Source organism: Magnetofaba australis IT-1 (assembly GCF_002109495.1).
GTDB lineage: Bacteria > Pseudomonadota > Magnetococcia > Magnetococcales > Magnetococcaceae > Magnetofaba > Magnetofaba australis.
In genome coordinates this window covers 460423-518093 of sequence record NZ_LVJN01000021.1, presented here as the reverse complement: position 1 = coordinate 518093, position 57671 = coordinate 460423, and the positions used below count along the sequence as shown (strand labels likewise).

46 protein-coding genes (1 of these 46 running past the window's edge) are annotated in these 57671 nt (G+C 59.0%); 29 read left to right on the top strand and 17 right to left on the bottom strand.

Annotated features, from left to right (window positions below; translation table 11 throughout):
- Together MAIT1_RS20885 and MAIT1_RS20880 are read right to left on the bottom strand one after the other, a co-directional pair.
- On the bottom strand, nucleotides 1-870 hold the 5' portion of the coding sequence (locus MAIT1_RS20885) for a tyrosine-type recombinase/integrase (RefSeq protein WP_085447044.1). It extends 336 nt beyond the left edge of the window; the window shows 870 of its 1206 coding nt (coding positions 1-870); it begins with the start codon at nucleotides 868-870; its stop codon lies beyond the left edge, outside the window.
- Nucleotides 871-1413: 543 nt separating this feature from the next.
- The gene (locus MAIT1_RS20880; RefSeq protein ID WP_085447042.1) at nucleotides 1414-2259 is read right to left on the bottom strand and encodes a 3'-5' exonuclease; all 846 of its coding nucleotides are present in this window, start codon (nucleotides 2257-2259) and stop codon (nucleotides 1414-1416) included.
- Nucleotides 2260-2595: 336 nt separating this feature from the next.
- On the opposite strand from MAIT1_RS20880, the gene MAIT1_RS20875 reads away from it, so the two are divergent.
- From MAIT1_RS20875 to MAIT1_RS20860, 4 genes are all read left to right on the top strand, one after another.
- Complete coding sequence (locus MAIT1_RS20875; RefSeq protein ID WP_198947975.1) at nucleotides 2596-3546, top strand: sugar ABC transporter substrate-binding protein; 951 nt, start codon at nucleotides 2596-2598, stop codon at nucleotides 3544-3546.
- Nucleotides 3547-3557: 11 nt separating this feature from the next.
- Entirely contained in the window at nucleotides 3558-6602 is a 3045-nt protein-coding gene (locus tag MAIT1_RS20870) for a PAS domain S-box protein (protein ID WP_085447040.1), read from the top strand.
- A 71-nt stretch (nucleotides 6603-6673) separates the two neighbouring features.
- Complete coding sequence (locus tag MAIT1_RS20865; protein WP_198947974.1) at nucleotides 6674-8071, top strand: glutamate--cysteine ligase; 1398 nt, start codon at nucleotides 6674-6676, stop codon at nucleotides 8069-8071.
- 289 nt (nucleotides 8072-8360) lie between these two features.
- On the top strand, nucleotides 8361-8600 hold the full coding sequence (locus tag MAIT1_RS20860; protein ID WP_085447036.1) for a hypothetical protein: 240 nt from the start codon (nucleotides 8361-8363) through the stop codon (nucleotides 8598-8600).
- Between the two features lie 426 nt (nucleotides 8601-9026).
- Here the strand turns inward: MAIT1_RS20860 and topA are convergent, their stop codons facing one another.
- From topA to dctP, 4 genes are all read right to left on the bottom strand, one after another.
- Entirely contained in the window at nucleotides 9027-11423 is a 2397-nt protein-coding gene (gene topA, locus MAIT1_RS20855; protein ID WP_085447034.1) for a type I DNA topoisomerase, read from the bottom strand.
- 164 nt (nucleotides 11424-11587) lie between these two features.
- The gene (gene dprA / locus MAIT1_RS20850) at nucleotides 11588-12796 is read right to left on the bottom strand and encodes a DNA-processing protein DprA (protein ID WP_085447032.1); all 1209 of its coding nucleotides are present in this window, start codon (nucleotides 12794-12796) and stop codon (nucleotides 11588-11590) included.
- Between the two features lie 6 nt (nucleotides 12797-12802).
- A complete protein-coding gene (plsY, locus tag MAIT1_RS20845; RefSeq protein WP_085447030.1) occupies nucleotides 12803-13408 on the bottom strand; it encodes a glycerol-3-phosphate 1-O-acyltransferase PlsY in 606 nt (201 codons plus the stop codon).
- 5 nt (nucleotides 13409-13413) lie between these two features.
- Nucleotides 13414-14574 (bottom strand): TRAP transporter substrate-binding protein DctP, encoded by a 1161-nt coding sequence (gene dctP / locus MAIT1_RS20840; RefSeq protein WP_085447028.1) that lies wholly within the window; start codon nucleotides 14572-14574, stop codon nucleotides 13414-13416.
- Nucleotides 14575-14599: 25 nt separating this feature from the next.
- Between dctP and ssb the strand changes: the two genes are divergently transcribed.
- Nucleotides 14600-15160 (top strand): single-stranded DNA-binding protein, encoded by a 561-nt coding sequence (ssb, locus tag MAIT1_RS20835; protein ID WP_085447026.1) that lies wholly within the window; start codon nucleotides 14600-14602, stop codon nucleotides 15158-15160.
- 258 nt (nucleotides 15161-15418) lie between these two features.
- On the opposite strand, the gene MAIT1_RS20830 is transcribed toward ssb, so the two are convergent.
- The 7 genes from MAIT1_RS20830 to ygfZ form a co-directional block, all read right to left on the bottom strand.
- Nucleotides 15419-16900 carry a GTP-binding protein gene (locus MAIT1_RS20830; protein WP_085447024.1) on the bottom strand — a complete coding sequence of 494 codons (1482 nt, stop codon included), beginning with the start codon at nucleotides 16898-16900 and terminating at the stop codon, nucleotides 15419-15421.
- Nucleotides 16897-18411 (bottom strand): GTPase, encoded by a 1515-nt coding sequence (locus tag MAIT1_RS20825; RefSeq protein WP_085447022.1) that lies wholly within the window; start codon nucleotides 18409-18411, stop codon nucleotides 16897-16899. Before MAIT1_RS20825 ends, MAIT1_RS20830 begins: the two co-directional genes overlap by 4 nt.
- 17 nt (nucleotides 18412-18428) lie before the next feature.
- On the bottom strand, nucleotides 18429-19622 hold the full coding sequence (locus MAIT1_RS20820) for a PP2C family protein-serine/threonine phosphatase (RefSeq protein ID WP_085447020.1): 1194 nt from the start codon (nucleotides 19620-19622) through the stop codon (nucleotides 18429-18431).
- Nucleotides 19623-19675: 53 nt separating this feature from the next.
- On the bottom strand, nucleotides 19676-20074 hold the full coding sequence (locus tag MAIT1_RS20815) for a secondary thiamine-phosphate synthase enzyme YjbQ (RefSeq protein WP_085447019.1): 399 nt from the start codon (nucleotides 20072-20074) through the stop codon (nucleotides 19676-19678).
- 247 nt (nucleotides 20075-20321) lie between these two features.
- Nucleotides 20322-21407, bottom strand: coding sequence for a class I SAM-dependent methyltransferase (locus tag MAIT1_RS20810; protein ID WP_085447017.1), 1086 nt, complete (start codon nucleotides 21405-21407; stop codon nucleotides 20322-20324).
- A 68-nt stretch (nucleotides 21408-21475) separates the two neighbouring features.
- Nucleotides 21476-22579: an NAD(P)H-dependent flavin oxidoreductase gene (locus MAIT1_RS20805; protein WP_085447015.1), complete on the bottom strand. Its 1104-nt coding sequence runs from the start codon at nucleotides 22577-22579 to the stop codon at nucleotides 21476-21478.
- Between the two features lie 253 nt (nucleotides 22580-22832).
- Nucleotides 22833-23891, bottom strand: a complete 1059-nt coding sequence (gene ygfZ, locus MAIT1_RS20800) for a CAF17-like 4Fe-4S cluster assembly/insertion protein YgfZ (protein ID WP_158089664.1) — start codon at nucleotides 23889-23891, stop codon at nucleotides 22833-22835.
- Nucleotides 23892-24108: 217 nt separating this feature from the next.
- On the opposite strand from ygfZ, the gene thiC reads away from it, so the two are divergent.
- Nucleotides 24109-25509 (top strand): phosphomethylpyrimidine synthase ThiC, encoded by a 1401-nt coding sequence (gene thiC / locus MAIT1_RS20795; protein ID WP_085447217.1) that lies wholly within the window; start codon nucleotides 24109-24111, stop codon nucleotides 25507-25509.
- Between the two features lie 375 nt (nucleotides 25510-25884).
- On the opposite strand, the gene MAIT1_RS20790 is transcribed toward thiC, so the two are convergent.
- Together MAIT1_RS20790 and yhbY are read right to left on the bottom strand one after the other, a co-directional pair.
- Nucleotides 25885-26181 (bottom strand): hypothetical protein, encoded by a 297-nt coding sequence (locus MAIT1_RS20790; protein ID WP_085447011.1) that lies wholly within the window; start codon nucleotides 26179-26181, stop codon nucleotides 25885-25887.
- Between the two features lie 41 nt (nucleotides 26182-26222).
- Nucleotides 26223-26537: a ribosome assembly RNA-binding protein YhbY gene (yhbY, locus tag MAIT1_RS20785; protein WP_085447009.1), complete on the bottom strand. Its 315-nt coding sequence runs from the start codon at nucleotides 26535-26537 to the stop codon at nucleotides 26223-26225.
- A gap of 298 nt (nucleotides 26538-26835) precedes the next feature.
- On the opposite strand from yhbY, the gene MAIT1_RS20780 reads away from it, so the two are divergent.
- The 11 genes from MAIT1_RS20780 to speB all read left to right on the top strand — a co-directional run bounded on the left by MAIT1_RS20780 (nucleotide 26836) and on the right by speB (nucleotide 38677).
- On the top strand, nucleotides 26836-27225 hold the full coding sequence (locus tag MAIT1_RS20780) for a hypothetical protein (RefSeq protein WP_085447216.1): 390 nt from the start codon (nucleotides 26836-26838) through the stop codon (nucleotides 27223-27225).
- Nucleotides 27226-27227: 2 nt separating this feature from the next.
- A complete protein-coding gene (locus MAIT1_RS20775; protein ID WP_085447007.1) occupies nucleotides 27228-28622 on the top strand; it encodes a hypothetical protein in 1395 nt (464 codons plus the stop codon).
- A gap of 399 nt (nucleotides 28623-29021) precedes the next feature.
- Nucleotides 29022-30266 (top strand): flagellar hook-length control protein FliK, encoded by a 1245-nt coding sequence (locus MAIT1_RS20770; RefSeq protein ID WP_085447005.1) that lies wholly within the window; start codon nucleotides 29022-29024, stop codon nucleotides 30264-30266.
- Nucleotides 30267-31369: 1103 nt separating this feature from the next.
- Entirely contained in the window at nucleotides 31370-32041 is a 672-nt protein-coding gene (locus MAIT1_RS20765) for a flagellar hook assembly protein FlgD (RefSeq protein ID WP_085447003.1), read from the top strand.
- Between the two features lie 120 nt (nucleotides 32042-32161).
- A complete protein-coding gene (locus tag MAIT1_RS20760; RefSeq protein WP_085447002.1) occupies nucleotides 32162-33688 on the top strand; it encodes a flagellar hook protein FlgE in 1527 nt (508 codons plus the stop codon).
- A 369-nt stretch (nucleotides 33689-34057) separates the two neighbouring features.
- Nucleotides 34058-34555, top strand: a complete 498-nt coding sequence (locus MAIT1_RS20755) for a flagellar basal body-associated FliL family protein (protein ID WP_085447000.1) — start codon at nucleotides 34058-34060, stop codon at nucleotides 34553-34555.
- Nucleotides 34556-34633: 78 nt separating this feature from the next.
- Nucleotides 34634-35641, top strand: a complete 1008-nt coding sequence (gene fliM / locus MAIT1_RS20750) for a flagellar motor switch protein FliM (RefSeq protein WP_085446998.1) — start codon at nucleotides 34634-34636, stop codon at nucleotides 35639-35641.
- A 102-nt stretch (nucleotides 35642-35743) separates the two neighbouring features.
- Entirely contained in the window at nucleotides 35744-36145 is a 402-nt protein-coding gene (gene fliN / locus MAIT1_RS20745) for a flagellar motor switch protein FliN (protein ID WP_198947973.1), read from the top strand.
- Complete coding sequence (locus MAIT1_RS20740) at nucleotides 36142-36579, top strand: flagellar biosynthetic protein FliO (protein ID WP_143814992.1); 438 nt, start codon at nucleotides 36142-36144, stop codon at nucleotides 36577-36579. The genes fliN and MAIT1_RS20740 overlap by 4 nt, the downstream gene beginning before the upstream one ends.
- 92 nt (nucleotides 36580-36671) lie before the next feature.
- Nucleotides 36672-37361, top strand: a complete 690-nt coding sequence (gene fliP / locus MAIT1_RS20735; RefSeq protein WP_241893522.1) for a flagellar type III secretion system pore protein FliP — start codon at nucleotides 36672-36674, stop codon at nucleotides 37359-37361.
- Between the two features lie 425 nt (nucleotides 37362-37786).
- Nucleotides 37787-38677 carry an agmatinase gene (gene speB / locus MAIT1_RS20730; RefSeq protein WP_158089663.1) on the top strand — a complete coding sequence of 297 codons (891 nt, stop codon included), beginning with the start codon at nucleotides 37787-37789 and terminating at the stop codon, nucleotides 38675-38677.
- Between the two features lie 231 nt (nucleotides 38678-38908).
- Here speB and metH read toward each other — a convergent pair whose 3' ends face one another.
- Complete coding sequence (metH, locus tag MAIT1_RS20725) at nucleotides 38909-42595, bottom strand: methionine synthase (RefSeq protein ID WP_085446992.1); 3687 nt, start codon at nucleotides 42593-42595, stop codon at nucleotides 38909-38911.
- Nucleotides 42596-42734: 139 nt separating this feature from the next.
- Here metH and MAIT1_RS20720 point away from each other — a divergent pair, with 139 nt between their 5' ends.
- Nucleotides 42735-43235, top strand: a complete 501-nt coding sequence (locus tag MAIT1_RS20720) for a hypothetical protein (RefSeq protein ID WP_085446990.1) — start codon at nucleotides 42735-42737, stop codon at nucleotides 43233-43235.
- A gap of 499 nt (nucleotides 43236-43734) precedes the next feature.
- On the opposite strand, the gene pyrE is transcribed toward MAIT1_RS20720, so the two are convergent.
- Nucleotides 43735-44388, bottom strand: coding sequence for an orotate phosphoribosyltransferase (gene pyrE, locus MAIT1_RS20715; protein ID WP_085446988.1), 654 nt, complete (start codon nucleotides 44386-44388; stop codon nucleotides 43735-43737).
- A gap of 183 nt (nucleotides 44389-44571) precedes the next feature.
- Between pyrE and MAIT1_RS20710 the strand changes: the two genes are divergently transcribed.
- From MAIT1_RS20710 to MAIT1_RS20660, 11 genes are all read left to right on the top strand, one after another.
- Nucleotides 44572-44952 carry an FtsB family cell division protein gene (locus tag MAIT1_RS20710; protein ID WP_158089662.1) on the top strand — a complete coding sequence of 127 codons (381 nt, stop codon included), beginning with the start codon at nucleotides 44572-44574 and terminating at the stop codon, nucleotides 44950-44952.
- Between the two features lie 220 nt (nucleotides 44953-45172).
- The gene (locus MAIT1_RS20705; RefSeq protein WP_085446983.1) at nucleotides 45173-45694 is read left to right on the top strand and encodes a ribosome maturation factor RimP; all 522 of its coding nucleotides are present in this window, start codon (nucleotides 45173-45175) and stop codon (nucleotides 45692-45694) included.
- 29 nt (nucleotides 45695-45723) lie between these two features.
- Entirely contained in the window at nucleotides 45724-47262 is a 1539-nt protein-coding gene (gene nusA, locus MAIT1_RS20700) for a transcription termination factor NusA (RefSeq protein ID WP_085446981.1), read from the top strand.
- On the top strand, nucleotides 47219-47956 hold the full coding sequence (locus tag MAIT1_RS20695) for a DUF448 domain-containing protein (protein ID WP_158089661.1): 738 nt from the start codon (nucleotides 47219-47221) through the stop codon (nucleotides 47954-47956). The genes nusA and MAIT1_RS20695 overlap by 44 nt, the downstream gene beginning before the upstream one ends.
- A 101-nt stretch (nucleotides 47957-48057) precedes the next feature.
- A complete protein-coding gene (gene infB / locus MAIT1_RS20690; RefSeq protein WP_085446977.1) occupies nucleotides 48058-50859 on the top strand; it encodes a translation initiation factor IF-2 in 2802 nt (933 codons plus the stop codon).
- Between the two features lie 63 nt (nucleotides 50860-50922).
- Nucleotides 50923-51210 (top strand): DUF503 domain-containing protein, encoded by a 288-nt coding sequence (locus MAIT1_RS20685; protein WP_085446975.1) that lies wholly within the window; start codon nucleotides 50923-50925, stop codon nucleotides 51208-51210.
- A 187-nt stretch (nucleotides 51211-51397) separates the two neighbouring features.
- A complete protein-coding gene (gene rbfA / locus MAIT1_RS20680) occupies nucleotides 51398-51784 on the top strand; it encodes a 30S ribosome-binding factor RbfA (protein ID WP_085446974.1) in 387 nt (128 codons plus the stop codon).
- Nucleotides 51784-52731, top strand: a complete 948-nt coding sequence (gene truB, locus MAIT1_RS20675) for a tRNA pseudouridine(55) synthase TruB (RefSeq protein WP_085446972.1) — start codon at nucleotides 51784-51786, stop codon at nucleotides 52729-52731. Before rbfA ends, truB begins: the two co-directional genes overlap by 1 nt.
- Before the next feature lie 56 nt (nucleotides 52732-52787).
- A complete protein-coding gene (gene rpsO / locus MAIT1_RS20670) occupies nucleotides 52788-53057 on the top strand; it encodes a 30S ribosomal protein S15 (RefSeq protein WP_085446970.1) in 270 nt (89 codons plus the stop codon).
- A gap of 146 nt (nucleotides 53058-53203) precedes the next feature.
- Nucleotides 53204-55315, top strand: a complete 2112-nt coding sequence (pnp, locus tag MAIT1_RS20665; RefSeq protein ID WP_085446968.1) for a polyribonucleotide nucleotidyltransferase — start codon at nucleotides 53204-53206, stop codon at nucleotides 55313-55315.
- A 644-nt stretch (nucleotides 55316-55959) separates the two neighbouring features.
- The gene (locus tag MAIT1_RS20660) at nucleotides 55960-57288 is read left to right on the top strand and encodes a hypothetical protein (RefSeq protein WP_085446967.1); all 1329 of its coding nucleotides are present in this window, start codon (nucleotides 55960-55962) and stop codon (nucleotides 57286-57288) included.
- Nucleotides 57289-57671: the final 383 nt, after the last annotated feature.

Sequence of the window (57671 nt, the reverse complement as noted above, 5' to 3'; positions counted from 1 at the left end):
CCATTCTGACGTGCGGGGGAGGGACGCTAGAACATCACGCGCAACTGCGTTCAAAAAGACTCGATGCGCGCGCCTATTTTTGGCCACATGGGCGGGGATCGTCCACCACTCGTCATCAAGATCAGACCAGCGCATTTGCAGCGCCTCTCCTGAGCGTTGACAGGTCGCCAGCGTCAAACGGAGCGCAGCAGCCGAAAGGGGACTGATGCTGGCCTCATCCAGCATGGACCAGAACGTTTTGATTTCCGCCTCTGTCAGCACACGGTTTTTGCGTGATTCTTTGGCCGGGGCTTTTACTCCCAAGCAGGGCGTATACTCCAAAATCCCGGCCTCCATCGCCCATGAGAACAGGCGGCGGGTGACAGAAAACGTTCGATTCGCGGTGACGGTGCAACCTCGAGCGGTTAACTCATCCAACATGGCCACAACATCACGCCGTTTGATCTCCTCGGCCTTGCGGCGGCCCCATCGTGGCAAAATATCCTTCCTCAGCATCCGCTCATACTCGCTGGCAGTGCGTGCCGCCTTGTGAGGCTTGGCGTATCGCGTCAGAAACATTTCCACCAGATCGCCAACGGTCGGCGCGGCTAGTTTCTCGGCCTCGGCCTCCTGTCGCTCCTGGATGGGATCGGTTCCGGCCTTCACCTTGTTGCGGGCCTCGGCGGCCAGCCTCCGCGCATCAGCCAGGGAAAGGGCAGGATATGCCCCCAGCGTCAGGCGACGCATTCGCCCGGCATCCCGCCAGGTGAAATAGAATGTCTTTGCGCCTGCCGGGGTGACGCGCACACCGAAGCCATCACCCTCCAGAATGTCGCGGCGTTTGTCAGCAGGCTTCAGATTCTTCAAATAGCGGTCGGTGAACTTCGGCATGGTCTACCCTCATCAGCCTGCCCCGGTCAGTACACCCCGACGCATACGGGGTGTACTTTGGGGTGTACTTTTGACTTGGCAACAGGCGATTTCCTATGAAACGCGATGCAACCGGAAACAATGGTAAACCATTGATGGATAAAGGGCAACGCTGTGTTTCATAGGGGTTCAATAGAAAGCGGGGAATTGCATTAATCGCGGACTTCTAAGCCGTCGGTTGCAGGTTCGAATCCTGCCGGGCGCGCCACTTTCCCCGCCGCGTGACAGCACGCTGTTCATCGCTCCAAAGCCAATGCCGGATCAAATCGCTCCGCTACTGTGAAGTGATTTGCGCTATTCAGAACCCCTCACAAAATAACGCTCTGCAAGCCCCAACAAATACTTTGGCGCCGCTGCGCTGTTTTCGGACGTGATATACACTGCGTCGCTCACGCCGCCAAATGACTGCTGAGGCTTGCAAAGCATTCATTTTGTATGGGGTTTCCTAAGAGTCTGCTCGACCTTGCCTCTCCAAGTATCAACATAAGCTCTTATCGCAACAGATCACGCTGTTAAAGCGCGCAGTTCATTCCATTTTTGCAGATATTGCAGCAGATGCGGCTTCTGCTCGCCCTCACGCTCCAACAACTCCCGCACCAACTGCTGCTCATTGTGATATTGCCCGGCGTCAAAATGGCCGGAGAAGTGCGCCATACGCAGCCACAGCAGATAGGTGGTCAACGCATCGAACTCATTATAGGCGACAATCTCACCCAATTTGCCCGCTAACCACATATTGGGCACATCATTGCCCGCTACATCCATTTTGCCGGGAATGCCCGAAAGGGTGGCCATCTCATGCAGAGAGGGACTGGTCACGCCCCAGCCGCCCACCAGCTCTTTCAAATCCACATGCCAGTCGCTGTTGCGCGCGATGTAATCCACGCCTTCCCACGGTTTGTTGGGACGCTTGGCGAACTGCGGTTGGTATAAGCCTTTGACCACCGCACGCTGAAGGAGCGCTTTCATGTCGGCGTTGATGGAATTGTAACCAACCAACTGTGGCTTTTTTTCGCCCAGAGCGCGCAGAAAGCGATCCACAATGGCCACCTCCTGCGCTTCCGGCGAGTCTGGATCGTCGGTCTTGGGCAGCGCCATCAAATCCACCCGCACCGATCCATCACGACCCTGTCGCCGGGTCACGGCGGCGATGCTCAAAAACCGACACATCACGGTTTTTAAATAGGGATTCGGGTTCTCTTCGGTGGCGCCATTGTTTCGCCACATAGTCTGCATGATGTCCGCGCGCGGCGTCTGCTCATCCAGACCATAAAGTAAGCGGCCCGCCAGAGGATCAGGGGCCCATTCCGCATCAAACGCCCAAACGGTGTGGTGAACAAATTTAATCATCTGCATTCCTTGTGCAACGAGACTTAACAGACTGCGCGCAGAATTGCGCACAACCTGTGCATCCAAATGAAAAAATTAACGGAAAGTCGATCATAATGGTTCGCTTAAGTTCTTTGCAACAGGGTGGCGTTTGCCGCACAATGATGCAAACGGATGAATCAAACGCTGGCTATTGTTTGAGTGCTTTTCCTCGGAAATTTGCACAAGGAAACCATCATGCGCGTCCAATGGATTCGATTATTTGCACTCACAATTATTTATTCCGTTTGCTCCATCCCTTCAAGCCAAGCGCAAACGCTGCCTGCGCCATATGTGATTGCGGCGCTCTATTGGTCAATGAACATTCCCGGGCAAGTCGCCATGCGCGAAGGGTTGGAGGCGCAGGTCAAGATTATCAATGAACAGGCGCAACAGACCAATGCGCGCGGCATCAAGCTCATTCCACGTATTGCCGGCGATGGCGCTGAAGGCATCGAAAAGCAGATTCAACAGATGTATGAAATGGTCGCCTTGCGACCCGACGCCATAGTTATCCAACCCACCGACAACGCCGCTTTGGCCAAACCATTGCGCGCCGCCAACCGGGCTAAAATTCCGGTTATCGCATACGATCAATATATCGATGACGGAGAACTGGCGGCGTATATCTCCTCGGATAATTTTCAAGCTGGAGTCATGGGCGGAGAGTATGTGGCGGCCCATTTCGATAATCAGAAACCGATTCGACTCATTTTGGTGGAGTATCCTCACGTCTCCTCCACGGTGGAGCGCGTCAACGGTTTTCTCGACGCCTTGAGCGGCAATCAACAAAAATACCAGATTCTGAAAACTTATGAGGCGGTGGAGCCCATCAGCGGTCAACGCGCCGGAGAGCGCATTCTCGCAGACTTCCCGCAAAAGGATTCCGTGGATGTGGTGTTCACAGTGAATGACGGCGGCGGTTTGAATGTGGTGGAGGCTCTGGCCAAAGCGGGGCGCAATGAGATTTTTGTGGCCACCATCGATGGAGATCCAAAATCCGTTGAAAACATTCGTAAAAACAGATTAACGCGAATAGACTCCGCCCAGTTCTGCGGCCCACTGGGCGCCGAGGCGATCAAAGCCGCCTATAATGTGCTGCGGGATCAACCCACGCCGCGTTACGCACTGATTCCCACATTTCCCATCACTCGGGAAACCCTCTCTCTCTATCCCGGCTGGGCGGGACCCATTCCCCAGGATTTCAAAAAACCGTGGTCGAGCCTTGAACCCATGTGGCGAGGCCAATCCCGCGTGGTCATTCCGTAAGGCCGTCTTACATGAACGCATCATCGACCAGGGGTTCCACAGCGTCTGACGATCAACGCAAGATCCAACACATCGATCGTCGGATGAGCGGCATCTTTGGAGCCTTGACCCTGATGCTTCTCATCCTGGTGGCGGTGATCAGCACCTACTATTTCGCCCATATGATGGAGCGGGAACGGGATCGACTGGCGGTCATTCTGGCGCAATCCCTGGCTGACGGCATTCAACGGGTCTCCTTCTCCGGCCGCCACCACACCCGGTTGCTGCTGGAAGACACCGTGAAACGCAATCCCGATATTCGCTACATCATGGTGGTGAACGACCAGGGCAAAATCATCGCCCATAGCAATCCTGACAAAAATGACGCCTGGATACCACGCATCAAGCCCGCCGCCGTCGCCAATGGCGATAAAACACAGTTAAAGAGCGCCTATCGACTGGAGCAGAGCGTCCATAATGAGGTGTCCATCATCACCGTTACGCTCAATTATCGCGGCGGTTATGGGGATCAATTAAAGGGCGTCATCCAAATCGGCATCTCTGACGAGTTGACGCAACAAGCGATTCAACAATGGATCACCTTTATTGGACTCTTCATCCTGGCGGTGATTTTCCTCGCCATGGGGCTGATCAAACAGGCCAGCGCCAGATTGGGCGCCCCCATTAAAACATTGGCGTATCAGTTTCAATCCATTCTGCGTCATGCGCCCATGTCCATTGTTATCGTAGACAAACAGGGCCATCTGGTGGAAGCCAGTGAATCGTTCCTCAAACGTTTCCAACTTTCAAATTTGCGAGCAGGCGGAAAATTAAATCCTTACGTAAAATTAACCGCTGACAATGCGCAGATGTGTACAGAAGCGGATAAACAGGTGCTCGAAGAGAATAAAATCGTCGAACTTGAACTCCAGTTGGACGATGCCGGAGAGAAACGAAGCTTTCTGGCGATCAAATTCCCCATGCTGCACGATAAAAACAAGGAAGTTGAACAAATCTGCACGTTTGCCGCTGATATCACCGAACGTCGCCAGGCGGAATTGGCGCTCTCTCATGAACGCAGTCTCCTGCGCTCGCTCATCGACTCCATACCTGATGTGATCTTTTTCAAAGATCCAAAGGGACGCTATTTAGGTTGCAATAAAGCGTTTGAACAGTTCTGTAACCATACGGAAAGCAACCTGATTGGTAAAACCGATGTGGATGTGTTTGGTGCAAGAATTGGCAAGGAGTTCCGTGAACAAGATCAGATCATGCTGCGTTCCGGCGTTCCATGCCGCAATGAGGAGTGGGTGAGCTATCCGGATGGGTGTCGCGTACTTATGGATACGCTGAAAACGCCCTTTCTCGGCGCCGACGGCGAAATCATTGGCTTGATTGGCGTCAGTCGCGACATCACCGATCGCAAACGCGCTGAAGAGGCGCTGGAACACAGTGAACAGCTATTCCGTCAACTGGCGGAAAATATTGATGAAGTCTTTTGGTTGGTGGATTGGATTACGCTGCAGCCTCTCTATATCAGCCCGGCGTTTGAACGGGTTTGGGGCAGCTCTTTAAGCGCCATTCATGATAATCCGCGTCTACGCTTCGAAGCGATCCATCTACGTGATCGCGAACGGGTGGAGACTCACTTTATCGGTGAAGCGGCCAAAGGGGACTATGATTGTGAATACACTATTACCCGCGCCGATGGCGATACGCGTCTGATTCACGATCGGGGTTTCCCCATCCAGGATGAAACTGGTCGCGTGGTGCGCATCGCCGGTATTGCCGAAGATATTACCGAGCAGCGCCGCAACCAGGAGAAACTGGAGCAGGCGATCAAAATGGCCGAGCGGGCCAACCGTATGAAGGCGGATTTCCTGGCCATGATGAGCCATGAAATCCGCACTCCCATGAACGCCATTCTGGGGATGACTGAGTTGATGGAGGAGACCTCTCTTTCACAACAGCAGAAAAACTATCTCAATACCCAGCGTCGCGCATCCGAAGCTCTGCTCTCCCTCATTGACGATATTCTCAGCCTCAGCCGGATTGAAAAAGAGAGTCAGGAAAAAACAGGCGAGGCTTTAAGCATTTATAATAATAATGAACTGCTCGGATGGGTAGAGTCGTTAATTGCGCCGCAGATCAACAGTAAAGGACTGACGGTTTATATCCAACATGACGATAGCGCGCCCAACATCATGCGGGGGCGTGTCGGCGCTCTGCGCCAAATTCTGCTCAATTTGGCAAGTAACGCCGCCAAATTCACTGAACGGGGATCCGTTACGCTCGGCGCAACGCTCAATGAAGCGCGCGATACGCTCACCTATTGGGTGGCGGATACCGGTCCGGGGATTCCGCAAGATAAAATCAAACATATTTTTGAAGCATTTACCCAAGTCGCCACATACGATACGCGAAAACATGGCGGCACGGGTTTGGGATTAACCATCGTCAAACGGCTGAGCGAACAGATTGGCGGATGCATCGAAGTCAAAAGCCAAGAGGGAAAAGGGAGTCAATTTTTGCTCAGACTGCCGTGGCGCGATGAGATGGCGGTGGATGAAAAGACGCTGGGCGCCCATGATCAAGCACAGAGCACATTCGCCAAAACCCCGGCGCAACCCCACAAGCGCCACACGGATAAAACACAACCGCTGCGTATTTTGTTAGCGGAAGACTCCGATGATAACGCCATGTTGATCAAACTCTTTCTTTCCAAAGAGGGGTATAAAATCGAGCGGGCGCGCAATGGACGCGAAGCGGTGGCGCTGTATCAGGAGATTCACCCCGATCTCATTCTCATGGATCTACAGATGCCTGTAATGGATGGTTTGGAGGCGATTCGCACCATTCGTCAAAAAGAGTGTGAAACCCCTGCCGACGCAGATCAGAAGATCAGCAGCGCGACGCCGATTTTGGCGTTAACCGCACACGCAATGAACGAAGATAGAATTCGTTGTGAAAAAGCGGGCTGCGACGGCTATTTAACCAAACCAATCCGCAAGCAGGATCTGTTAAAAGCGATCTCTGAACAATTTGAGACCCAAGCGCCCAATAGGCCGCCGTCGTAACTCCGTGCATCACCTACACCAATAAGCTATGGTGCGCGCTTGAGACTCCCACCTTGTGAATGGCTCTTCCCATGACCGATGCTCTGGATCCCCATCAGCCCATTGAATCCATCGAACCCCTGATCGAACACCTGCAACAGGGATGCAAACCGGTGGAACAGTTCCGAATTGGCACGGAACACGAGAAGTTTGGTTTCCGCAAAAAGGATCTGGCGCCGATTCCCTACGAAGGGTGTTACGGCATTCGCGTATTGCTGGAGGTGATGGCCACCCGCTTTGAGTGGGAGCCTATCAAAGAGGCCGACAACATCATTGGACTCATCAAGGATGGCGCATCGGTCACCCTGGAGCCGGGCGGGCAATTGGAGCTCTCGGGCGCGCCGCTGGCCACCATCCATGAGACTCAGGATGAGATCAACGAACATCTGCGCCAGTTGGGCGAGGTGTGCCGGGATCTGGATATCGCCTTTCTTGGCATGGGCGCGCAGCCGAAATGGTCTTTTAAATCCATACCCTGGATGCCGAAAGGGCGTTACCGTGTGATGCGGGAATACCTGCCCGCTAAGGGCAAACTCAGTCTGGATATGATGGCGCGCACGGCCACGGTGCAGGCCAATATGGATTTCTCCTCTGAAGCGGACATGGTGGACAAATATCGCCTGTCGCTGGCGTTGCAGCCGTTGGTGACCGCGCTGTTCGCCAACTCGCCGTTTCTGGATGGCGAACCCAACGGTTTCCTCTCCTATCGCGGTGAAGTGTGGCGACATACCGACCCGGACCGCTGCGGCGTGCCGCCATTTGTGTTTGAAGAGGGGTTTGGCTTTGCGCGCTATGCCGAGTATGCGCTGGATACGCCGATGCTGTTCCTCTATCGGGATGGCGAATACAGCCATGCCGACGGCATCCCATTCCGCGCTTTCCTCGAAGGCAAGCACCCGAAGCTGCCCGGCGTGCGTCCCACCATGGAGGATTGGAAGACCCACCTCTCCACCCTGTTCCCCGATGTGCGCTTGAAGCAGTATCTGGAGATGCGCGGCGCCGACTCCGGCAACTCCGCCAATCTGTGTGCGCTGCCGGCGCTGTTCAAAGGGTTGCTGCACGATGAGGCGGCCATGCGCGCGGCGTGGAAACGGGTGGCGCACTGGAGCTGGGAGGAGCGCCTGCAGGTAGCCACCCAAGCGCCCAAATTGGGTTTGAACACGCCCATCTCCGGTACGAACAAGGAGACATTGCAGGACCTGGCGTTGAGCATTCTGGAGATTGCGCGTCAGAGCTTGATGAAACAGGCGCAGCGCAACGCCAATGGCTGTGATGAATCGGTTTTCCTGACGCCGCTGTTTGATGTGGCCAGCAGTGGCGAGACCCCTGCGGAGCGACTGCTCAACGCCTACCACAATCGCTGGAATCAATCGGTGGATCCGCTGTTCCGTGAGGAGGAGGTGGACTCCTTCTACGCCGAGTGCGGATAACGTGAGGGGCTACAAGGTTGAAAATTCAGCACAGCAACGCAATATAGCCCTACGAGCTAAACGCGCACGGAACGATAAATGTTTGCGTGACATAGGCCCAGCTTGCGCTAACTATTGGCCGCCGACTGGTCGGCGGCGGGGTCTGGGGGCTGCGCCCCCAGCGGGTGTGGGCAGCGCCCACGGTTTGGTTGTTGATCTTGGGAGCTCGAGGGCAAAGCCCTCGATATCTTTCATTGCCAAAATCGTCAATATCCCCAATCTTAACCACACAAAATAGGAGGCCATGGTTATGAGCGATCAACCCGACGCTACGCCCGTGCGTCGCCAACGCCGCAAGAAACAGGGACGCACCTACGCCCCGTGCGTGGCGTGCAAAACCGACGGACTGCCCTTCGCATGGACCTGCCGGGCGTGTGACTTCGTCATGTGTCAGGAGTGTATGCAGGAGAATCTGTGGGGCATGACCTGTAATAATCTCACCTGGACCTGCCCGGACTGCGGCACGGAGAACAATTTCGGCCAGCGGTAGGAGATTATACTCAGTCGAATTCAAAATGGGACATTGGCGATTTTGAAACTGGAAGATATCGAGGGCTTCGCCCTCGAGCTCCCAAAAGCAACAGCCAAACCGTGGGGCTCCGCCCCACACCCCGCTGGGGGCAATGCCCCCAGACCCCGCCGCCGACCAGTCGACGGCTAATAGTCAGCGCAAGCTCAAGCTACGTCACGCAAACATTGGTTGTTCTGTGCAGTTTTGGTTTTGACCACTATGGCGCAACAGTATAACGCTCAGAAAGCACATATAAGCTAGGCTGAATAGCGTGATTGCGTGACGTTAAGCAGGGAAGTTCAGAGAGGGAAAAATGGCGTGATGTAATGACGCTATGAACTGTGCTGGGAAATACCGGGGATCGCGCAACGGCATAACGCTATCCCCGGAGATATCCATATAAAATCATGCGGCTTTATCGCCGTCACTACTCTCTTGTTGCTGCGCTTCCTGTTGCGCTTCCAATTCGCCCGGACCCATCACGGTTTCGCGCCAGTCACACCCTTCCGCCACGCACACATGCTCGACGCCGCGCTTCTTGGTGGTCTTGACGGTCACAAACGGCGCGCCGCACTTGGGACAGGGCTGCTCTAGCGGCTCATCCCACAACGCCTTCTTGCACTTGGGATAACCGGAACAGGAGTAGAATACCTTGCCGCGGCGGGACTTCTTCTCCAGGAAGGTGCCTTTGCCACACTCCGGGCACTTCACGCCGGTGTCGCGGGGTTTATTCAGCGGCTGATTGTTCTTACAGTCAGGATAACCGGAACAGGCCAGATACTTGCCGTAACGCCCGGTTTTGATGAGCATTGGCTTGCCGCACTTTTCACACTTCTCGTCGGACAGCTCCGGCTCTTCCGACTGCTGTGCAGCCTTCTCTTCAGCCTCTTTTCCAAACGGCGCGGTGTATTTGCACTCCGGGTAGCCGGTGCACGCCTTAAAGCGACCATAACGGCCCAATTTCAGCGACAACGGCTTGCCGCATTCCGGGCAGTTCTCATCCAGCTCTTCGGAGGTGACCTCCGCCTTGCTGGTGGTCTTCTCCTTCTCCTCAATCTGTTCGATAAATGGCTTCCAGAACGACTCCATCAACGGCGTCCACTCCCGTTCGCCGCGAGAAACCGCGTCCAGATCATCCTCCAGATTGGCGGTGAAGTTGTAATCCACATATTTGGAGAAGTGCTGGGTCAGGTACTTGTTGACCACCATGCCCACATCTTCGGGATAGAATTTGCGCTTCTCCAGCTTCACATAGCCCCGGTCCTGCAGGGTGGACATGGTGGGCGCGTAGGTGGAGGGGCGGCCTATGCCGAAGCTCTCCAACGCCCGCACCAGCGTCGCTTCGGTGTAACGCGGCGGCGGCTCGGTGAAGTGCTGTTTGGGCTCCACGCCCAGATTCTGCAACGTTTCGCCCTCATCCATGGCCGGCAGCATGGTTTCGCTGTCGTCGTCGTCCTTATCCTGGGCGCTGACCTCGTCCTTGCCCTCCATGTAGACCTTCATAAAGCCGGGGAAGGCCACCGAAGAGCCGGTGGCGCGCAGACGCAGCGGCGCGTTGGGATCGGCGCTATCCACGGAGATCTGCGCGGCCACCTGATCGATCTTGGCCTCGGACATCTGACACGCCACGGTGCGCTTCCAGATCAGCTCATACAGACGCAGCAGATCGCGCTCCAGCACATCGGCCAGCATCTCCGGCAGACGCGCCACATCGGTGGGGCGAATCGCTTCGTGGGCCTCCTGGGCGTTCTTGGCGGAGGATTTGAATTTGCGCGGCGATTTGGGCAGATACTCATTGCCGTAGCGTTCCCCCACCAATCCGCGAATGGCGTCAATGGCTTCGTTGGCCAGGTTCACCGAGTCGGTCCGCATGTAGGAGATCAGACCGACTACTTCCTTCTTGCCCTCGGCGTTGCGAATCTCCAAGCCCTCATAGAGCTTCTGCGCCACAGTCATGGTCTTCTTGGCGGAGAAGCCCAATTTGCGCGAAGCCTCCTGCTGCAGCGTGGAGGTGATGAAGGGGGGCGCCGGTTTGCGCTTGGTCTGCTTCTTTTCGATGCTGGTGACGGTGAGGGGCTTGTCGGCAATGGCTGCGGTCAAGCTCTTGGCGCGCTTCTCATCGGCGATGGAGAACTTATCCAGCTTCTTGCCATCGGCCACCGCCAAACGCGCGTCAAACGTACGCTGTTGACCCTCCTTGGCCACACTGGCGGTGATGCTCCAATACTCCTGAGGCTTGAACGCCGTAATCTCCTCTTCGCGCTCGCACACCAGACGCAGGGCCACCGACTGCACGCGCCCGGCGGAGAGACCCCGCCGCACCTTTTTCCACAGCAGTGGGCTGAGGTTAAAGCCCACCAGATAGTCCAACGCCCGACGCGCCTGCTGGGCGTTGACCATATCCATATCCATGTCGCGGGCGTTGGCCACGGCGTCCTGGATCGCTTTTTTGGTGATCTCGTGGAACACCACCCGTTTGACCGTCTTATCCTTGAGGAGCTTCTTCTTCTCCAGCACCTCATGCACGTGCCAGGAGATCGCTTCCCCTTCGCGGTCAGGGTCAGTGGCCAGCAGCACTTCGTCGGCGCCTTTGACCGCAGCGGTCAACGCCTCCACATGTTTGGAGGAGGTTTTGGGCACCACGTAGCGCATGGCGAATCCGTTATCGACGTCAACGGAGCCATTCTTACTGGGCAAATCGCGGATATGGCCATAGGTGGCCACCACCTTATAGCCGCGACCGAGAAATTTGTTGATGGTTTTCGCCTTGGCGGGCGATTCCACAATGACGACAGCGGACATGAAGGCACCGAACGCTGAAAAGAGGTTGAATCGAAAGCTGAATGAGAATCAGCGGCTGAATTTGCGTCCCACAGGTATGGACCGATCGGACATGCGGACGCAACGCTCTTTTTTGATCCACCAACCAAAAATGCGCGGGTAATGTCAAAAATATAGTATAGAAATCAGGATTTTAATAATTCTATGAAATTCCCGGGGCAACGCTGAATCCGGCTTTCCAACTCCAATTGCAACAGTGTGGAGGCCATTTCCGCCGCGCTCAAATGGGCGTTTCGGGTCAACTCATCCACATGTAAACGACCACCAGCGAGTAATTTCAACAGAGTCTGTTTATCGCTGGATTGTTCAGTGGAATCATCATGCACCGGCGCTGGGGTTGCTGATTTCTGAGCAACTGGCGGCGCAGGCGCAGAAGGGGCGGACTCCTGCATCAACGGCAGTTGCGGCATAACCGGCGCAGGCGGCGGGGCCACCGGCGTGCGACCCAATGACCACTGCAGCTCTTCCAGCACATCCTGCGCCGACTCCACCAGCCGCGCGCCATCCTTGATCAGACGATTGACCCCTTCGGCGCGATAATCCCCCACCGGGCCGGGCATGGCGTAGACGTCGCGGCCTTGCTCCAGGGCGGTGCGGGCGGTGATCAGGGAGCCGGATTTGACCGCCGCCTCCACCACCACCACACCCCGCGACAGACCGCTGATGATGCGATTGCGCCGTGGAAATCCGCCCGGATGCGGCTGCGAACCCAACGGCAATTCGCTAATCAGGCAGCCATGCTGAATAATGCGCTGTTTGAGTTTGCGATTGGGCTTGGGGTAATCCACATCCAAGCCCGTAGCGACCACCGCCACGGTGCCGCCGCCATTATCCAGCGCCCCCGCATGGGCCGCCGCATCGATGCCCAGCGCCAACCCGCTCACAGTGATCAGATCGGCCTGCGCCATCTCCCCCGCCAAGCGCCGCGCCTGACGTAAGCCGTTCTGACTGGCGGCGCGGGTGCCCACCATGGCCACCAGATTCTCCCCATGCAGCTGGGTGATGTCGCCCTGGGCGAACAGCACCGGCGGCGGATCATGAATCTGCGCCAGTTGTGGCGGATAGTCCGGCGAACCGATGCCAATCAGGCGCACGTTCATCGCTTTGAGCCGATCCAACTCAGCAATCACCGATGTTTCATCGGCAACGTGTCCCAGCTTTTTCGCCGCTTGAGGCTTCAACCCGCCACGGCCCAGCAGCAGTTCCGGCCAGGCGTCCAGAATCGCCATGGGCGAGCCAAAATGGTGGAATAAACGACATAAGGTAACTGGCCCCATGCCTGGAGTTCTTAACAGGCGCAGCCAGGAGATATGAGCCTTGGGATAATCGCTCATGACAGATCAGGCCTTTTGACCAATACGCGGCTCTTCGCCATGGATGATGCGAATAATATTGGCCCGATGTTTCCAAAGAATCCAGGGAGTAATCATGGCGCCGCCCACTACAGCCGCCGGATTGCCAAAAAAGTGCGCCACCAAAGGCAGAGGAATGAAGGCCAGAATCGCCGCCAATGAGGAGATGCGGAACAGTTTGGCCGAGGCCAGCCAGATAACTGCGGTAATCACGCCCACCCATGGCGTCCACGCGAGAAATACCCCCAACGCGGTGGCCACCCCTTTGCCGCCGCGAAAGCGCAGATAGATCGGATAGCAGTGGCCGACAAACACCAACAAGGCGCCAGCAATGGTCACCACCGACTCCGCGCCAAACAGCCACACGCCCAAACCGGCCATGGCCGCGCCCTTGAGCATATCCAGCGCCAGCGTAGCGGCGCCGGCCTTTTTGCCTGCCGTGCGCAGCACATTGGTGGCGCCAATGTTGCCGCTGCCGCGCTGACGGATATCGCCTGCGCCGGTGAGCTTGGCGATCACCAGGCCAAACGGCACCGCTCCCAGCAGATAGGCGGAAAATAGATAAATGATTTCTGTTGGTTGTAAATTTATCATGGTTGTCACATCACATCGGCCAACTGGGGATCATCGGCTTGATTGGGATCGAAGCCATTGTTGCCCAGCCACAGTTTGCGCACGCCGTCACGAGTGCGCAGACGCCACTCCAGATCCTTGGCGGCGCGCCACACCAGCGGCTGAAAACGTTTGAGCAGATCCGCCTCTGGAGGGTTCAGCAGCACCGGACCCGAGCCGCCGCGCCACTGCTCAAGCAGATTGGACTCCTGGGCGGCGGTTTGCGTGATTCCTACAGTCAAAATCCGTTCAGCGCGTGAATGCAACAGAGTGCGCAACTCCGACGGCAGACTGCGATACCAGTGATTGTTTACCACCAGCACCATCCAACCATACAGGTGGTTGGTGGGGAAGTAGCGCGTATTTTCCGTCGCCAAACCCGCATGACTCAGGCTTTCCGGGCTGGCTTCAATAGCGTTGAGCCATCCGCTGGAGAGCGCTTCGTCCATTCCTTCCGGGGGTACGAAGGCGGGGCGCAGCAGCATGGCGTCCAACACCTTCTGGCGCCACTTGTCGCGCACGGTGCGGGTGATGGCGCGCTCCATCTGCGGCCAACCCTCGACCGGTTCGCCTGCAGCGTTGGGACGCGCCAACACGCCATAAAAACCAGCCGAACCGTAACCGAGCACCTGGAAACGCTTTTTGAGCGCGCGCACGCGTAGATTGCGATCCAAACGCGAACCGATAAAGTTGCGCGCCTGTTGCGTGGAGTTGAACAATTTGGGTAGGGTCAGCACGCGAAATGCAGGCACCGGCGTGGACAAGGTGGCGGCGGAGATGAACGCGCCGCGCAGATCCCCTTTGATGGTCTTGCGCACCAGTTCCAGTTCGTCGCCTTCACGCCCACTCAAACGCAGCTTGACGTCGAACTGTCCACCGCTGGCCTGTTCAATGGCGGCGGAGAACTCGCGCAGGGAGTGGATGTAGCCCATCTCCGCACCCTGCACTGCGCCGATATTCAACACATAGGTGGCGGCGCGCGCATCGGCGGCGTATAACATCCAGGCCGTCATCAGCGCCGCTATGGCGCCGATGCGCAAAAACGCATAGGGTGATATGGTGTTCAGTCTGTTCATAACCGCATAAGATACGCAATCTGTGGCGGCGGCGACAATGCCGCGCGCCACCCCGTTGGTCGATTTCGTCATTGCGCGCGCTTTTCAGGAGATTTCCATGGCTTTTTCCCTCAACAAGGTGCAACTGATTGGCAACCTCGGACAGGATCCCGAGGTGCGCTACACCCAAAGCGGCGGCGCGGTGGCCAATCTGAACATCGCCACCAGCGAAACCTGGAACGATCAACAGGGCCAGCGTCAGGAGCGCACCGAGTGGCACCGTGTGGTGATCTTCGGCAAAACAGCTGAATTTGCACAAAACTATCTGCGCAAAGGCTCCAAAGTCTACGTTGAGGGCAGCCTGCAGACGCGCAAGTGGCAGGATCAGAGCGGGCAGGATCGCTACACCACCGAGATTAAGGTCTCCGGGTATAATTCACAAATCATCCTGCTCGACCGCGCCAATGCGGGCGGCGGCATGGAGGGTGGCGGCGGCTATGGCGGCGGCGGTGGATACGGCGGCGGCCAGCGCAGCGGCGGCTATGGCGGCGGCGGTGGTCAATCCTATCAGCAGGGCGGCGGCGGCGGTCAGCCCCCGGCGGCCAAACCTCAACCGGCTTCGGCGCCCGCCGACGACTTCAATCAAGGCCCCGACTTCGATGACGACATCCCGTTCTAAGCGTGATGGCGTAACGGATGAATATTCGAAACGACACCCCATTCTAAGCGTGATGGCGTAACGTTTAAAATTTGTAAATATGGGAAAATGAAAGATATCGAGGGCTTTGCCCTCGAGCTCCCAACTTCCACACCGTGGGGCGCCGCCCCACACCCCGCTGGGGTCGCAGACCCCAGACCCCGCCGCCGACCAGTCGGCGGCCAATAGATAGCGCAAGCTCCACCTGCATCACGCAAACATTGGTCGTTGTGTGCAGTTCTATTTTTCCGCCGATTTTCTCCGCGACAGTTGCGCCAGAATCTCCTGTCTTGCCTGCGCCAGCAGCGTCTCCTGGTCTACCGAATCCAGAATCTTGCGCACCGTCTGCTTGGGTCCACCCGAACCCCACGACTTGCCCAACGCCAGATACTCCTGCGCCGACTTGCCCACCACATAGGCGCCGTAATAGGCCACCGCGCCCTGCGCCCCGGCAGTAAAGATGGTCGAAAAGCCCATACTGGCGCCCTTGAGCACCGACGCCGCCGCCTGCACCGTAAACACCGTGCCCATCAACACCGCCATCTGCTTCATGATGGTCTTGATCAACGTCCCCGCCTCGGTGCGCGACATGGGCAGATTGTAGACCCGCGACAGATTCAGGATCATCGCCGCATCCGCCATGATGGCCAGCAGGTCGATGGCGGGAATGGGGTTGAACGCTACCGCCGCGCCCTTGCCCAGACAATAAGTGTGAATCACCCGCTCGGCAGCCTCTTTATGATAGGCGGTCACCCCCTGGGCGATCTCATCGGAGAGGCGTCCGGCCTGGAACGCCGCATTCACCGCCGCCACGCTCTTGCCCTCCTGGGAGAGCAGTTGACGCAGGGCGTTCTTCAGCGCCGCCAGATCCGGCGGACGTTTGACCCGCCGTTCGATTTCGGCGCCATTAGCAGCGGTCTCGATGATGATGGACTCCGAAGGCTGTGCGGCGCAGGGGATCACCAGTTGCGGATCGATAGCTCCGCGCACCCGCTCCCGCAGCGTCTCCAGCAGCAGGGGCAACTCACCCCCCACATAGCGATCCGCTTTGTTCAACGCCAGCGCCACCGGGCGATGGCGATCCCGCAGCAGGTCCGCCAGCGCCAGATACTCGGTATTGGTCAGGTCGCCATCCACCACGAACAGAATGATGTCGCTGCGCGCCGCTACTTCGCGCGCCAGGCGTTCACGCTCTTCGCCGTCGATCTCATTGATGCCCGGGGTATCGATGACGAACACGCCGTCATGGCCCGCTTCGCGCCAATCGGCTTTGCGCGCCTCGCGGGTTTCGCCATGTAGGGGACTGGTGGAGAAGAGCTTCTCGCCCATCAGGGCGTTGAGCAGGGAGGATTTGCCCACGCTCACCCGGCCAAAGGCGGCGATATGAATATGTCCCTGATTGACCTTGTGCAGCATTGCTTCCACTTCGTCGTACTGCTGACGCAGGGCGTAACGCACCGATTCGGGCACATGGGGATCATCCAGCAGTTCACGCAGGGAACGGGCGCTTAGATGCAGATGGGTTTCACCCACGAACGGGGTGTTGCGGTCGGCGCTCACCGCTTCGCCAAACAGCGGTGTGGTGGCGTCAGGGCGTAACGCCAGGAACTCCTCCGACTCGACCACGTCAAGGGCTTGATCAGAGGCCGATTTTGACTCTTCAGATGCGCTTGTTGGCAGCCAGCGCGCCACTCGCTTACGCAGGGAGTCGAAGGCTCTCATAAGGCGTCATCCCGACGCTTGCCCGCCAGTGCGCCCAGGGCGATTTTGGCCATATCCTTCATGCGGCGCTCCATATCCACGGTGAGGTTCTCCTCAAACCGCGCCGCCACCTGATCGCTCTCCACGCAGCCGTTGGCCTCCAGCACATCCACCAACGCCTTACCCAGACTGTCGAAGATCAATCCATACGCCACCGCGTGCATGGCCCCGCCGGTGACCGTGCCCACCCCGGGGAAGGCCTTGAATACATTGCCCGCCACCGCCAACAGCAGAGAGATGTTGCGCGCTACGCGCCCCTCCACCCGTTCGAGCATCTGTTTCAGATCCACCTGACCCAACGGCGCTTCATAGAGCTTGCACAGCTCACGCACCAGGGCGAAGCCCAACGCCCCTTGAATGATCAAGTCGGTGCCCGGGGCCACGGCGGCCATGGCGCCCAGCACCCCTTTGCGCGCGTAGTTGGCCACCAGCGCCTCGCCCAGACGACGACGACGCTGCATCAACGCATCATCCAGTTTGCGCACGGCGATGGCGTAGACGGCGGCGTCGCGCCGCCGCTCCAACTCCTCATCGCCCAATTCATCGATCAAGCGCGACAGCGTGGCGGTTAACTCCCGCACATCCGGTTGAATGGGTCGCATTTCGATGGTGGCGACGCCATCAGCGTCAATGCGGGTCACCTGCTCGCTGCCCCCCGCTTGGGTGGCGACGATATAGCGCGCCTTGGGCGGTTGTGGCAGGGCATCCAGACGCTCGCCAATCCGCTGGATGATGGCGGCGCGCTCCTCGGGGGCGTAGCGATCCGCCTTGTTCACGGCGATGAGCAGAGGCTTGCCCAGTTCGATCAAGCCGCTGAGTTCAGCGAATTGATCCCGCGTCAAATCGCCGTCGCACAGGTAGATCACCACATGGGAGCGCAACGCCTCATCACGGGAGAGTTCGCTTAAGGTCTCGCCCATCTCATTGAGGCCGGGCATATCGCTGAGAAGCGTCTCGCGCCCGTGGCGGTCGCGCCACAGATAGCGCTGCACATCGCGAGTGGCCCCGGCAATGGGGCTGGAGAAGGTATCAGCGTCAGGTAGTAACGCTTTGATGAGGGTGGATTTGCCTGCATTGACTTCGCCAAACAGCCCCACAAACAGGCGTTTAATCAGCCGTCGCTGTTCCAGTTCGGCCAACTCCTGCTGCGCCGCATCCACCTCGGCGCCCGCCTGCTGATTGCGCAGAATGCGGGTCTGTAACTGTTCATCGGTGAGGGGTTGTTTGGTGGAAATTTCCGCTTTTGACGCACGGCCGCTGCGCCAGATGCGCCACAGACCCCAACCCACGCCGCCCAACACAGCCAAGAACACGCCGCCCCACGCCAAGCGCACGCCCCAGGAGGCCTGCGCCAGGCGATCCCATACCACAAACGCGGTGCTGCTCAATTGCAGCAGAAGAAACACCACCAGCAGCGCGCTCAACAGCACGCCCAGGGTTAGCACCACGCGAAAGGAGAGAATTTGACGCATCAGGATTCACAAAGGGATTAGCTAATCAGATCCAATATGGTCACGTCATCGGGCAACGTATGGGCGCCGTGATACGCATCCAAAGCCATTTTTACATCCGAAAACGGACGCTCCTGTTCAATGGTCTGCATAATCAGTTCCACTGCGCGCTCGTCGCCATAGAGCGTACCGCAGGCGTCATGGGTCTCGATCACGCCGTCGGAGAAGATCACCACATGATCCTCTGGCTGCAGATGGATCCACTCGCCATTGGCGTCAAACTCCGCATCGCAAATCATCCCCAGCGCCACATGGGTGGAGGAGAGACGACGGATCAAGCGGTTCTCCCGCAGCCACAATCCCGGCGGCATGCCGCCCATCCACAAAAACAGATTGCGTCGGCTGGGATCCAGCGCCAGCCAGGCGCCCGCCAAAAACAGACTGCGCGGCAGCTTTTCGCGGATCTTGCGGTTCATCTCCCGCAGAATCACCCCGGATGAGAAACCTTTGGCGGTCATGCTGTAGAAGACATCGGAGATCATCGGCGCAATCAGCGCTGCAGGCAATCCGTGGCCGGTGATATCGCCCACAAACAGATAGTGGGAGTTATCCGGCGCCGTGGCCGACAGCAGCATATCGCCGCTGGTGGCGTCCACCGGCGCAAACAGCGACTGAAATCCCGCATCCACAAACGGCGCCGATTGCCGCATGCGGGTCAAAATCTCTTCAATGATGCCGCGTTCATAACGTAGCTTCTCATGCGCCCGGTCCAATAGTTGATAGGCATCCACCAGAGCGCTTTTGGTGACGTTCAGGTCGCTATCGATGCGTTTGTTATGGATATGATCGGCGATGCGGTGGCGCAAAATGTCCCAGTTGACCGGTTTGGCGATGAAATCATCAGCCCCGGCATGGTAGGCGATATCCACAAAACTCCGACCTGTCATGCCGGTGATGATGATCACCGGAGCTTTGTGCGGCTGCGCCTTGATGCGCATGCACGCTTCAAAGCCGTCGATATCCGGCATATTGCGATCCATCAACACCAGATCGGGTCGCACGCGGCCATAGGCGTGGATCGCTTCGCGCCCATTCTCCGCCACATGGACGATATAGCCCCATTTGCGCAGATAGCGCACAAACAGCAGCCGCATCTCATCGTCATCCTCCACCAGAAGAATGTTCAGCGGGTTCGCTTGCGGTTGCAGCACGTCAACGCTGTTATCACTCATAGGAAGATGAATTCTTGAGAAGTTTATCCAGATCAACCGTTATGAAGTAACGTTTAATCAGTAACAATTTTGATCACCGTCTGGCGTGTGCGCGGACCATCGAACTCGGCCAGATAGATCCCCTGCCAACGCCCGATGACAATGCGCCCCTCGGTGATAATCAGGGTTTGCGACGCGCCCATCAAACTGGCTTTGACATGAGAGTGGCTATTGCCCTCAGCGTGACGATAATCACCGTGAGTGGGAACCACGCTCTCCAAAATTTTCAGCATGTCCCGCTGCACATCCGGGTCACAGTTTTCATTGAGCGTCACGCCAGCGGTGGTGTGGGGGATGAACAGATGACACACGCCCTCTTTGACGCCGCTCTGCGCCACCACCCGCGCCACCTCGTCGGTGATGTCCACAAAACACTGCGCCTTGGGTGTCGGGATTTTCAATATATGTCGCATGAATTCTCTCCCCCGATGGCATTCAAAAGTGAACAGATGGGCGCTGGAAGATATCGAGGGCTTTGCCCTCGAGCTCCCAAGGTCAAAAGCCAAATCGTGGGCTCCGCCCACACCCGCTGGGGGCGGAGCCCCCAGACCCCGCCGCCGACCAGTCGGCGGCCAATAGTCAGCGCATGCCGGGACTACGTCACGCAAACATTTGAGTGTTTGCATGTGTGCCATTCTGAATTCAAGCGACTATAGCGATTTACCGACGTTGCGCGCGCCAGATGTGGAACTGCGCATTGGACTCCACGCAGCTTACTTGGGAGAAGTCCCGTTGTAGCGCCGCGCCATAATCCAGATGACGATTGCCCACCAACCAGATAACGCCCCCCGGTTTGAGGATGGATTGCGCATCGCGCAGGAAGCGTTGCGCCACGCCACGATCCAATCGCACCCCGCGATGAAACGGCGGATTGGTCACCACGCCATCAAAGGCGAGGGCGCCAATGCGCGGACCCACGCCATCTTCGCAGATCACCTGCGCGCGCGCTTGCAACGCATTGGCGTCCAATGTCTGTTGGGTGCAAACGGCGGCGCGATAGTGATCATCACTCATCACCACGCGCAAATCGGGGAATTGACGCAGCAGCGCCGCGCCCAGCAGACCACAACCACAACCCCAATCCAGCCATTGACCGGAGAGATTCTCTGCAAGAAGGTGCTTGAGCAACAGGGTGCTGGCGGCGTCGGCGTGACGCCAGGAGAACACCCCGGGGCGGGTGGCCAGGGTCAGCCCATCCCAAGTGAAAGTGTGGAATGCGTTCGCTTCAGTGGGAAAGGCGAAAGGGGCGCGACCCTTCTTATTGGTCGCTTCAACCAATGGGGCGCAGGCGGGGATGCGCACCAGCCGCAAATGCCCTTTGGAGAGCGCCGTCGACGCGCCCACATAGCGTTTGGCCAGGCTCTGAATGCCTGATTCCTTGTCGCCAAATACCCAGATTGTGTGGGGCTCGCACTCAACCATGGCGGCTTGAATCTGCGCGATGGCCAGTTGCGCCGCCTCGCGTCCCTGCGGCGCCTCGAGCAACACATCCCCAGCGGCCTGTCCGGCGCTGGGGTGATCGTGCAGCGCGCAATTTAAAGCGGAAAAAGCGCCCATGGCCTGCTGCTGCGAGGCGCGGGCAACCACCACGGTTCCGGCAAAGCCTGCGTCCAACAATAGGGGAGTAACCGTGGAAACCTGATCAGCGGAGGCGTTGACCCAGTGCAAATGCGTCAACGACGCCACCGGCGCCACGCTCTCCACCGAGGAGAAGAAACGGGCGGCGGCGCGCAGATCAGCTTGCATGGCGGGGGGAACGGGTGCGCAACGGGCGCATCGTCCGATGCGCCGTCTGGGAAAGCGAATGGCGATTGTTACTGCGGAGTGTGCGCAGCGCCATTGATCTCATCGAAAATATCCTGCACGTGAACAATCTCGGTATGGCGAGTGGCGTTGGTGCCGGTAAAGACCAAACCGCGCTCCATATCGCCCTGTTGCGCCAGATGCAGCGCCTCGGCGATGCAGAAGGCGTCCTTATCGTCACGGCAGCGGCACGCCTCCAGGCAGGTGGCGAAGCACTTGTGGCCCACTTCGGCGCCGCGGAACAGATCGTTGGTAAACTGGGTTTTCAACGCCCGGCCCGGTAGACCGGCGGGGGAGTCGATGATCACCACGTCGCCCTGTTTGGCGCGGATGAAGGACTCCTTGAAGCTATCGGCGGCGTCACACTCATGGGTGCAGATAAAGCGGCTGGCCATCTGCACGCCCTTGGCGCCCATGGCCATGACGCGATCGATATCGCTGCGGTCCCAGATGCCCCCCGCGGTGACGATGGGAATCTCATCGCCATACTCTTTGCGCGACCACTCGGCCAGTTCCGGCACCACACGGTCAGTGCCGTGCTCTTCGCCATACAGCTGCGAACGATCCACCCCCAGATGGCCGCCAGCGGTGTTGGGATCTTCAAACACCAGCGCATCGGGAATGCGTTTATAGAGTTTGTGCCAACGCTTGGTCAGCAGCTTGGCGGCGCGCAGGGAGGAGATGATGGGCACTAGCGCGCAGCTGGTGTTGTCCTTGGCGAACTCGGGCAGACGCAGCGGCAGACCGGCGCCGGAAATGATCATCTGCGCGCCGTGCATCACCGAGGTGCGCACCATGTCCTCATAGTCGCGGATAGCCACCATGCAGTTGGCGCCAATGATCCCCTTGGGGCTCTTCTCACGCGCCCATTGCAGCTCGTCGATGAGCGCCTTGATATTGGCCTTGTAGTAATCCTTGCCCTTTTTGTAGTGCTTGGAGGCCAATGACAGCGCCACGGTGGCGATGATGCCCGCGCCGCCCGCATTGCCTACGGCGGCGGCCAGCTTGTGCGCGGAGACCCGCACGCCCATGCCGCCCTGAATGATGGGCACGGCCAGAGTGTGCTCGCCAATGGTGAGCGGAGGCAGAGGTTCGACGGCGGCGTTGGCGTTCATGGAGGCGACTTACCCAACCTGGGACAGAGAAAACGGGGTTGATCCATCAAGTCAGATCAGCCCAATGGCGATTCAGTTCAAACACGCGGGGGCGATTGAACGGACTAACGCGACGCAGTGTGACGCGGAAATTTCCCGCACACTATATAAGTTTCGTTCGCATCTGTCGCGGATTTTCCATCAAGTTTCATCAATGACGTCAAATAGTGGAGAAAATCCGCGACAGAATGAAGAACGCACTTGGGTTTCCAATCTACTCCCAAGTCGCCCAAGTGGGTTTGCTGACGGCTTTCACCTCGGTATTGCCGACTCGCAACGGCTTGCCGTCGGCGACGTCGGAGGCGCGCAGCACCGCCAGCGCCTGACCGCCATTGGGATCGACGCTGGTGACCATGCCCACTTCGTGATCGGTGCCGCTCATGACGCTGTCGCCGAGATTGGGTTTACCCTCCAAGGTGAGGCGGAACAGGCGTTTCTTCAGCGTGCCGCGATGGTAGGTGCGGGCGGTGGTCTCCTGGCCGATGTAGCACCCTTTGTTGAAATCGACGCCGTTCATCTCCAGGAAGCCCGACTCCAGCGGGATGGAGAGATCGGGCACCAGATCGCCGCCGCCGCGAGGCAGGGCGTTGGCGATGCGATAGCTCTCCCAGGCGGCGAATCCGGCAGGGGCGGCGTGGGCGGTGAGTTGATCCCACAACCCGGGCAGCGCCGCGGCGTCGGCGATGACGCGATAACCCCACAGACTATGCCGCGGATCGGCGATCACCCACACCCCCGCCTGCGGCGAAACGGTGGCGCCCAGCTCAGCGGAGAAGGTCGCATCGGGCCAGGTTTTTTGCAGCACTTCCAATGCATTGGGACCGGCCACGCCGAGCGCGCCCAACTGCTCGCTGTGGTCGGTCAAGGTCGCCTGGGTGCGCAGCAGGTACATGGAGAGACGTTGGAACAGCGCCGTGTGAGCGCCTGGCTCCAACAGCATCAGCAGACGCGGATCCTCGCCCTCGGCCTCGGCGTCGATCTGCAGAATGGTGAAGTCCCACTGAAACCGCCCCTGGGCCGAGAGCAGCGCCGCATAGATGGCGGTCTGGGCGTTGACACGCTTGATTTGGTTAGTGATCAGACCCGAGAGAAAATCGGCGCGCTGGGGCCCGGCGATGACGATGGCGCCATTGAAACTCAGGTCGACAATGGCGGCGTTTTGGTCCAATGCCTGACGCTCCTGATCCACATGGGTGAAATAAGCCGGGATCTTTTCCCCGCGATTTTCAGTCCAATGGGCCACGTCCGCGAGATGGGTTTGCAGAAGACTCACGACCATTACTCCTGATTTGGCTCTCCGGCGACAGGACGCTCCTGACCGGGTCAATTAACGAAGAAAAAGCGTCTGAATTGGGCGGCGGTCGCAACGTCAGTCTTGTGCGAACTCCCGACAGACGGCATTCTATGGCTCAAACACAACCCTTAAAGCAGATCATTCACAAGCGCTATAAAGCGCAATGACGCTGTTTTGCGAAACGGAGTTCAACATTATGTGCGCATTCCGCAGCGAGTGGGTCAAAGGCCGCACCGGCAACGTTACCCAGATGCATTTGGCCCGACAAGGGCAGATCACGCCTGAAATGGCCCATGTGGCCCAAGTCGAGGGATTAGAGCCGGAGTTGATCCGCTCCGAGGTGGCGCGCGGGCGCATGGTGATCCCGGCCAATATCCGCCACACCGAAGTGGAGCCCATGGCCATCGGCATCGCCGCCAAGTGTAAGATCAACTCCAATATCGGCAACTCGGCCATCTCCTCGGGCATGGGCGAAGAGGTGGACAAACTGACCAAGTCCATCAAGTATGGCGCCGATACGGTGATGGACCTCTCCACCGGCAAAAACATTCCCCAGATTCGTGAAGCGATTCTGCGCAACAGCACGGTGCCCATCGGCACGGTGCCCATCTATGAGGTGATCGAGCGCGTGCCTGACGTGCGCGATCTGACTCCTGAGCTGATCCTGCAGGTGATCGAGGAGCAGGCGGCTCAGGGGGTGGACTACATGACGGTGCACTGCGGCGTGCTGATGCATGTGCTGCCCATGGTGGAGTCGCGCATCACCAAGATCGTCTCGCGCGGCGGCGCGCTGATGGCGCAGTGGATGCTGCACCATGAAAAAGAGAACCCGCTCTACACCCACTTCGACCAACTGCTGGAGATCTGCAAGCGTTACGACGTGACGCTCTCTCTGGGCGATGGCCTGCGTCCGGGCTGCCTGCACGACGCCTCCGACGACGCGCAGTTCGCCGAACTGGCTGTGCTGGGCGAGTTGACCAAGCGAGCGTGGGAACAGGATGTGCAGGTGATGATCGAAGGTCCGGGCCACGTGCCGCTGGATCAGATCGCCATGAATATGGCCAAGGAGCGCGAGGTGTGCCACGAAGCGCCCTTCTACGTGTTGGGGCCGTTGGTCACCGACATCGCCGCCGGTTACGACCATATCGCCTCGGCCATCGGCGGCGCCATCGCCGCGTGGGAAGGCGCCTCCATGCTTTGCTATGTGACCCCCAAGGAGCATTTGGGCCTGCCCAACGCCGAGGATGTGCGCAACGGCATCATCGCCTACAAGATCGCCGCCCACGCCGCCGACATCGCGCGCAAGCGTCCCGGCGCGCGGGATCGCGACGATGAGATGTCACGGGCGCGTTTCGGCTTCGACTGGAACAAGCAGTTCGAACTGGCGCTGGACCCGGATCGGGCGCGTGAGTATCACGACGAGACCCTGCCGGAGGAGGCGCACAAGAAGGCGGAGTTCTGCTCCATGTGCGGTCCGCGCTTCTGCGCCTACAAGCTGTCGCAGGAGGTGGTCGACAAATCCAAGGAGATCGCCGAGAAGTTCGTGCCCAAATTCTGCCCCGAGAGCGGCGACAAGGGCAAAGAGGAAGCCGCCTGATTGGCGTGACGGCATAACGGTAAAAAAGGCGCCCCGATCCAACTGGACCGGGGCGTTTTTTTACCATGCAATACCAATATTGCACGAATGAGCTAATGTTTGCGTGACGTAGAGCCGATTTGCGCTGACTATTAGTCGCCGACTGGTCGGCGGCGGGGTCTGGGGGCTGCGCCCCCAGCGGGGTGTGGGGCGGCGCCCCACGGTTTGGTTATTGATCTTGGGAGCTCGAGGGCGTAGCCCTCGATATCTTTTATGACCAATACCCAAACTGTCCGATTCTGATTTCAACTGACAATATTGGCCGCCGACTGGTCGGCGGCGGGGTCTGGGGGCGCAGCCCTCATTATCTTTCATCGTCCAAAAACACGCTATCCTTCACCCCCACCAAGTCACATTGGGATCGATTTTGGCGTAGAACTCCAGCGGTTTGGCCCCATCGGAACCCTCCTGCCGCTTCTCATCTTGGCGCTTGAGCAGGGCTTGGCGCATCAGGTAATCGGCCATCTGCAAGCACCACTCACGCTGTTTCTCCTTGAGGGGTTTGCCTGTGGTCTGTACAGCTGATTGCTGGACGAAATCAACCCGAATGGTCTGCCCGCCGCGCAGCTCCAGCGTGATGGCCACGGGGATCTCATTGTCCCACTCAATCGCAGAGTCGGTAATGCCGGGCATGCTGGATTCTCCTCAATACTCTCAATGACGTCTTGGGCAAATTACGCCTTGGGCAGACGAATTTTGCGTTTGTCCGGGTTGGCGTGGGGGCGGTAGAGCGTCGCCATGTGGCCGATGATGCCCACCAGATGCGCATTGGCGCGCTCGGCCAGCTCCTCGGAGAGTTCGTTGCGCTGCTCTTTGAACTCCTGAAACCGCACTTTGATCAGCTCCTGCGTCGCCAACACTTCATCCGCGGCAGTCACCACGCTCTCGGTCACGCCCTCCTTACCCACCATCACCATCGGTTTAAGAGCGTGCGCCAAGCCTTTCAGATGCTTGCGCTGCGTGGGGCTGAGGGGTTTGCGTTGGGTCATGGCGGCGCATCCTTTTGATGGCGGCGAATGTATACGGGGCGGATGACCGTCAGGTCACTCTCGGATTCAAGCGCCACTCTGGGCGCAAGCGTGTCAGATGTTGGATTTTCTCTGATCAGCGGATCCTGAGTGATACGCTTTTTTGGCTATGAGATCCAGACCAGAAAACATGATCAAACGGCAATACAGAGCTTCACTATACCTATGGACAGCGACATGCGCCCGAATTTTCCCGCTGGATTCAAACAGCAATCCGTTATGATGCGTGTACAAATCATTTTCGGGAGCATTGATCATCATGCGTGGATTGCGCCGGAAATTGCTGCTCATATTGGCCTTGCTCTGGCCAATGCCCGCCCAGGCGGATGCGCCGCGCATTGTGGATGCCCAGGCGTCGCGCCTGGACACAGGCGCTTGGCGCTTTGATGTAACCGTGCGCCATGCAGATTCCGGTTGGGATCACTTTGCCGATGGCTGGGAGATTCTGGCGACTGACAAAACCACCGTGCTGGCGCGTCGCACGCTGTATCATCCCCATGTGAATGAACAGCCATTCACCCGCTCTTTAAGCCCCGTGCAATTGGATAAAGAGGTTTCCCAGATTTTCATTCGCGTGCACGATAAACGGCATGGTTATGGCGAAGCGTTGTACTCTCTAACATTGCCGAAAACCCCTCCAAGCGAGTGACAATGCACGTACGTCTGCCCAGCATCCTGTTGTTTGTTCAACTCCCCCTCATCGTGCTGGGACTGTGGTTATTTGCGCCCTATGGCTTCTCTGTGCAAGAGGCGCCGGACTCCCTGGGCTATCGGCAATATCCGTTATGGGATCCAGTGCGCGCGCTGAGTGATTTCCGCTCCTTTGGCTATCCGCTGTTCCTCACGCTGATTCAGAAAAGTTTGGGCAATCTCAATATCCTGCCCTGGCTGCAAATCGCCGCGCATCTGCTGGCGTGCGTGCTGTTCTGGGGCGCGTTGCGCGCAGTGGAGATGACCCCCTGGCGACGTCTGCTGCTCACGCTGCCGCTGCTCTATGGGCCGTTGTTTCTGCACTTCTACCCCTTCGTACTCACCGAGACGCTGACTTTTACCGCGCTGATCACCGTTATTGCCGCGCTATTATGGACATTGGGCAGACCGCGCAGTTGGCTGGCGTGGATCGCATTGGGCCTTGCCACCTTCGCCGCCTATCAGATTCGCCCGGCGGCGCTGTTCGTGGTTCCCTTCTCGCTGGTGGGATTCGCCCTGTGGCGCTGGATCCTGGCGCCATCGCAAGAGGTCAGCTGGAAACTGTGGCTGCAACGCTGGGCGCTGTGCGTGTTGGCCCCGCTGCTGCTATTCGTGGGCGCGCGCTGGGCGTTGGTGGGCCATGTGGGATTGGTCTCGTTTACCGGCGTGCAGCTCTCCGGGGTGGCGCTGCCCATGCTACGCGCCGACGACATCCCGCAAATGCCCACGGAGCTGCAATCCTTGGCCCAGGCGCTGTTTGAACGCGGCCAGAAGGATCAACTCCAGTTCCACTGCGCCATCCCCGACGCCGGACCGGTGTGCCCCTCGGAACACTTCCGCCAGGAGCGCAAACCATTGGTCAATCCCATCGGCGCCGATGGCCAGATGGATTTCGATCTATGGGAGCGCACTATCCCGGTGTGGAATTTCCGCGTCGGCTACCACGGCGCGCTGCTGTTTCTGAAAGATCGCCTGAAAGTGGATGGTGCCCTCTCCAAACTCTCTTTGGCGATCTTCCAACACCATCCCGATCTCTATGGCCAATGGGTCATGGGGCAGACCCAACGCGCGCTGGGCTTTCTGTTCAAAAGCTGGCCTTTGCTCATCGCTCTGATCGCAGGGATAGGGTTATGGATGATCGCCCAGGTGAAAAACGCCTGTGGCGATCCCCCTTACGCCGTGCGTCTGCTGCTGTTCTGGAGCCTGCTGGCCAGCGCCCTGTTCCTCTTGGGTCTGCTGCTCAATGTCCTGGTCACCTTCGCCATTCCCCGCTATGTCCATCTCTACGCCGCCCTGCTGCCTATGCCATTTCTGCTGCTGGCCCATGACGCTTGGCGGCGCTTGTTTATAAAATAGAAACTCTCTGATGATGGAAGATATTGAGGGCTGCGCCCTCAAACTCCCCTAAGGTCAACTGCCACACCGTGGGGCGCCGCCCCACACCCCGCTGGGGCCGCAGGCCCCAGACCCCGCCGCCGACCAGTCGGCGGCCAATAGTCAGCGCAAGCTGGACCTTCATCACGCAAACATTAGACGTTCTGTGCGGTTTTGGTTTTGATTCACTATACTCCGCGCTTCTCCGCAAGTTTGTTCCACGCCAGGCAACAATTGCCCCTCCCTAGCTGGAAATATCCGCCGATCCGTATTCCACTTTTCTGAAAATCTATAATAATTCCAATATTTTATAGATTGGCACGGGGGTTGTAATAGTATCAGAGCGCCAATGGTGGCGTCACGCACAGGGGAGACTCCCATATGACCCCATTCGCCATTCAGATGAATCCAACCGCCCTGTTGGATCCCAGTCAGAGCGGCAAATCCGAACCCGATGCGGTCAATAGCGCCGAACAGTTCGAAGAGGCCCTCAAACAAGCCAAAGAGGCGCGCGCCACCAGCGAGCGTTTGGACGGCGTGGCCAATGAACAGGCGCAAGAGGCGTTGCAGGCCAATCGTAAGCAGGCGGAGATGACCGAAGCGCGCCAACAACAGAGCGCCGAGGCCGCGCATCACAACGCGGCGCAGCGCAAACAGCAGAGCGCCGAGCAGCAGCAGCAACACGCCGCCGCCCAGGAGGCGCAACAAGAGATGCGTCGCGACCAGAGCGCCGAAGCCAGCGATGCCCGCGCCGCCCGTCGGGACGCCCGCGCCGAGGCGCAGCAGCCGGGCCAACGTCCCGCCGAGCAGACCCAACAGCAACAGGCCAACGCCCAGCAACCGGCGGGGCAGGGGGTCAAAACGGGTCAGGCGGGCCAACAGCAGGGCGCCGGGCAGCAGATGGGTCAGAACGGCCAGAACGGACAGAGTGGCGCGCCCAACTTCGCCGACATGCTGGCCAACAACAGCGCCAACAGTGGGCAGCAGGCACAAGTCAATTTGGCCCACACCAATCCCATTGCCGCCAACGCCGCCAAAATGGAGCAGTTGGACGCCATGGTGAAAACCGCCAAGGCGGATGGCGCGCCGCAAATCACTGCGTCGGCCAACGCCAACCGCGCCAGCTCCACCAATGCGGCGCGTCAAGCGCAGGCGCCCGCCAAGCCACTGCCGACGCAATCGCCCCGCTTTGGCGATGAGTTGGGGATGCGCATTGGCCAAATGCGCGTGATTTCGCGTCCGGGGCAGTCGGATCAAGTGCGCATTCAACTGGAGCCGCAAAATCTGGGCTCCCTGGATGTGCGTTTGACGGTGGATAGCGACAAACAGGTGCATATTACGGTGACGGCTGAAACCGAAGCGGCCAAAGAGGCGATCAATAAACATATGGATCAACTCAAGGCGGCGTTGGAGCGGCAGGATTTGACCTTCGCCAGTTTGGATGTGGATGTGAATCCCGACTTGAATAAGCAGATGGCGCAGACGTTTGAAGATGCGCAGCAGCAGGCCAAGGGTGAGCGTTACGGTTGGGATCGGGAGGAAGAGACGGATCCGTTGGAGCAGATATTGGCGCAACGGGCGATTTACGCCCCACGGGATCAGAGTGGACTGAGTGTATTGGCGTAATCGCCAAGGAGTCCGCTGGGGTGCAAAGCCCGGATCAGGGAGAGATCCTGATCCGGGCTTTTTTACGCCCGCAACCAAGCAAAAGTGTATGTGGGAAAGAGGTCAAGCCCACGCTATTTCAGGGGCCTCCGGCTGGCCGGAGGCGGGGTCTGGGGTCCGCGACCCCAGCGGGTCCAGGGCGGCGCCCTGGCGGGTGTCGGGCAGAGCCCGACCGGGGTTTGGGGCGGCGCCCCAATATCTTTGATCTTTAAGCTGTTTCCCGAGGAACAAAGCAGGCGCCAGTAGGAAGCAGCAAGAGAAGCTGGGGACAGTGAGCCAGCACAGAGGAAAACGGGAAACGGCGGTGAGCAGGCCCCAAAGGGGCCGTAATCGGCGAAGCCGATCGCGAATGCAGTAAGAGTCACAACCAGGGAAAGAGCAAAAGTGTGTGTGGTAAGAGGCGGGATCAAAAAGGCTGCCGCCAGGGAAAGTCATATAGTTGCTAGCATTCAAAAGTGAACACATGGGCGTGGGAAGATATCGAGGGCTTTGCCCTCGAGCTCCCAAGGGCAATACCACACCGTGATTCGGGCCATCCATGGCCCTCACCCTTCGGGCTCGCTGCGCGAGTCCGATTTGGCAATCCTGCCGAATCGTGGGCGCTGCCCACACCCGCTTAAGGGGCACAGCCCCTTAAGAATCCCGCCGCCGACCAGTCGGCGGCCAATAGTCAGCGCATGCCGGGCCTACGTCACGCAAACATTTGAGTGTTTGGAAGTGTGTCATTCTGAATTCAAGCGACTATAAAGAGTTTTGTGGCAGGGGACGCATAAAAAACAGCCAGACCAGTCAGCAGGAAATTGCCGCCCAACAAGGAACCGAACGCGGCAAACCTCGCCATCCCGATAGCAAAGCAGAGCGGCAAGAGTTGCCCTGAGCAGGCAAAAAAGAGCGGGAAAAAAGGGCCTGGGGCAAAGTATAAAATAAACAAATAAACAAGCAAAATCAGATAGTTAATACATGGCACGATGTTTGTTAAGTAAAAAATGCTAAAGAAAAAACAACAATGACCGACGGCGACAACGCATCGCTGCGGCGGGAAAAATCGCGAAGGAGAAAAGGCAATGACCACAACCGGGTATGTGAGCAATGTGCCCACAGTCGATCCGAACGCAACCAAGTACGCCGACACGGAGAAGTCGGCGGAAGATCTGCAAATGGATTTTGTGAAGATGCTGACTGCCCAATTGGAAAACCAGGACCCCCTGGAACCCATGGACAATCAGGACTTCACCGCGCAGATGGCGCAGTTCAGTTCACTGTCGGAGGCGCAAAAGACCACCTCGCTGCTGGAACAATTGGTGGCCAGCCAAGGCACGAGCCAGATCAACGAGGCGGTCTCCTATATCGGTCGCCAAGCCGTGGTGGAGGGCAATGCGATGGAAGTGATCAATGGCGACGCCACGGTGCGCTTCGATCTCTCCGCGCCAGCCACCGTGCAGCTCAAACTGTTCGACGAGAACGGCTATGAGGCTAAAGAGGTGCAGGTGAGCATCGACAAGATCGGCGAACAGGCGATCGATTTGAACGATCCAGCGTATGGACTGACCACGCTGGATGGCAGCTATACCTTCTCCGCCGTGGTGACCGATAGCGCATCGGGCGCCAGCATTACGCCGTTGATGGCGGGTCTGGTCACCGGCGTGGTCAACGCGGGCGAGAAGGGCGCTATGTTGGACCTGAATGGACGTCAGGTATCTCTGGCTGATGTGCGTCGCGTGGAGCTGGCCTCCTAAGCAACGGACTCGGTCGTTTGAAGGATCATGACAAGATTGCCCTTACAGGGTTTGAGTTAAGCGCACGGTCGCGCGCAATGAGAAACGCGCGGCCCGCATCCTGAAACAGGAGACGGTTTCATGTCCATTCATCAGGCAATGTTTGCTGGATCCAGCGCGTTGACCAATTACGGCAACGCCATGACCGTAATCGGAAACAACTTGGCCAACGCCAACACCACGGCATTTAAAGGCAGCCGCACCACCTTTGAAGACGTGCTGATCCAAACAGTCGGCATCAGCGGCACCCGCTCCTCCACCCAGATGGGCACCGGGGTGGGGGTGTCGGCCATCGACCAGCTGATGCAGCAGGGTTCGTTCAACGGCACCCAGAACGTTACCGATATGGCCATCGACGGCATCGGTTTCTTCAAGGTGCGCGACCCCAACGCTTTCGCCGACCAGGGCGGCGGCGGCGGCAACGCCACCTCGGGCTCGGATATCTTCTACACCCGCGCCGGCGACTATAAACAGGACGTCAACGGCATGTTGGTGACCAACGCCGGTCTGGTGCTGCAGGGCTGGGCGGTGGACGAAAATGGCCTACGCACCGGCCAGACCACCGACATCGACCTGTCGAGCTTGCAAACCAGTTCGCCCTCGGCCACCACCTCGGTGAACGTCGGTCTGAACCTGAATTCGCAAGCCGCCATCATCGATTCGGCCACCGCCTACGATCCCAACGATCCCACCACCTATAACTTCGCCTCCTCGGTGCGGGTGTACGATTCGCTGGGTCAGGGCCACAACGTCGAAGTTCACTTGCGCAAAACCGACAGCAACACCTGGGAGTGGCATGCGGCGGTCAATAGCGATGAGTTGGCCACCGGCGCGGGCACCGATACGCTCACAGCGGTGGATCAAATCACTGGCAATGTCGCCGACGCGGCCGGCACCTATACCGCCGGCACGCTGACCTTCGACACCAATGGCCGTCTGCTGACTGAAGGCTCCACGCCCATTACGTTTGACTTTACCGGCTCCACCGCCACCGACGGCACCGCCACCAGTCAGGCGATGACACAGCAGATTCTGTTCGATTTCGGCGACGCCGTGGGCACCGATGGCGACTCCACTAACGACTACACGGTGGATTCCACCACCCTGAGTTGGACCGCTTCAGCGGTGACCGAGAATGACCAGACCGACGCCAATGGCGACATCATTCTGGACAACACCGGCACTGCCGGTTCGATTCAGCTCTCCAGCGACTTCGCCACTCTGAAGCTGTCGCAAAATGGCTACTCCACCGGCTTCCTGGAGACCCTCTCCATTGCCGAAGATGGTAAGATCTACGGCGCCTACACCAATGGCGAGACCAAGGCGCTGTATCAAATCTCGCTGGTGGATTTCGACAACCAGCAGGCGCTGGAGCAGGTGGGCGCCAACCTGTTTAGCGAGACCGCGCTCTCGGGTCTGCCCCGCGAAGGCGAACCCGGCTCCGGTCGACTGGGCGATATCGTCAGCTACGCCCTGGAGGCGTCCAACGTGGACATGTCCTCCGAATTCGTCACCATGATCACCACGCAGCGCGCCTTCCAGGCCAACTCGCGTCTGGTGACGGTGACCGACGGCATGCTCGAAGAGCTGATTGCGCTCAAGCGATAAGCCGGTAACACCCTGAAGTTTTGAAATCCCGACAGCGGCGGCCAAAGCGCCGCCGCTGCGGGCAATATCCAGCGTGGAAACGTTGGCGTGGTTTTCGCATGTCCGCTGTTATGACAAGTCGACTGATTTGTCGCAATAGAATCGTTCATTAGGTCAAATCGCCGCACAGCGCGCGATTAACGCCCGATAAGCGACTTGCGAAACAGAGCATTCGGCATGAAATGTTTGACGCTTGAACATGTCGAAAGAGTCACAGCGCCAACGCAGGCCAAAAGACTGGAGATCCACGCGCTGATCCATTGGCGCGACCATTTGCGCACGCAGAGTGAAGCCGGAATCGGCCGCTCGACGAAATGAGGGAAGAGATCCATGGCGGAAGAAGCGGAACAAGAAGAAGGCGGCGGCGGCGGCTTAATCAAAATGCTCATCGTCGCCATTCCAGCCCTGCTGGTGGGCGCGGGCGCAGGGTACTTCCTGGGCGGCATGTCCGCATCGTCAGATCAGCAGGCCGAACAGACGGTGGATCCCGAGGGGGAGAAGACCCCGCGCGATCCCAAAGAGACCCTGGGCGAAACCTTCAAGCTGGAGCCCTTTGTGGTCAACCTGGCGGAAACCCGGGGCAATCGCTACCTGAAGGCGACCATCGAGCTGGAGCTGGACACCGAAGAGCTGCGTCCGGAGCTGGAGCGTCGGATTCCCCAGTTGCGCGATGTGTGTCTGTCGCTGCTGGGCTCCAAGACCTCCACCGAGCTGCTGCAGGCCGAGGGCAAATACAAGCTCTCCGAAGAGATTCGCGCGCGTGTGAATGCGCTGCTGGCCAACGGCAATGTCAAACAGGTGTTCTTCACCGAATTCGTGATTCAGTAATCCACTCTCCGCACGCCGCGCCGCATCGCACTGTGTGATGTGGCGCGCGCGGAGCGCGGGTGAAGGAAAGGCCGACCCATGTCGCAGATTCTCTCAGCCGACGAAATCGACGCCCTCATGCAGGGGTTGGAGGAGGGGTCCATCGATCTGGACGAGATCGATGAGGATATCCCCGCCGCCTCCAAGGATGACAAGAAGGTCATGCCCTTCACCTTTGGGCAGAAGACCGCCATCCGCGTCGGCGCCCTGCCGGGCTTGGACCTGATCAATGAGCACTTGGGCTCACAGCTCTCCTTCAAGCTCACCCAAAAGGTGGGCCGCGAGGTGCACGTGCAGCCCAAAGCCACCACCAACCAGGTGTTCGGGCGTTTTCTGCACACGGTGGAGCCGCCTATCTTCATCAACATCCTGCGGGTGGAGCCGTCACAATCCATGGCGCTCATCGCCATCGACGGCGACGTCATGTACACCGTGATGGAGGGCTTCTTCGGCGGCCCCGGCGACTCCGAGCGGCCGTTCCGCAACTTCTCGCCCTTCGAGATGAAGGTGATCGACCGCATCATGGACGTCACCCGCGAACAGATCGAAGTGTCGTGGAAGAAGCTCGATCCTTCATTCCGTCTGGTGCCCACCCGCTGGGAGAACCAGCCGCAGTTCGCCGCGGTGATGCCGCTGGATGAGACGGTGTTCCTGATCACCTTCTCGGTGGAGGTGGGCGACGCCGAAGGCAACCTGACCATCTGCTTCCCGGCGGTGATCCTGGAGCTGTTCAAGCAGCAGCTCAAACAGGGCTTCCAGGCCAAGGAGGAGGTGGAGGGCGCCTCGGCGTGGATGGCGGCGTTGATGGACGAGTTGGGTCTGGCGCGGGTGAAGGTCACGCCGGTGGTGGCGCAAATGCAGATGACTGTCAAACAGATGCTGGATCTGAAAGTGGGCGACGAGTTGATTCTGCCCACCGACATGTCCGAAGAGATGCCCATCGAAGTGGGTGGTCTGACCAAGTTCATGGGTCAGGCGGGGGTGGTGGACGGCATGCGCGCCGTGCGCATCACCCGCACGGTGACCAAAGAGGATGGTTTCGACTGATTGGGCTGAAAAGACGATGGGCGCCGGATAGACCATGGCGCAAAAGGCATGAATACACGCCCGACGCGACGGGCGTTTGACCCACCCTGGGGAGTGGATACGATGGAAGAGAACATGGACATCGATGACGAGTTGGAAGCCCTGGAAGCCGAAGACGATGGGCTGTCCGACTTTGCGCAAGGCTTCGCCGGCGACATTGAAGAGGACGTTGTGAGTCTGGCCAGCGCCGACGATGACGACGACATCAAGAACCTCGACCTGCTCATGGACGTGCCGCTGGAAGTTTCGGTGCGTCTGGGCCATGTGCGCATGCAGATCGGCGATCTGCTGCGTCTGAACAAGGGCTCCCTGGTGGAGCTGGAAAAAGAGGCCGACGATCCGTTGGAGGTCTACGTCAACGACCGTCTGTTGGCCTATGGCGAAGTGGTGATGATCAAGGACAAGCTGGGCATCCGCATCACCGACATCGTCTCGCTCAAAGAGCGCTTGGAGAATCTGCGTTGACGAGACCCCTTCGCGTTGCCATGATGCTGGCGGGCGCCGCGTTTATCGCGGCGCCTGTTCTCGCCAGCGCGGCTTTCGCCGAAGGGAGCGTGAAACCCCAGCAACCGCCCATCAATTTGATGGAGGAAGCGGTGCGCATCGCCGGGTATCTGCTTGCTCTGATCGCCGTAGCGGCGCTGGTGATCCAGATCAATAAACGACTGCAACCCAAACTGGGCGCCAGCGGCGTCATCCAGGTGCTCGCCTCGCGCGCTCTGGGTCCCGGGGTGGGGGTGCGGTTGGTGCAAGTGGGATCGCGCGCGTGGTTGTTGGGAGTGGGCAAGGACCGGATCAATCTACTGGCGGAGCTCTCCAGCCAGGAGACCGAACAGGCGCGTCGTACGGCGGGCCTGAAGGACGATCCCAGCGCAAAACCGCCATCCTCCGCCGCCTGACTCAGCGTCGCGATTTTCGCATCGCCTCCATTCTGTTTCCCCTGTTTGCCGCGCTGCTGTGGCTGGTTCCCGAACTGGCCCTGGCCGCCGATGTGCAACTGCCTGGCCTGACCTTTAACACCGGTCAGGTCACCGGCGACGCCGATCCCGAGCAAGTCAGTATTCTGCTGCAGATTCTGGCGCTGATGACGCTGTTCTCATTGGCGCCGGGTCTGCTCATCATGGTCACCTCGTTCACCCGGGTGATTGTGGTGATGTCGTTTGTGCGTCAAGCCATGGGCTTGCAGGGGCAGCCGCCCAACCAGGTGCTCATCGCCCTGGCCATCTTCGTCACCTTCTTTGTGATGGGTCCGGTATTCGACGCCGTGTGGGATACCGCGCTCAAGCCCTATGTGATCGACAAAACCATCGATGCAGAGGCCGCGTGGAACAACGCCGTGGTGCCGGTGCGCGACTTCATGTTGCGGCAAACCCGCGATACCGACCTGGGCCTGTTCATGCGTCTGGCCGGGGTGGACAATGTCGCCACTCCGCAGGAGATTCCCCTGCGCGTGGTTGTCCCCGCATTCATGATCTCGGAGCTCAAAACCGCCTTCCAGATCGGTTTTATGATCTATCTGCCCTTCCTCATCGTGGATATGGTGGTGGCCTCGGTGGTCATGTCCATGGGTATGATGATGCTGCCGCCGCTGGTGATCTCCATGCCCATCAAGCTGATCCTCTTCGTGCTGGTGGACGGCTGGGCCCTAGTGGTGGGCTCCGTGGTCCAATCATTCCGTTAGCGCATAACGGTACTCTTTTTCTAAAGCGAATATATTTTAAGATGAAAGAGACTGGGGCTTCGCCCCAGACCCCACCAGGGCTTTGCCCTGGACCCACGAGGGCGCCGCCCTCGACCCGCCAGGGAAATGATTTCCCTGGACCCTCGTGAGTTTTACTCCGTGCGCAAGCGGAGATTGGTTTATTGAGTCTTTTTCTATACTTGATATAAAAATTGCACAGAACGGCCAATGTTTGCGTGATGCAGACCCGGCTAACGCTGACTATGTGCCGCCGACTGGTCGGCGGCGGGGCCTGGGGTCCGCGACCCCAGCGGGTGTGGGCGGAGCCCACGGTGTGGTTGTTGATCTTGGGAGCTCGAGGGCAACGCCTTCGATATCTTAAAGCGCCCCACTGTCTGAATGCTAACGACTATAGAGACGTTGCCATGTCTGATACCGTTACTGTGACGCCATTCTTAGGCGAAGCCAACGCCTCTTTGGAGAAGGCCGATGTGGCCATTCTCTCCGTGCCCTATGAAGGCGCGGTCAGCTATGGCGGCGGCGCGGCCAATGGGCCATCGGCGATTCTGGAAGCCTCCACCCAGGTGGAGCTGTACGATGAGACGCTGAACAAGGAGACCATTCGCAATCTCAACGTCCACACTCTGCCGCCATTGGATGTGGCCGGGCTCAACTCCGAAGAGCTGGCTGAACAGGTGCGACTGGCGGCCAAACCCCATGTGGACGCCGAACGCTTCCTGGCCACTCTGGGCGGCGATCACTCCATCTCTATTGGCGTGCTGCGCGCCTATTGGGAGAAGTACGGTGATCAATTCACCGTGCTGCAGTTCGACGCCCACGCCGACATGCGCGAGGAGTATGACGGTAACCCGCTCTCCCACGCCTGCGTCATGCGGCAGGTGTACGACATGGGGATCCCGTTCGTCTCGGTGGGAATTCGCTCTTTGAGCGCGTTTGAGAAGAAGCACCTGACCTGGCGTGGCCTCTCCGAACGGATCTTCTGGGCCAAGGATATTCAGCGCTGGAACAAAACCGGGCAGGGGGCGTGGCTGGATGAACTGACGGCGCTGCTGGGGAGTAAGGTCTATATCACCTTCGATGTGGACGCCATGGACCCGGCCATCATGCCCGCCACCGGCACCCCGGAGCCGGGTGGATTGGATTGGTACACGGTCAATGACGTGCTGGATCGGGTGTGCGCCTCGCGTCAAATCATCGGCTGCGATATCAACGAGCTGGCCCCGATTCCGGGCCTGCATGCGCCGGACTTCCTCTGCGCGCGTCTGCTGTATCGGATTTTAGGCTTGGCGCTGTAATCTCGCTGTGCGAAACCAAAACTGCACAAAACGGCCAATGTTTGCGTGACGCAGGTGGAGCTAGCGTTGTCTAGTTGGCCGCCGACTAGTCGGCGGCGGGGTCTGGGGGCTGCGCCCCCAGCGGGTGTGGGCAGCGCCCACGGTTTGGCTCTGGATTTTCAGGGGAGTTTGAGGGCGCAGCCCTCAATATCTTCCCTTTCCCCAATGTTCATTCAAATAACCAACGCTCAATCACTCCTCCAGATTCGGCGCCAGCCAGCGGCGGGCTTCCTCTTCGCTCATGCCTTTGCGCTGGGCGTAGTCGGCGACCTGCTCATCACTGATGCGGCCTACGGAGAAATAACGCGCTTCGGGGTGGGCGATGTAGAAGCCGCACACCGACGCCGCCGGGGTCATGGCGTAGCTCTCGGTCAGATACATCTGCGTAGTCTTGGGCGTGGCCAGGAGTTGGAAAATCTTCGCTTTCTCAGTGTGCTCCGGGCAGGCGGGATAGCCCGGCGCCGGGCGAATGCCAACATATTTCTCGGCGATCAGGTCGGCGGGGGAGAGGGTTTCCTCCGCCGCATAGCCCCAATACTCCTGACGCACTCGCTGATGCACCCGCTCGGCCAGCGCCTCGGCCAGACGGTCGGCCAGCGCCTCGGTCATGATGGCGTTATAGTCGTCGCCCGCCTCCTGGAACTGCTTGACCCGCGCCTTCACCCCATGCCCGGCGGTGACGGCGAAGAAGCCCACGTAATCCTTCTTACCGGAACTGGCCGGAGCGATGAAATCTCCCAGCGCATAGCAGGCGGCGTCTGCGCCCGCATCACGCTGCTGACGCAGGCCATGGAAGGTGAGCAGTTCCGCATTGCGCTGATCATCGGCGAAGATAACGAAATCCTCGCCGCGACCCTCCGCCGGGAACAGCCCCACCACCGCATGGGCGATGATGGATTTCTCCTCGATCAGTTGGTCCAGCAGCTTTTGCGCGTCGTCATAGAGCTTTTTGGCCTCTTCGCCCCGCTGCGGATCCTCAAAGATGGCCGGATAGGTTCCGCGCATCTCCCACGTGTGGAAGAAGGGGCTCCAGTCGATGTAGTCGCGCAGGGTGGCCAGATTGTAGTCGCCCATAGCGTGCAGCCCCAATTTGGGCGGCGTGGCTGGGGTGTAAGCGGCCCAATCGATAGCGGGCGCCCGCTTGCGCGCCTCCTCCAGGGAGAGCAGAGGCTTGCGCGCGCGATTCTGGCTCACGTTTTCGCGCAGCTTCTCCTGCTGCTGCTTCAGATCAGCCACAAAGCCATCGCGCTGGTTGGCCGACAGCAGCGCCGCCGCCACCCCCACGCCGCGCGAGGCGTCTTTCACATGGGCCACCGGGAAGCCGCACACCGGCGCGATCTTCACCGCCGTATGCGCCGCCGAGGTGGTGGCGCCGCCGATGAGCAGCGGCTGAGTCATGCCGCGCTTCTCCATCTGCTGGGCGATGTCCACCATGTGCTCCAGAGACGGCGTGATCAGACCCGACAGGCCGATGATATCCACGTTCTCCTTCTGCGCGGCGTCGAGAATCTGCTCGGTGGGGACCATCACGCCCAGGTCAATCACCTCGTAGTTATTACATTGCAGCACCACTTTGACGATGTTCTTACCGATGTCGTGCACATCGCCCTTCACCGTGGCCAGGAGGATTTTGCCCTGGGAGGAGCCGCCGCCCAACGAGGCGTTGGCCTCTTCAATGAAGGGCACCAGCACCGCCACCGCCTGTTTCATCACCCGCGCGCTCTTGACCACCTGGGGCAGGAACATCTTCCCGGCGCCAAACAGATCGCCCACCGCGTTCATGCCCGCCATCAGCGGACCTTCCACCACCGACAACGGGTGATCGGCAGCCTGGCGCGCCTCCTCCACATCGGCTTCGACAAATTCGGTGACGCCTTTGATCAAGGCGTGCTTGAGACGCTCCTCCACGGAGCCTTCGCGCCATGCCTGGGTCTGCACTTCGCTCTTTGCGCCGCTATCGCGATAGGTGTCCGCCACTTCCAACAGACGATCGGTGGCGTCTTCGCGACGGTCGAGAATCACATCCTCCACCCGCTCGCGCAGCTCGGCGGGGATGTCCTCATACACCCCCAGCTGACCGGCGTTGACGATGCCCATATCCATGCCCGCCTTGACCGCATGGTAGAGGAACACCGAGTGCATCGCCTCGCGCACCGGATTGTTGCCGCGGAAGGAGAACGACACATTGCTCACGCCGCCGCTGATCAATGCCCCGGGCAGGTTTTTCTTGATCCAGCGCACCGCCTCGATGAAGTCGATGGCGTAGCGATTGTGCCCCTCAATGCCGGTGGCCACGGCGAAGATATTGGGGTCGAAAATGATATCGGTGGGGTCGAAATCCAGCTTCTCGCGCAGCAGGTCATAGGCGCGTTTGCAGATCTCGATGCGGCGCTCATAGGTGTCGGCCTGGCCGGTTTCATCAAACGCCATCACCACCACCGCCGCGCCGTAACGCTGCGCCAATCCGGCTTGCTCCAGGAACGGCGCTTCACCCTCCTTGAGGCTGATAGAGTTGATGATCGCCTTGCCCTGAATGCGCTTCAGACCGTTCTCGATGACGTTCCATTTGGAGGAGTCCACCATCAACGGCACGCGGGAGATCTCCGGCTCGGCGGCCACCAGATTGAGGAAGGTTCCCATGGCCGCTTCGGCGTCCAACATGGCGTCATCCATGTTGATATCGACGATCTGCGCGCCGTTCTCCACCTGCTGGCGCGCCACCTCCAGCGCCTCGTCATAGCGCTCTTCGCGAATCAGACGGGCGAATTTGGCCGACCCGGCCACGTTGGTGCGCTCGCCCACATTGACGAACAGCGAATCGGGGCCGATCTCCAACTGCTCCAAACCCGAGTAGCGCCCCATCATGGGGATTTCGGGAATTTTACGCGGGGCGACATCTTTCACTTCCTGCGCGATGGCGCGGATGTGGTCCGGCGAGGTGCCGCAGCAGCCGCCGATGATGTTGATCAGACCCTCTTCGGCAAAGCCGCGAATCTTCTTGCCCATGATCTCGGGGGTTTCGTCATAGGCGCCGAATTCGTTGGGCAGACCGGCGTTGGGGTGAGCCGAGACGCGCACATTGGCGATGCGCGACAGGGTCTGCAAATGGGGCTTCATCAGGTCGGCGCCAAAGGCGCAGTTCATCCCCACCACCGCCGGACGACTGTGGGCCACCGAACGCCAGAACGCCTCCACGGTCTGACCGGTCAGGGTGCGGCCGCTGTTATCGGTGATGGTCACCGAGATCAGCAGGGGAACGTCCACGCCGCGCTCCTCCAGCACTTCGCGAATGGCGAACAGAGCGGCTTTGGCGTTCAAGGTGTCGAAAATGGTCTCCACCAGCAACAAATCAGACCCACCGTCCAACAGACCTTCAACCGCAGTGCGATAGTCAGCGCGCAGGGCGTCAAAATCGATGTTGCGATAGCCGGGGTTGTTCACATCCGGCGAGATGCTGGCGGTGCGGTTGGTGGGGCCGATGCTGCCGGCCACAAAACAGGCGCGTGTCGGATCTTTGGCTTCCACAGCGTCACAAGCTTGACGCGCCAACTCCGCCCCGGCCTTGTTTAATTCATAGGCCAATGGCTGCAAATTATAGTCGGCCAAAGAGGTTGCATTGGCATTGAAGGTGTTGGTCTCGACAATGTCCGCGCCCGCCTCCAGGTAGGCGGTATGTATGTTGCGTATGACGTCCGGACGGGTTAACGTCAGCAGATCGTTGGCCCCTTTCAGGTCCTGGGGGTGGTCGGTGAAACGATCCCCGCGAAAATCGGCCTCAGTCAGGTTATGCCGCTGGATCATGGTGCCCATGGCGCCATCAAGAATGACGATGCGGCGGTCAAGTAAAGCGTAAAAAGCGTCGGTGCGATTGGCGGACATGGCGGACTGTGGAGAGTTCGGGTTATTGACGATGACTCCACGGCGTTTGTCATGATCCGATCCAAACAGGTCAACGCCGATTGCAAGCGCGGCAATTCAGATGGAACGACGATTCGGGAGTCTCAAAGGAGAGTAGGTTATGCGATTTACGACCATTGCGCTATTGGCGGCGTTGACTTTTCCCATCGCTCACACTGCGCAGGCGGCCAAAGTGATTTATGAGAGCGGCGCGTTTGCCGTGCGTAAGGTGACCACGGATGACAAAAACAAGGAGATCTGCAAGCTGGAGGTCTCCATGGAGTTGGATGGTCAGGTGGCGGCCTATCTGGCGCTGTTTGAGTCCCGTGATTACTACGGCGAGCTGTTCACCGAGCGCAAACGCATCGGACTGGCCCGTGAGAGCGTGAAGATTGCGTTTGATGACGAAGCGGCGCGCGATATCCCCTTTGCCAACGGCTTGGCGGGGATGGATGCCGATTGGCGTTGGCAGTATCTGGAAGACACCAACAATCTGTTGGACAACGTCAAGCGCAAGAACAAAATGCGCGTTACGTTTAACAACGGCGCCAAGGATTACAGCTTTGATATCTCCCTGAAGGGGAGCTCCAAAGCGGTGAAAGAGCTGCGTCGCTGCAAATAAGCGCGCCCAGGATTCGGTAACGCAAACGCCCCGGCCTCTCCAGGCTGGGGCGTTTGCGTTACTGCGTAACGGGACCAGCGCCCGAGTATTGCAAAACTAAAACGGCGCGGAACGACCACTGTTTGCGTGACGCAGCTTGAGCGTGCGCTGATTATTGGCCGCCGACTGGTCGGCGGCGGGATTCTTAAGGGGCTGTGCCCCTTAAGCGGGTGTGGGCAGCGCCCACGGTGTGGCGGTTGGGAGCTCGAGGGCAAAGCCCTCGATATCTTAATGCTTTAAAATCGCGCGGAGTAAAAATGTTTGCGTGATGCAGATTGAGCTTGCGCTGACTATTGGCCGCCGACTGGTCGGCGGCGGGATTCTTAAGGGGCCGCGCCCCTTAAGCGGGGTGTGGGGCAGAGCCCCACGGTGTGGCTGTTGATCTTGGGAGCTCGAGGGCGGAGCCCTCGATATCTTCCATTGACCCGTCAATGTCTGATTCTGGTTTCCCGTGACGCTCTTAGGCGGGGAACACGCCGTACTGATCGCGATACGCCTCAATGGCGGGCAGATGCGCCGCCAATTCGGGATCATTACGCAGCATATCGATGAGATCAGCCAGGGTGGCGATGGCGATCACTGGAACCTTGAGGGTGGCCTCCACCTCCTGAATGGCGGAGAGCTCGCCCTTGCCGCGCTCCTGACGGTCGAGGGCCACCAACACCCCGGCCAAACGCGCGCCGGCCTGTTCGATCAGCGCCACCGATTCGCGCACCGAAGTGCCGGCGCTGATCACATCGTCGATCACCAGCACATCGCCGGTGAGCGGCGCGCCCACCAGGGTTCCGCCTTCGCCATGATCCTTGGCCTCTTTGCGATTGAAGGCGAACGGCGTGGGACGATTGTGCCGCTCAGCCAACGCCATGGCGGTTCCGGCGGCCAGGGGGATGCCCTTGTAGGCGGGGCCGAACAGCACGTCAAAGGCGGGCGCAGCATCCACAATGGTCTGCGCGTAGTAGCCGGAGAGTTGGGCCAATGCGGCGCCGCTGTTGAACAGCCCGGCGTTGAAGAAGTAGGGGCTGTTGCGACCAGCCTTGGTGGTGAACTGGCCAAAACGCAACACCTCGGTTTGCAGGGCAAAGCGCAAAAACGCCTGTGCGGACTCGCGGCTCATGGGGCAATCGACTCCTGTGAAAACGGCGCGCGCATCGGACTCCCTGTTCCCGCGCGCGTCGATATGATAGGTAAATGAAGCGGCCAGAATGCCGCCATTCGACGCGCGGAACAACCTTTTCGCCAGCCGATGCCGTATGCGCGCCTGCAGACAGGCCGCTGCGCAGGTAAGGAAACCGAGCCCATGAACGACGCTGCCGCCAACGCCTCCGAATCCGCCTCGCCGCTCTCCGGCGGGTTGATCCTCATTCTCTCCCTGCTGGTGGCCATCGTTGGCGCGCAGTATGTGCTGTGGTTCGGTGATCAAGGTCTGGTGCGCTGGCGCCATACCGACCGCCAGTTGCAGCACATGGAGGAGCGCATCCTGGTGATTGAGGAGCGCATCCACCGCCTCAAGCGCGAGATCCGTCTGGCCGACGCCGACCCGCTGATTTTGGAGGAGGTGGCGCGCCGCCAACTGGGTTACGCCTATAAGGATGAGATCATTTTCGTCGATCCCACTCAAACCGGCGTCGCCCACGTCAGCCAGTCGCCCAATGACGCGGCGACCCAAACCCGCCCGTAATTATGAGAATCTCCTTGCATTGAGGCGAAAATTCCTTATAGTGGCCCGTGCGTTCCCTCGGGAGCGTTGCGTTCCGCATTCTTAGGCAGAATTGGGACAAAGTCGGCTACGCCGGCTTTTTTTTATTTCTGCGCGGCAAAGCGGGACCCGCGTAGATGATGCGCAAAGTGTTGATTTCACAGAAATTATCTTCACGATTTGAGAAGGTGCTCGACCCATCATGTCCGATCTTGCGGCGCAACTCTGGGAACTGGCCGAAGAGGCCGCCGAGTTGAATCAGTGCGAACTGGTGGACATGGAGCACCGTCGTGAAGGACGTCAGTGGATCGTGCGCGTATTCATCGACCGCGCGCCTAGCGTCGAACCGCCGCAGGACGCCCCCGTCAACGCCGATGGCCGCAAACTCACCGGCGTGACGCTGGATGAGTGCGCTGAAGTCAGCCGCATGCTGGCCGGGCTGCTGGATGTTAAAGATCTGATTCCCCATGCCTATCAGTTGGAGGTCTCCTCCCCGGGCATTGAGAGGCCGCTGAAGAAGCGGACCGATTATGAACGCTTCGCCGGACAATTGGCGGAGCTGCGCTTCTACCGTCCCCTGGATTTGGAGGATGGACCCCGGCGCAAACTGCGCGGCGTGCTCGCCGGGCTGGAGGGGGACGCAGTATTGATCCGCGAGGGGGATCGCTGCATACGGGCGCCGCTGGACCTGATCGCCAAGGCCCGGCTGGCTTTTGATGACTGAGTAGTGTTGATAATGAGCGGTTGCCGTCCATGACAATCGAAATTCTACAGGTAGCGGAGCAGGTCGCCCGGGAAAAGGGCATCGACAAACAGGTGGTGATCGACGCTATGGAGATCGCCATTCAGACCGCTTCGCGTAAAAAATATGGCGCCAATAAAAACATTCAGGCGCGCTTCGATCCCAAGTCGGGCGAATTTCTGCTGCATCAACTGCGCGAAGTGGTGGCCGCCGATGATGAAGAGTCGCTGGCCGATACCGATCTGTACATCTCCATTGAGGATGCGCTGCGTCTGAATCCGGAAGCGCAACTGGGCGACTTCATCGCCGAGGCTCTGCCCCCCATCGAATTTGGCCGCATCGCCGCGCAGACCGCCAAGCAGGTGATCGTGCAAAAGGTGCGCGACGCCGAGCGTGAGCGCATCTTCGAAGAGTACATCGACCGCCAAGGGCAACTGGTCAACGGTCTGGTCAAACGCGTGGAGCGCAACAACATCCACGTGGACCTGGGCCGCACCTCGGCGTTTCTGCCCTACGAAGAGCAGCTGCCGCGCGAACACTATCGCCCCGGCGACCGCATCCGCGCCTACATCAAAGAGGTGCGCGACGCCACCCGCGGCCCGCAGATCATCCTCTCGCGCACCCATGCGCAGATGGTGGCGCGCCTGTTCGAAATGGAAGTGCCGGAGATCTATGACGCCATTGTCGAGATCAAGGCGGTGGCCCGCGATCCTGGTTTCCGCAGCAAAATCGCGGTGCGCTCCAACGACTCCCATGTGGACCCCGTAGGCGCCTGCGTGGGCATGCGCGGCTCCCGCGTGCAGGGGGTGGTGACCGAATTGCAGGGCGAGCGCATCGACATCATCGAATGGTCGCCGGATCCGGCGGTGTTCGTGTGTAACGCCCTGGCCCCCGCCGAAGTGTTCAAAGTGGTGGTGGACGAAGAGGAGCGCAACATCAAGGTGGTGGTGCTGGAGGATCAACTCTCTCTGGCCATCGGCCGTCGCGGCCAGAACGTGCGTCTGGCCTCCGAGCTGACCGGCTGGAAGATCGACATCATCACCGAGGCCGAAGAGATCTCCATGCGCGCCGAGGAGTTCGAGGAGCTGGCCAAGCACTTCATGCAGAACCTGGATCTGGATGAAGATGTGGCCGCCGTGCTGGTGCAGGAGGGCTTCTCCTCCAGTGAAGAGGTCGCCTACGTGCCTCTCGAAGAGCTGGCCAGCATCGACGGATTCGACGAAGATATCGCCCAGGAGCTGCGCAACCGCGCCCGCGATCAACTGCTGCAACAGGCGCTCAAGACCGAAGAGCGCAAAGAGGAGCTGCACGTCGATCCGCGTCTGTCGGAGCTCGAGGGTCTGAACGACGAAGCGCTGATTCTGTTGGCGGAAAAAGAGATCAAAACCCTCGACGATTTCGCTGATCTGGCGACCGACGAACTCCAGGAGTATCTGGACAACGGCGTCAACGAAGAGCAAGCGGCGGCCCTGATTCTGGATGCGCGCCGTAAAGCCGGGTGGTTTGATGACGAAGAAGAGCAAGAGTCGGCGCCCGACGCAGCCTCCTGAGGCGCACACGGAGTCGATTGACGGGCCGCTGCGCCAATGCGCGGTGACCCGGGAGCGCCATCCGCAGGGACGCTTGCTGCGCTTTGTGGTGGATCCGGTCGGTCGTTTGACCGAAGATCTGAACGGCAAGCTCCCCGGACGCGGAATTCACGTCCTGCCCACGCGGGCCAACATCACCGCGCTGCTGAAACGACGCGGGCTGTTCGCCAAACTGCTGGCGCCGGGGGTGGAGCTGCAGACGCCCACCGCCGAAGAGTTGCTGACGCGGCTGGAGACAGCGCTGCTGCGGCGTTTGAGCGATGGCGTCGGTCTGGCCAAACGGGCCGGGGCGCTGCGCTTGGGATTACGGGAGTTGGAGGAGGCGCTCACCGCGTCCTCTCCGACGCAGCCGGTGTTGACCCTGCTGGCTGCCGACACCGCGCGGCATACGCGCGAAAAGTGGCTGCGCCTAGTGCGCCACTGGCCACAGAGCATACGCCTGGAGGCGTCGGACCGACTCACCGTCGGCGCCGCCTGCGGACGCGCCGAAGTGGCGGTGATCGCGGTGATAGGCGCAGGTCCGGCGCGGCGGATTGAAGCCGACGTCACGCGCTGGATTCTGTTTAGCGGAGTCGGCGCGGTTTTGGATGATGAGGCGGTGGAGGCGGCGCTGCAGGCGCCCCGCTCCGAGGCCTCCTTGCCAGAGACTGACTAAGCGGTCTGACTGGCGATTACGATGGAAACGGCGTGATCGATCCGCATTTGGCGGATATCGACGCCACAGGATGATGTAACGGGAATTGCGGAGAAGCTGTCTTGAGCGATACCAACAATAGCGAAGGCGATAACAAACTGCGGTTGAAGGCGCCCCGCCGCATCGTGCTCAAGAAGACGGTGGAAGGCGGAACCATCAAGCAGAATTTCTCCCACGGCCGCAGTAAGAGCGTGGTGGTGGAAGTGCGTCGCAAGAAGTCGTTCGTCAACGCCGCCGCCGAGGAGGAGCAGAAGCGTAAGAGCGCCTCGGCCGATGGCGCCGGTCGCGACGCCAAGCCGCCGCCCAAGCCCAAAGAGGCGCCCAAGCAGCACATCCTCGAGCCGCTGTCGCCGGAAGAGCGCGCCAAACGTCTGCAGGCCAAGCGCGAAGCCGAAGCCCAGGCCAAGATTGAAGCCGAAGCCGCCGCCAAGCGTGAAGCCGAGGCTGCTGAGCAGGCCAAGATTGAAGCTGAAGAGACGGCCAAGCGCGAAGCTGAGGCCGCTGAGCAGGCCAAGATTGCAGCCGAAGAGGCGGCCAAGATTGAAGCCGAAGAGACGGCCAAGCGTGAAGCTGAGGAAGCCGCCAAGCGCGAAGCCGAAGCCGCCAACGCCAAGTCTGAAGAGACGGTTGAAGCCGTCTCGGAGCTACAAGCGGAGGAAGAGCCTGCGGCGCAGGAGCCGGAAGTTGCGCAAAAGCCTGCGGCGGAAGAGCCCGCTGAGGAGATGCGCGCCGAAGCGCCTGCGGCGGAAGAGCCGGAAGAGGAGATGCGCGCTGAAGAGCCGCCGCGCAACATGACCAAGGCGCAGCGCGAGGACATGGCGCGCAAGAAGACCGAAGATCTGGTCAGTAAGCGTCTGGCGCAATTGGAAGAGCTGCGTGAGCAGAAGCGTCGCGATGATCTGCGTCAAAAAGAGATCGCCGCCAACGCCACCCGCGAACGCACCGATGATGAAGGCGGACGCAGCGGCGGACGCCGCAAGAAGGGCAAACGCGGCGGCGACGACTCGGAAGATCGCACCATTCGCATGAAGGGCGGCAAGCGCGGCAGGCGCGATAAGCGCAGTTCCGAGCAGATGATGCCCACCGCGCCCATCGTGCGGGAAGTGATCATCCCCGAAACCATCACCGTGGGGGAGCTGGCCAACCGCATGGCGGTCAAGTCCTCGGAGGTGATTAAGAATCTGTTCAGCCAGGGTATGATGGTGACCATCAACCAGACCCTGGATCAGGACACCGCCACCCTGCTGGTGGAGGAGATGGGCCACAAGCCCAAGGCCGTGTCCGAAGCCGCCGCCATCGAAGAGGAGCTGGGCGCGGTGGTGGATACCGAAGAGACCTTGATGGAGCGTCCGCCCATCATCACCGTGATGGGCCACGTCGACCACGGCAAAACCTCGCTGCTGGACGCCATCCGCTCCACCGACGTCACCTCTCGCGAGCATGGCGGCATCACTCAGCACATCGGCGCCTATCAGGTGACCTTGGAGTCGGGTAAGAAGATCACCTTCCTCGACACCCCGGGCCACGCGGCGTTCACCGCCATGCGCGCCCGCGGCGCCCACATCACCGACATCGTGGTGCTGGTGGTGGCCGCCGACGACGGCGTCATGCCGCAGACCATTGAGGCGATCAGCCACGCCAAATCGGCGGGCGCGCCCATTGTGGTGGCGGTCAACAAAATGGACAAGCCCGAGGCCAACCCCGACCGGGTGATGCAGCAGCTCACCGAGTATGAGTTGGTGCCCGAGGATTGGGGCGGCGACACCATCTTCTGTAAACTGTCGGCCAAATCCGGCGACGGCGTGGCCGAACTGGAGGAGATGCTGCTGCTGCAGGCGGAGATTCTCAACCTGCGCGCCAACCCCGACAATGAACGCACCCGCGGCGTTATCGTCGAGGCCAACCTCGATCGCGGTCGTGGCGCAGTGGCCACCTGTCTGATCGAAAACGGCACCCTGCGGGTGGGCGACATCTGTGTGGTGGGCCATGAGTGGGGCCGCGTGCGTGGTCTGACCAACGACAAGGGCGATCAGGTCAGCGAAGCGCTGCCCGCCATGCCGGTGGAGATCATCGGCTTGTCCGGCGTGCCGCTGGCGGGCGATGAGCTGGTGGTGGTGCCCGATGAGCGCCGCGCTCGCGAAATCGCCGATTTCCGCGTTCGCGCCACCAAGGAAAAAGAGCAGGCCAAGATGGCCCCGGCCAAGCTGGACGATATCTTCGACCAGATCAGCCAGGGCGAAGTCACCGAGGTCAAGGTGGTGATCAAGGCCGACGTGCAGGGTTCGGTGGAAGCCGTGGCCGATGCGCTGACCAAGATCAAGCATGACGAAGTGGCGGTGAAGGTGATTCACACCGGCGTAGGCGGCATCAACGAGTCCGACGTCATGTTGGCGGTGGCCTCCGAGGCCATCGTGCTGGGCTTCAATGTGCGCGCCGACGCCAAGGGCCGCGATCTGGCCAAGCGCGAAGGCGTGGATATGCGCTTCTACAACGTCATCTATGATCTGGTGGATGACATCACCCAGGCGCTGGAAGGCCAATTGGCGCCCAAGGTGGAAGAGAAGGTGCTGGGTCACGCCCAGGTGCGCGAAGTGTTCCGCATCTCCAAAGTGGGCAACGTGGCCGGCTGCCTGGTCACCGACGGCATCATCCAAAAAGACGCCTTCGCCCGCCTGCTGCGCGACAACGTGGTGATCTACGAAGGGCCGCTGTCGGCGCTCAAACGCTTCAAGGACGACGTCAAAGAGGTCCGCGAAGGGATGGAGTGCGGCATCAGTCTGGAAAAATACAATGACATCAAAAATGATGACGTCATTGAGGTGTATATCCAGAAGGAGATCAAGCAAACCATCTCCGCTCAGTAATCCTGCGGCCCCCGCTCTTGCACAGGAGCGGGGGCGGTTGGACTCCCCGCAAAGCGACCCGTCATGACTCTGCGCATCGGCGTGCTGGAGACCTTGTTGGAGCTGCACGGCGTGCATTCGCTCAAGGCCAAGCGCGGCGTGATCAAGAGTCTCCTGCACAAGATCCGACAAACCCATCAGGCTTCCGTGGCGGAGGTTTCGCACCAGGACCTATGGGATCTGGCGGGCATTGGCGTGGTGGTGGCGGGCAATGAGCCGGCGGCGCTGCAGCGGCGTTTGCAGAAGATTCTGGATGAGATTGAAAACGATGGCCGCGTACAGGTGGCGGACTATCAGACCGAAATCCTGTAATAAAAGCGCCAACTGTATCAGTTAAGCGCTGTGTAAACTCACCGAGGTCCAGGAGGGCGTCCCTCCTGGCGGGTCACGGGCAGAGCCCGTGCGGGTCCAGGGCGGCGCCCTGGCGGGGTTTGGGGCGAAGCCCCAACATCTTCAATCTTCTCAGAGAAAATACGCACTCTCTCAGTGCCTTGACCCTATGAGCATACGCACGGAAAAAGTCGGCGCCCTGATTCATCAGGAGATTGCCAGCATGCTCAATCGCGGCGAGATCAAGGATCCGCGCATTGGTCCGCTGGTGGCGATTACCGAGGTGCGCGTGAGCCGCGATCTGCGCCACGCCCGGCTGTTTGTGGACGTCTACGGCGAGGCCGACAAAGACGAGGTGATCAAAGCCCTCACCCGCGCCGCTGGCTACATCCGCAATACGTTGGCCAAACGCTTGCAGTTGCGTCATACGCCGGAGTTGCTGTTCACCCGCGACGAAGCGGTGGAGTATGGCGCTCACATGGATCAGGTGTTGCGCGATCTGGAGATTCCCCCCGCCGAGGATGAGGAGTCCGAGGAGCCGGAGGGAACGCCCTAATGGGGCGAGCCAATAAGCGCGGACGCCCTCTGCACGGTTGGTTGGCGATTCACAAAGCGCCCGGTTTGACCGCCACCGGCGTGGTGAATCGGGTCAAGCGCATTCTAAATGCGCAGAAGGCCGGGCACGGCGGCACGTTGGACCCGTTTGCCGAAGGGCTGCTGCCGGTGGCGCTGGGGGAGGCGACCAAGACCCTGGGTCTGGTGCTGGAGGGGGATAAGGCGTATCGCTGCACGTTGGCGTTGGGCGCCGAGACCGACAGCGGCGACAACACCGGAGTGGTGATTGAGCACTCTGACAAGCGGCCCGATGAGGCGGCGTTAAAAGCGATTCTGCCGGAGTTTATTGGCGAAATAGAACAGGTTCCGCCCGCCCATTCGGCCATCCGCATCGATGGCGAACGCGCCTACAAAAAGGCGCATCGGGGCGAAACCGTGGAGATGCCCGCCCGCAGCGTGACCATTCATTCCATCGAACTGGTCGAATTTACGGGCAATGCGGCGGTCATCAACGTAGAATGCGGCAAAGGGACCTATATGCGCGCGCTGGCGCGGGATATGGGTCGCCGTTTAGGGTGCTTTGCGCATTTGACTGCGCTGCTGCGCACCCGCACTTTCGGCTTCAGCTTGGATGAAGCCGTGACGCTGGATCAACTGCAAGCCTTGGTGGATGACCAGGCCGCTGCGGGCGATGCGGCGTCGTTTGATTTTCTACTCCCCGTGGATCGGGTGCTGGACGACATCCCGGCGCTGCGATTGACGGGGGACGCTTGGCGTCGGATCAGCAATGGTCAGACAATCTGGTTGGACGATGTAAACGCGCCGGATGGCGCGGTTCGGCTGCTGGACCCGGAGGGACGCTTTGGGGCGGTGGGCGAACTCGGCGAGCGCGACCCGCAAGGGCGGCGCAAGCTGGTGAGCAAACGGCGTTTCAACCTGTTTGACTGAGCATTGAGGGACGATGCGGGCGTTTATCCATCACTCATATATGAAGGAGAATCCCGATGTCGATTTCTCAGGAACGGAAAGCGGAATTGATCAAGGAGTTTGGCGCCAAAGAGGGCGATACCGGCTCCCCCGAGGTGCAGGTGGCGATTCTGACCGAGCGCATCAATAACCTGACCGAACACTTTCGCGATCACAAAAAAGATCACCACTCCCGTCGTGGCCTGCTAAAAATGGTGGGTCAGCGTCGTCGTCTCCTGGCCTACGTGCAGAAACAGGAGAAGGGTCGCTATCTGGAGCTGATCAAGCGCTTGAACCTGCGCAAATAGTCTTCCCACATGCCGCCGGGGCCAAGGGGGCTTTGGCGGGCCAATTTTGCGGCGGCGCGCCGTTCCCGTACGTTTCTCGCAAACGCTGCGGTGAATGGCGCGCCCGCTCGCCAAAGGCAACTTTCAGCTTCGGATAAGGCATCCTAATGTTCAATATTACCCGTAAGAGCGTCGAATTCGGCCACGGGACCATCACCCTGGAGTCCGGTCGCGTGGCGCGTCAGGCCGACGGCGCGGTGGTGGTCACCTATGGCGAAACCATGGTGTTGGTCGCCGCCACCGCCGATAAAAACGTCAAACCAGGCCAGGATTTCTTCCCCCTGGGCGTGCACTATCAAGAGAAGACCTGGGCCGCTGGCCGCATCCCCGGCGGTTTCATCAAGCGCGAAACCCGCCCCTCGGAAATGGCGGTGCTGACCTCGCGTCTGATCGACCGTCCGCTGCGTCCGCTGTTCCCCAAAGGCTTCATGCACGACACCCAGGTGGTGGCCACGGTCATCTCTTATGACACCAACTACAGCGCTGACATCGCCGCCATGATCGGCGCCTCGGCGGCTCTGGCCATCTCCGGTCTGCCGTTTGAAGGCCCCATCGGCGGCGCCCGCGTGGGCTTCGTGGATGGTCAATACGTTCTCAACCCCACCCCCGAACAGATGGACGAATCGCGTCTGGACCTGGTGGTTGCGGGCACCAGCGACGCGGTGACCATGGTGGAGTCGGAAGTGGACTTCCTCACCGAAGAGGAGATGCTCGGCGCCGTGATGTTCGGCTTTGAAGCGTTCCAACCGGTGATCAAGTGCATCGAAGAGTTCGCCGCCGAGTGCGGTAAGCCCCGTTGGGATTTCCAACCGCCCAAACAGGACGAAGCGTTCATCGAAGCGGTCAAGGCCGCCTGCATGGACGACCTGCGCGCCGCCTACGCCATCACCGACAAAATGGCCCGCTATGAGGCTATCGGTAAAGTGAAGGCCGCCGCTGGCGAGAAGTTCAGCGCGTTTGAAAAAGATGGCGAGACCGTGGATCGCTCCAGCGAAGCCAAAGGTCTGTTCAAGAAGATGGAATCCGAAGTGGTGCGCGGCCAGATCCTGGCCGGCAAGCCCCGCATCGATGGCCGCGCCCTGGATCAGGTGCGCCCCATCACCACCGAAGTGGGCTGGTTGCCCCGCGTGCACGGCTCGGCGCTGTTCACCCGCGGCGAGACCCAGGCCATCAGCGCGGTGACCCTGGGCACCGGTCGTGACGAACAGATCGTCGAAACCCTCGACGGCGAGCATCGCGACAACTTCTACCTCAACTACACCTTCCCTCCGTACTGTGTGGGTGAGACCGGTCGTCTGGGCGCCCCCGGGCGTCGTGAGATCGGTCACGGCAAGTTGGCCACCCGCGCTCTGGGCGCCATCCTGCCCAGCGCCGAGGAGTTCCCCTACACCATTCGCGTGATCTCCGAGATCACCGAATCCAACGGCTCCTCCTCCATGGCCACCGTGTGCGGCTCGGTCCTCTCCATGCTGGACGCGGGCGTGCCGCTGAAGTCCTCGGTGGCGGGCATCGCCATGGGTCTGGTCAAAGAGGGCGAAAACTACGCCGTGCTGTCCGACATCCTGGGCGACGAAGATCACCTGGGCGATATGGACTTCAAGGTGGCCGGTAACGAAAACGGCATCACCGCGCTGCAGATGGACATCAAGATCACCGGCATCACCAAGGAGATCATGGCCAAGGCGCTGGATCAGGCCCGCGCCGGTCGTCTGCACATCCTCGGTGAAATGGCCAAGAGCATCACCGAGCATCGCGAGGAGATGTCTCCCTACGCGCCGCGCATCACCACCATCAAGATCAACCCCGACAAGATCCGCGACGTGATCGGTCAGGGCGGTAAGGTGATTCGCTCCATCACCGAAGAGACCGGCTGCCAAATCGACATCGAGGACGATGGCACCATTCGCATCGCCTCTTCCGATGGCGAAAGCTCGAATCAGGCGGTCACCATCATCAAGCGCATCACCGCTGATGTGGAGAAGGATCAGATCTATCACGGCAAAGTGGTGCGCATCACCGACTTTGGCGCGTTCGTCAACATTCTGCCCAACCGCGATGGCCTGGTGCACATTTCGCAGATGGCCAACCACCGCGTCACCAAGGTGACTGATATCGTCAAAGAGGGCGATATGGTGGACGTGAAGGTGCTGGATATCGACCGTCAGGGCCGTGTGAAGCTGACCATGAAAGATGTGAAAGGAGAGGGCGGCGCCGAATAATTGGCCGCGTTCTAGAGGGTTGTGACACAGCAGCGCCCATCCATTTGGATGGGCGCTGTTTTGTTTGGGAGAGGCGCCTAGTGTGTGCGTGATGGACTTGATGCTAGCGCTGACTATTGGCCGCCGACTGGTCGGCGGCGGGGTCTGGGGGCCGCTGCCCCCAGCGGGTGTGGGCGGCGCCCACGGTGTTGTCTTTGTCAGTAGTCTTTAGCCGTTTCCCCACTGAACAGAGGCGGGGCCAGCACGGAGTTAGGGGGTGGCTGGGAAGGACGAGCCAGCAAGGAGGCCGTCGGGGAAACGGCAGGTAAGCAGGCGCGAAGCGCCGTCGTCCGCAGGACGGCGAACTGCACTAAAACTCGAAGCTTGGGAAAGTCAAAAAGTGTTTGCGGGCGGGATTCAATTCAGTGACCGTCCTTAGAATTCCCACCACATGAAAATTGGTATAGAGTATCTTCTGAATTCCCATTCGCCAGAAGAACTGGAAGGCGCACTTCAAGCCTGCTGGATGGAGTCTTCGAAACTTTCAGGCTAGATGGTCGAAGCGTGCGAACGTTTGCTCAATAGAGCGGGCATGCCCTGTGGTCGTTGCAGTTGGTTGTTGTGCGTTAGTAAAATAATAAATATAATTTTAAGCGAGGTTTAAAGTGAGTAGATTTGTTGAACTTCTTAAGAGTAATCAGGCTTATAAAGAGCTTGATGATATCTACAAATACTTTATACAAATAAAAAAAGAGATAGTAGAGCAGAATGAGAAGGATGAAGTTGTCAGAATCATAAAGATTTTGCAACTTGCTAAAGGTATTTTGAAACCAAAGAATGCCGATATTCTAGATGAAACATCGCTACAGGGACTTGGTTCCAATTTTGGGCATGTTAAAAAAGCAATAAATAATTATAATGCCAGAAAAGATCTGGCTAATCTGAAATTAATAAACTCTGCGATTAGTACTCATTTCCTTCCTAGGCTAATAACTCTCACAAAATGCTTTCCCGCAGAAGAGAGAGAAAAGGATTTATTAGAAGAGTGGGCGCATGAGAATGCGGCTAAGCTTTTTGATGAGTATAGAGAAGTTGAAAATATATCTGAAGAGTTGAAATCAGATCTTGTCAATATAAAGTCTGAATTGGCATCTCTTAAGAATAATTATGATGAAATCAATGAGAAATATGAAACCATCCTTGGTGAGTGGCAAAATAGATTTACTCAAGACCAGAATGCTAAAAATGAACAGTTAGAACGTCAGCGTGAAAAAATTCTGGAGACCTATAAAAACAATTTTGATGTAACAACTCGAGAAGTGAGCGACAAAAAAGATCAAATATTATCAGATTTGAAATTAACTATTGAAAAAGAGTTTGAGGTTATTCATGCAGAGATAAGAGATAGATTGGATAAAGAGAAGCATGATTTGGAAGTAAATCTTAAGAAAAGTCAAGAAACATATGAAAGTATATTAAATCTGCATGATTTGGCGGCAGATGCAACGGTGTATGGGGGCTATAAAAAAGCCTACAAAGAGCAACAGAAAGCGGCAGATCTTTGGCGGTGGTTTGCTGTAGGATCAATTGTTGCAACCGTTATTTGGGTGATATGTGCGATTGTATTTAATGTCACAGTAAATAAATCTGGGGATGTGATTTGGTCAAAAGCCTTATTATCATTCTCATTAACACTCATTTTGCTAGGAGGAGCTGGATATGCTGGGAAACAATCATCCCTTCACAGAAACTCAGAAAGAACTATGCGTTGGTTTGCGCTAGAAACACAAGCATTTGGGCCTTTCATTGAGAAGCTTGATGAGTCAATCCAGGTTGAGCTGAAAAGGGAGTTGGCTCAACGTCTGTTTGGAATTAATATCGAAACACACGGTAGTAGTTTTGAAAGAGATGGAGAAGTAATTCACCTGGACCAATTAATGAAACAATTAGGACCAGTGCTTGATCTATTAAAAAAATATATTCCTGGGAAATGAAAGTTCAATAATGTCTATAAATTATATGTACAGTGATGGCAATCACCTGGCACTTGCTGATCTGGCTGGGGGTTAGGACAAGATTCTGCGACTGTCACGGAATTGAACCCCGCCTGCAAACACTTTTGACTTTCCCTGGCATGAAGTTCTAGTGCAGTTCGCCGTCCTGCGGACGACGGCCCTACGGGCCTGCTCACCTGCCGTATCCCCGATGGCCTTCGTGCTGGCTCCACGTCCAACCCGTCACCCACCACCTAACTGGCTCGCACTCTTTTCGCCGGGAAACGGCAAAGACTACAGACAAAGACAAACCGTGGGGCGCTGCCCCACACCCCGCTGGGGTCGCGGACCCCAGACCCCGCCGCCGACCAGTCGGCGGCTAC

What these genes read in the sequence shown, in the direction of transcription:
- rpsO (WP_085446970.1), top strand. Translation starts at nt 52,788, where the DNA reads ATGTCGATTTCTCAGGAACGGAAAGCGGAATTGATCAAGGAGTTTGGC.
- MAIT1_RS20860 (WP_085447036.1), top strand. Translation starts at nt 8,361, where the DNA reads ATGAGCGATCAACCCGACGCTACGCCCGTGCGTCGCCAACGCCGCAAG.
- MAIT1_RS20810 (WP_085447017.1), bottom strand. Translation starts at nt 21,407, where the DNA reads ATGCAAGCTGATCTGCGCGCCGCCGCCCGTTTCTTCTCCTCGGTGGAG.
- truB (WP_085446972.1), top strand. Translation starts at nt 51,784, where the DNA reads ATGGGGCGAGCCAATAAGCGCGGACGCCCTCTGCACGGTTGGTTGGCG.
- rbfA (WP_085446974.1), top strand. Translation starts at nt 51,398, where the DNA reads ATGAGCATACGCACGGAAAAAGTCGGCGCCCTGATTCATCAGGAGATT.
- fliM (WP_085446998.1), top strand. Translation starts at nt 34,634, where the DNA reads ATGTCGCAGATTCTCTCAGCCGACGAAATCGACGCCCTCATGCAGGGG.
- MAIT1_RS20695 (WP_158089661.1), top strand. Translation starts at nt 47,219, where the DNA reads ATGACGAAGAAGAGCAAGAGTCGGCGCCCGACGCAGCCTCCTGAGGCG.
- MAIT1_RS20770 (WP_085447005.1), top strand. Translation starts at nt 29,022, where the DNA reads ATGACCCCATTCGCCATTCAGATGAATCCAACCGCCCTGTTGGATCCC.
- MAIT1_RS20790 (WP_085447011.1), bottom strand. Translation starts at nt 26,181, where the DNA reads ATGCCCGGCATTACCGACTCTGCGATTGAGTGGGACAATGAGATCCCC.
- dctP (WP_085447028.1), bottom strand. Translation starts at nt 14,574, where the DNA reads ATGACGAAATCGACCAACGGGGTGGCGCGCGGCATTGTCGCCGCCGCC.
- MAIT1_RS20825 (WP_085447022.1), bottom strand. Translation starts at nt 18,411, where the DNA reads ATGCGTCAAATTCTCTCCTTTCGCGTGGTGCTAACCCTGGGCGTGCTG.
- MAIT1_RS20760 (WP_085447002.1), top strand. Translation starts at nt 32,162, where the DNA reads ATGTCCATTCATCAGGCAATGTTTGCTGGATCCAGCGCGTTGACCAAT.
- MAIT1_RS20880 (WP_085447042.1), bottom strand. Translation starts at nt 2,259, where the DNA reads ATGATTAAATTTGTTCACCACACCGTTTGGGCGTTTGATGCGGAATGG.
- MAIT1_RS20780 (WP_085447216.1), top strand. Translation starts at nt 26,836, where the DNA reads ATGCGTGGATTGCGCCGGAAATTGCTGCTCATATTGGCCTTGCTCTGG.
- MAIT1_RS20685 (WP_085446975.1), top strand. Translation starts at nt 50,923, where the DNA reads ATGACTCTGCGCATCGGCGTGCTGGAGACCTTGTTGGAGCTGCACGGC.
- MAIT1_RS20875 (WP_198947975.1), top strand. Translation starts at nt 2,596, where the DNA reads ATGAACATTCCCGGGCAAGTCGCCATGCGCGAAGGGTTGGAGGCGCAG.
- pnp (WP_085446968.1), top strand. Translation starts at nt 53,204, where the DNA reads ATGTTCAATATTACCCGTAAGAGCGTCGAATTCGGCCACGGGACCATC.
- MAIT1_RS20705 (WP_085446983.1), top strand. Translation starts at nt 45,173, where the DNA reads ATGTCCGATCTTGCGGCGCAACTCTGGGAACTGGCCGAAGAGGCCGCC.
- thiC (WP_085447217.1), top strand. Translation starts at nt 24,109, where the DNA reads ATGTGCGCATTCCGCAGCGAGTGGGTCAAAGGCCGCACCGGCAACGTT.
- speB (WP_158089663.1), top strand. Translation starts at nt 37,787, where the DNA reads ATGTCTGATACCGTTACTGTGACGCCATTCTTAGGCGAAGCCAACGCC.
- MAIT1_RS20765 (WP_085447003.1), top strand. Translation starts at nt 31,370, where the DNA reads ATGACCACAACCGGGTATGTGAGCAATGTGCCCACAGTCGATCCGAAC.
- MAIT1_RS20815 (WP_085447019.1), bottom strand. Translation starts at nt 20,074, where the DNA reads ATGCGACATATATTGAAAATCCCGACACCCAAGGCGCAGTGTTTTGTG.
- MAIT1_RS20720 (WP_085446990.1), top strand. Translation starts at nt 42,735, where the DNA reads ATGCGATTTACGACCATTGCGCTATTGGCGGCGTTGACTTTTCCCATC.
- MAIT1_RS20805 (WP_085447015.1), bottom strand. Translation starts at nt 22,579, where the DNA reads ATGAACGCCAACGCCGCCGTCGAACCTCTGCCTCCGCTCACCATTGGC.
- ssb (WP_085447026.1), top strand. Translation starts at nt 14,600, where the DNA reads ATGGCTTTTTCCCTCAACAAGGTGCAACTGATTGGCAACCTCGGACAG.
- MAIT1_RS20830 (WP_085447024.1), bottom strand. Translation starts at nt 16,900, where the DNA reads ATGAGAGCCTTCGACTCCCTGCGTAAGCGAGTGGCGCGCTGGCTGCCA.
- fliN (WP_198947973.1), top strand. Translation starts at nt 35,744, where the DNA reads ATGGAAGAGAACATGGACATCGATGACGAGTTGGAAGCCCTGGAAGCC.
- pyrE (WP_085446988.1), bottom strand. Translation starts at nt 44,388, where the DNA reads ATGAGCCGCGAGTCCGCACAGGCGTTTTTGCGCTTTGCCCTGCAAACC.
- yhbY (WP_085447009.1), bottom strand. Translation starts at nt 26,537, where the DNA reads ATGACCCAACGCAAACCCCTCAGCCCCACGCAGCGCAAGCATCTGAAA.
- dprA (WP_085447032.1), bottom strand. Translation starts at nt 12,796, where the DNA reads ATGAGCGATTATCCCAAGGCTCATATCTCCTGGCTGCGCCTGTTAAGA.
- MAIT1_RS20710 (WP_158089662.1), top strand. Translation starts at nt 44,572, where the DNA reads ATGAACGACGCTGCCGCCAACGCCTCCGAATCCGCCTCGCCGCTCTCC.
- MAIT1_RS20865 (WP_198947974.1), top strand. Translation starts at nt 6,674, where the DNA reads ATGACCGATGCTCTGGATCCCCATCAGCCCATTGAATCCATCGAACCC.
- MAIT1_RS20755 (WP_085447000.1), top strand. Translation starts at nt 34,058, where the DNA reads ATGGCGGAAGAAGCGGAACAAGAAGAAGGCGGCGGCGGCGGCTTAATC.
- metH (WP_085446992.1), bottom strand. Translation starts at nt 42,595, where the DNA reads ATGTCCGCCAATCGCACCGACGCTTTTTACGCTTTACTTGACCGCCGC.
- plsY (WP_085447030.1), bottom strand. Translation starts at nt 13,408, where the DNA reads ATGATAAATTTACAACCAACAGAAATCATTTATCTATTTTCCGCCTAT.
- nusA (WP_085446981.1), top strand. Translation starts at nt 45,724, where the DNA reads ATGACAATCGAAATTCTACAGGTAGCGGAGCAGGTCGCCCGGGAAAAG.
- MAIT1_RS20820 (WP_085447020.1), bottom strand. Translation starts at nt 19,622, where the DNA reads ATGAGTGATAACAGCGTTGACGTGCTGCAACCGCAAGCGAACCCGCTG.
- topA (WP_085447034.1), bottom strand. Translation starts at nt 11,423, where the DNA reads ATGTCCGCTGTCGTCATTGTGGAATCGCCCGCCAAGGCGAAAACCATC.
- MAIT1_RS20775 (WP_085447007.1), top strand. Translation starts at nt 27,228, where the DNA reads ATGCACGTACGTCTGCCCAGCATCCTGTTGTTTGTTCAACTCCCCCTC.
- MAIT1_RS20870 (WP_085447040.1), top strand. Translation starts at nt 3,558, where the DNA reads ATGAACGCATCATCGACCAGGGGTTCCACAGCGTCTGACGATCAACGC.